55 protein-coding genes (2 of these 55 running past the window's edge) are annotated in these 57,671 nt (G+C 44.5%); 29 read left to right on the top strand and 26 right to left on the bottom strand.

Annotated features, from left to right (window positions below):
* The 4 genes from L0991_21380 to L0991_21365 all read left to right on the top strand — a co-directional run.
* A protein-coding gene (locus L0991_21380; GenBank protein XGB64569.1) for a hypothetical protein crosses the window boundary here: on the top strand, positions 1-499 show its 3' portion. Its footprint begins 59 nt before the window's first position; the window shows 499 of its 558 coding nt (coding positions 60-558); its start codon lies off the left edge, out of view; its stop codon occupies positions 497-499.
* Between the two features lie 110 nt (positions 500-609).
* Positions 610-2,553 (top strand): EAL domain-containing protein, encoded by a 1,944-nt coding sequence (locus L0991_21375; protein ID XGB64568.1) that lies wholly within the window; start codon positions 610-612, stop codon positions 2,551-2,553.
* Between the two features lie 282 nt (positions 2,554-2,835).
* Entirely contained in the window at positions 2,836-3,366 is a 531-nt protein-coding gene (locus L0991_21370; protein ID XGB64567.1) for a hypothetical protein, read from the top strand.
* Between the two features lie 840 nt (positions 3,367-4,206).
* The gene (locus L0991_21365) at positions 4,207-5,949 is read left to right on the top strand and encodes an EAL domain-containing protein (GenBank protein ID XGB64566.1); all 1,743 of its coding nucleotides are present in this window, start codon (positions 4,207-4,209) and stop codon (positions 5,947-5,949) included.
* Between the two features lie 44 nt (positions 5,950-5,993).
* Here L0991_21365 and L0991_21360 read toward each other — a convergent pair whose 3' ends face one another.
* Positions 5,994-8,528 (bottom strand): EAL domain-containing protein, encoded by a 2,535-nt coding sequence (locus L0991_21360; protein XGB64565.1) that lies wholly within the window; start codon positions 8,526-8,528, stop codon positions 5,994-5,996.
* A gap of 156 nt (positions 8,529-8,684) precedes the next feature.
* Here L0991_21360 and L0991_21355 point away from each other — a divergent pair, with 156 nt between their 5' ends.
* The 6 genes from L0991_21355 (at position 8,685) to L0991_21330 (ending at position 13,105) form a co-directional block, all read left to right on the top strand.
* A complete protein-coding gene (locus L0991_21355) occupies positions 8,685-9,056 on the top strand; it encodes a GntR family transcriptional regulator (protein ID XGB64564.1) in 372 nt (123 codons plus the stop codon).
* Positions 9,053-9,907 (top strand): ABC transporter ATP-binding protein, encoded by an 855-nt coding sequence (locus L0991_21350; GenBank protein ID XGB64563.1) that lies wholly within the window; start codon positions 9,053-9,055, stop codon positions 9,905-9,907. The genes L0991_21355 and L0991_21350 overlap by 4 nt, the downstream gene beginning before the upstream one ends.
* A complete protein-coding gene (locus tag L0991_21345) occupies positions 9,907-10,761 on the top strand; it encodes a hypothetical protein (GenBank protein XGB64562.1) in 855 nt (284 codons plus the stop codon). The genes L0991_21350 and L0991_21345 overlap by 1 nt, the downstream gene beginning before the upstream one ends.
* Before the next feature lie 915 nt (positions 10,762-11,676).
* Positions 11,677-11,967, top strand: coding sequence for an antibiotic biosynthesis monooxygenase (locus L0991_21340; protein XGB65432.1), 291 nt, complete (start codon positions 11,677-11,679; stop codon positions 11,965-11,967).
* Complete coding sequence (locus L0991_21335; GenBank protein ID XGB64561.1) at positions 11,964-12,512, top strand: nucleotidyltransferase family protein; 549 nt, start codon at positions 11,964-11,966, stop codon at positions 12,510-12,512. Before L0991_21340 ends, L0991_21335 begins: the two co-directional genes overlap by 4 nt.
* 167 nt (positions 12,513-12,679) lie before the next feature.
* Positions 12,680-13,105, top strand: a complete 426-nt coding sequence (locus L0991_21330; GenBank protein XGB64560.1) for a bifunctional diaminohydroxyphosphoribosylaminopyrimidine deaminase/5-amino-6-(5-phosphoribosylamino)uracil reductase RibD — start codon at positions 12,680-12,682, stop codon at positions 13,103-13,105.
* A gap of 75 nt (positions 13,106-13,180) precedes the next feature.
* On the opposite strand, the gene L0991_21325 is transcribed toward L0991_21330, so the two are convergent.
* Positions 13,181-13,633, bottom strand: coding sequence for an NUDIX domain-containing protein (locus tag L0991_21325; GenBank protein ID XGB64559.1), 453 nt, complete (start codon positions 13,631-13,633; stop codon positions 13,181-13,183).
* A 280-nt stretch (positions 13,634-13,913) separates the two neighbouring features.
* Here L0991_21325 and L0991_21320 point away from each other — a divergent pair, with 280 nt between their 5' ends.
* The 3 genes from L0991_21320 to L0991_21310 all read left to right on the top strand — a co-directional run bounded on the left by L0991_21320 (position 13,914) and on the right by L0991_21310 (position 17,344).
* Positions 13,914-15,626 carry a pseudouridine synthase gene (locus tag L0991_21320; GenBank protein ID XGB64558.1) on the top strand — a complete coding sequence of 571 codons (1,713 nt, stop codon included), beginning with the start codon at positions 13,914-13,916 and terminating at the stop codon, positions 15,624-15,626.
* 195 nt (positions 15,627-15,821) lie between these two features.
* The gene (locus L0991_21315; protein ID XGB64557.1) at positions 15,822-16,205 is read left to right on the top strand and encodes a hypothetical protein; all 384 of its coding nucleotides are present in this window, start codon (positions 15,822-15,824) and stop codon (positions 16,203-16,205) included.
* A gap of 125 nt (positions 16,206-16,330) precedes the next feature.
* Positions 16,331-17,344 carry a dienelactone hydrolase family protein gene (locus L0991_21310; protein ID XGB64556.1) on the top strand — a complete coding sequence of 338 codons (1,014 nt, stop codon included), beginning with the start codon at positions 16,331-16,333 and terminating at the stop codon, positions 17,342-17,344.
* Positions 17,345-17,364: 20 nt separating this feature from the next.
* On the opposite strand, the gene L0991_21305 is transcribed toward L0991_21310, so the two are convergent.
* Together L0991_21305 and L0991_21300 are read right to left on the bottom strand one after the other, a co-directional pair.
* The gene (locus tag L0991_21305) at positions 17,365-18,435 is read right to left on the bottom strand and encodes an AraC family transcriptional regulator (protein ID XGB64555.1); all 1,071 of its coding nucleotides are present in this window, start codon (positions 18,433-18,435) and stop codon (positions 17,365-17,367) included.
* Between the two features lie 107 nt (positions 18,436-18,542).
* Positions 18,543-19,499, bottom strand: a complete 957-nt coding sequence (locus L0991_21300) for a helix-turn-helix domain-containing protein (protein XGB64554.1) — start codon at positions 19,497-19,499, stop codon at positions 18,543-18,545.
* A gap of 89 nt (positions 19,500-19,588) precedes the next feature.
* Between L0991_21300 and L0991_21295 the strand changes: the two genes are divergently transcribed.
* Complete coding sequence (locus L0991_21295) at positions 19,589-20,149, top strand: cysteine hydrolase (protein ID XGB64553.1); 561 nt, start codon at positions 19,589-19,591, stop codon at positions 20,147-20,149.
* Positions 20,150-20,272: 123 nt separating this feature from the next.
* Here L0991_21295 and L0991_21290 read toward each other — a convergent pair whose 3' ends face one another.
* The 3 genes from L0991_21290 to L0991_21280 form a co-directional block, all read right to left on the bottom strand.
* The gene (locus tag L0991_21290) at positions 20,273-21,631 is read right to left on the bottom strand and encodes a Na+/H+ antiporter NhaC family protein (GenBank protein XGB64552.1); all 1,359 of its coding nucleotides are present in this window, start codon (positions 21,629-21,631) and stop codon (positions 20,273-20,275) included.
* Between the two features lie 235 nt (positions 21,632-21,866).
* Positions 21,867-22,649 carry a hydratase gene (locus L0991_21285; protein ID XGB64551.1) on the bottom strand — a complete coding sequence of 261 codons (783 nt, stop codon included), beginning with the start codon at positions 22,647-22,649 and terminating at the stop codon, positions 21,867-21,869.
* Between the two features lie 204 nt (positions 22,650-22,853).
* Positions 22,854-23,159, bottom strand: a complete 306-nt coding sequence (locus L0991_21280; GenBank protein ID XGB65431.1) for a DUF3861 domain-containing protein — start codon at positions 23,157-23,159, stop codon at positions 22,854-22,856.
* Between the two features lie 103 nt (positions 23,160-23,262).
* Here L0991_21280 and L0991_21275 point away from each other — a divergent pair, with 103 nt between their 5' ends.
* Positions 23,263-23,697, top strand: a complete 435-nt coding sequence (locus tag L0991_21275; protein ID XGB64550.1) for a MarR family winged helix-turn-helix transcriptional regulator — start codon at positions 23,263-23,265, stop codon at positions 23,695-23,697.
* Between the two features lie 134 nt (positions 23,698-23,831).
* On the opposite strand, the gene L0991_21270 is transcribed toward L0991_21275, so the two are convergent.
* Positions 23,832-24,893, bottom strand: coding sequence for an MBL fold metallo-hydrolase (locus tag L0991_21270; protein ID XGB64549.1), 1,062 nt, complete (start codon positions 24,891-24,893; stop codon positions 23,832-23,834).
* A gap of 278 nt (positions 24,894-25,171) precedes the next feature.
* Here L0991_21270 and L0991_21265 point away from each other — a divergent pair, with 278 nt between their 5' ends.
* Complete coding sequence (locus L0991_21265; protein ID XGB64548.1) at positions 25,172-27,070, top strand: methyl-accepting chemotaxis protein; 1,899 nt, start codon at positions 25,172-25,174, stop codon at positions 27,068-27,070.
* A 41-nt stretch (positions 27,071-27,111) separates the two neighbouring features.
* Here the strand turns inward: L0991_21265 and L0991_21260 are convergent, their stop codons facing one another.
* On the bottom strand, positions 27,112-28,896 hold the full coding sequence (locus L0991_21260; protein XGB64547.1) for an SgrR family transcriptional regulator: 1,785 nt from the start codon (positions 28,894-28,896) through the stop codon (positions 27,112-27,114).
* 603 nt (positions 28,897-29,499) lie between these two features.
* Between L0991_21260 and rimK the strand changes: the two genes are divergently transcribed.
* Entirely contained in the window at positions 29,500-30,405 is a 906-nt protein-coding gene (rimK, locus tag L0991_21255; GenBank protein XGB64546.1) for a 30S ribosomal protein S6--L-glutamate ligase, read from the top strand.
* Positions 30,406-30,437: 32 nt separating this feature from the next.
* Entirely contained in the window at positions 30,438-30,866 is a 429-nt protein-coding gene (locus L0991_21250; GenBank protein ID XGB64545.1) for a RimK/LysX family protein, read from the top strand.
* Positions 30,867-30,974: 108 nt separating this feature from the next.
* On the opposite strand, the gene L0991_21245 is transcribed toward L0991_21250, so the two are convergent.
* Positions 30,975-31,763 (bottom strand): MBL fold metallo-hydrolase, encoded by a 789-nt coding sequence (locus tag L0991_21245; protein ID XGB64544.1) that lies wholly within the window; start codon positions 31,761-31,763, stop codon positions 30,975-30,977.
* Positions 31,764-32,074: 311 nt separating this feature from the next.
* Here L0991_21245 and L0991_21240 point away from each other — a divergent pair, with 311 nt between their 5' ends.
* From L0991_21240 to L0991_21220, 5 genes are all read left to right on the top strand, one after another.
* Complete coding sequence (locus L0991_21240; protein XGB65430.1) at positions 32,075-32,971, top strand: permease; 897 nt, start codon at positions 32,075-32,077, stop codon at positions 32,969-32,971.
* A gap of 105 nt (positions 32,972-33,076) precedes the next feature.
* Positions 33,077-34,126 carry an ArsO family NAD(P)H-dependent flavin-containing monooxygenase gene (locus tag L0991_21235; GenBank protein XGB64543.1) on the top strand — a complete coding sequence of 350 codons (1,050 nt, stop codon included), beginning with the start codon at positions 33,077-33,079 and terminating at the stop codon, positions 34,124-34,126.
* 202 nt (positions 34,127-34,328) lie between these two features.
* Positions 34,329-34,931, top strand: coding sequence for a 2OG-Fe(II) oxygenase (locus tag L0991_21230; GenBank protein ID XGB64542.1), 603 nt, complete (start codon positions 34,329-34,331; stop codon positions 34,929-34,931).
* A 211-nt stretch (positions 34,932-35,142) separates the two neighbouring features.
* Positions 35,143-35,862, top strand: a complete 720-nt coding sequence (locus L0991_21225; GenBank protein ID XGB64541.1) for a glycerophosphoryl diester phosphodiesterase — start codon at positions 35,143-35,145, stop codon at positions 35,860-35,862.
* 159 nt (positions 35,863-36,021) lie between these two features.
* On the top strand, positions 36,022-36,759 hold the full coding sequence (locus L0991_21220; GenBank protein XGB64540.1) for a sulfite exporter TauE/SafE family protein: 738 nt from the start codon (positions 36,022-36,024) through the stop codon (positions 36,757-36,759).
* Between the two features lie 40 nt (positions 36,760-36,799).
* On the opposite strand, the gene L0991_21215 is transcribed toward L0991_21220, so the two are convergent.
* Both L0991_21215 and L0991_21210 read right to left on the bottom strand, forming a co-directional pair.
* Complete coding sequence (locus tag L0991_21215; protein ID XGB64539.1) at positions 36,800-37,579, bottom strand: L,D-transpeptidase family protein; 780 nt, start codon at positions 37,577-37,579, stop codon at positions 36,800-36,802.
* Positions 37,580-37,581: 2 nt separating this feature from the next.
* Entirely contained in the window at positions 37,582-38,064 is a 483-nt protein-coding gene (locus L0991_21210) for a GNAT family N-acetyltransferase (protein XGB64538.1), read from the bottom strand.
* Positions 38,065-38,266: 202 nt separating this feature from the next.
* Between L0991_21210 and L0991_21205 the strand changes: the two genes are divergently transcribed.
* The 4 genes from L0991_21205 (at position 38,267) to L0991_21190 (ending at position 41,900) form a co-directional block, all read left to right on the top strand.
* Positions 38,267-39,247 (top strand): Gfo/Idh/MocA family oxidoreductase, encoded by a 981-nt coding sequence (locus L0991_21205; GenBank protein XGB64537.1) that lies wholly within the window; start codon positions 38,267-38,269, stop codon positions 39,245-39,247.
* Between the two features lie 164 nt (positions 39,248-39,411).
* Entirely contained in the window at positions 39,412-39,570 is a 159-nt protein-coding gene (locus L0991_21200) for a hypothetical protein (protein ID XGB64536.1), read from the top strand.
* A gap of 313 nt (positions 39,571-39,883) precedes the next feature.
* Positions 39,884-40,516 (top strand): glutaredoxin 2, encoded by a 633-nt coding sequence (grxB, locus tag L0991_21195; protein ID XGB64535.1) that lies wholly within the window; start codon positions 39,884-39,886, stop codon positions 40,514-40,516.
* Positions 40,517-40,670: 154 nt separating this feature from the next.
* On the top strand, positions 40,671-41,900 hold the full coding sequence (locus L0991_21190; protein XGB64534.1) for a ferric reductase-like transmembrane domain-containing protein: 1,230 nt from the start codon (positions 40,671-40,673) through the stop codon (positions 41,898-41,900).
* Positions 41,901-41,975: 75 nt separating this feature from the next.
* On the opposite strand, the gene L0991_21185 is transcribed toward L0991_21190, so the two are convergent.
* Positions 41,976-42,809, bottom strand: a complete 834-nt coding sequence (locus tag L0991_21185; protein XGB64533.1) for a kinase/pyrophosphorylase — start codon at positions 42,807-42,809, stop codon at positions 41,976-41,978.
* 178 nt (positions 42,810-42,987) lie between these two features.
* Here L0991_21185 and ppsA point away from each other — a divergent pair, with 178 nt between their 5' ends.
* Positions 42,988-45,360, top strand: a complete 2,373-nt coding sequence (ppsA, locus tag L0991_21180) for a phosphoenolpyruvate synthase (GenBank protein ID XGB64532.1) — start codon at positions 42,988-42,990, stop codon at positions 45,358-45,360.
* Between the two features lie 54 nt (positions 45,361-45,414).
* On the opposite strand, the gene L0991_21175 is transcribed toward ppsA, so the two are convergent.
* The gene (locus L0991_21175; GenBank protein ID XGB64531.1) at positions 45,415-46,530 is read right to left on the bottom strand and encodes a hypothetical protein; all 1,116 of its coding nucleotides are present in this window, start codon (positions 46,528-46,530) and stop codon (positions 45,415-45,417) included.
* 319 nt (positions 46,531-46,849) lie between these two features.
* On the opposite strand from L0991_21175, the gene L0991_21170 reads away from it, so the two are divergent.
* Positions 46,850-48,184, top strand: coding sequence for an MATE family efflux transporter (locus L0991_21170; GenBank protein ID XGB64530.1), 1,335 nt, complete (start codon positions 46,850-46,852; stop codon positions 48,182-48,184).
* A gap of 88 nt (positions 48,185-48,272) precedes the next feature.
* Here L0991_21170 and L0991_21165 read toward each other — a convergent pair whose 3' ends face one another.
* From L0991_21165 to phnE, 12 genes are all read right to left on the bottom strand, one after another.
* Positions 48,273-48,914 carry an acetyltransferase gene (locus L0991_21165; protein ID XGB64529.1) on the bottom strand — a complete coding sequence of 214 codons (642 nt, stop codon included), beginning with the start codon at positions 48,912-48,914 and terminating at the stop codon, positions 48,273-48,275.
* On the bottom strand, positions 48,911-49,678 hold the full coding sequence (gene phnP / locus L0991_21160; protein XGB64528.1) for a phosphonate metabolism protein PhnP: 768 nt from the start codon (positions 49,676-49,678) through the stop codon (positions 48,911-48,913). Before phnP ends, L0991_21165 begins: the two co-directional genes overlap by 4 nt.
* On the bottom strand, positions 49,675-50,322 hold the full coding sequence (gene phnN, locus L0991_21155; GenBank protein XGB64527.1) for a ribose 1,5-bisphosphokinase: 648 nt from the start codon (positions 50,320-50,322) through the stop codon (positions 49,675-49,677). Before phnN ends, phnP begins: the two co-directional genes overlap by 4 nt.
* A 3-nt stretch (positions 50,323-50,325) precedes the next feature.
* Positions 50,326-51,459, bottom strand: a complete 1,134-nt coding sequence (gene phnM / locus L0991_21150; GenBank protein XGB64526.1) for an alpha-D-ribose 1-methylphosphonate 5-triphosphate diphosphatase — start codon at positions 51,457-51,459, stop codon at positions 50,326-50,328.
* Positions 51,460-51,474: 15 nt separating this feature from the next.
* Positions 51,475-52,200 carry a phosphonate C-P lyase system protein PhnL gene (gene phnL, locus L0991_21145; GenBank protein XGB64525.1) on the bottom strand — a complete coding sequence of 242 codons (726 nt, stop codon included), beginning with the start codon at positions 52,198-52,200 and terminating at the stop codon, positions 51,475-51,477.
* A 10-nt stretch (positions 52,201-52,210) separates the two neighbouring features.
* Positions 52,211-53,038, bottom strand: coding sequence for a phosphonate C-P lyase system protein PhnK (gene phnK, locus L0991_21140; GenBank protein XGB64524.1), 828 nt, complete (start codon positions 53,036-53,038; stop codon positions 52,211-52,213).
* A complete protein-coding gene (locus L0991_21135) occupies positions 53,035-53,823 on the bottom strand; it encodes an alpha-D-ribose 1-methylphosphonate 5-phosphate C-P-lyase PhnJ (protein ID XGB65429.1) in 789 nt (262 codons plus the stop codon). Before L0991_21135 ends, phnK begins: the two co-directional genes overlap by 4 nt.
* Positions 53,824-53,951: 128 nt before the next feature.
* Positions 53,952-55,073: a carbon-phosphorus lyase complex subunit PhnI gene (locus tag L0991_21130; protein ID XGB64523.1), complete on the bottom strand. Its 1,122-nt coding sequence runs from the start codon at positions 55,071-55,073 to the stop codon at positions 53,952-53,954.
* Positions 55,058-55,678: a phosphonate C-P lyase system protein PhnH gene (phnH, locus tag L0991_21125; protein ID XGB64522.1), complete on the bottom strand. Its 621-nt coding sequence runs from the start codon at positions 55,676-55,678 to the stop codon at positions 55,058-55,060. Before phnH ends, L0991_21130 begins: the two co-directional genes overlap by 16 nt.
* A 128-nt stretch (positions 55,679-55,806) precedes the next feature.
* Positions 55,807-56,253, bottom strand: a complete 447-nt coding sequence (gene phnG, locus L0991_21120) for a phosphonate C-P lyase system protein PhnG (protein XGB64521.1) — start codon at positions 56,251-56,253, stop codon at positions 55,807-55,809.
* Positions 56,254-56,949, bottom strand: a complete 696-nt coding sequence (gene phnF / locus L0991_21115; protein ID XGB64520.1) for a phosphonate metabolism transcriptional regulator PhnF — start codon at positions 56,947-56,949, stop codon at positions 56,254-56,256. It lies immediately after the preceding gene.
* Positions 56,950-57,017: 68 nt separating this feature from the next.
* On the bottom strand, positions 57,018-57,671 hold the 3' portion of the coding sequence (gene phnE / locus L0991_21110; GenBank protein ID XGB64519.1) for a phosphonate ABC transporter, permease protein PhnE. The gene runs 135 nt beyond the window's last position; 654 of the gene's 789 nt are visible here — the last part of the coding sequence; the start codon falls outside the window, past its right edge; the stop codon is at positions 57,018-57,020.

Raw genomic sequence — 57,671 nt, 5'->3', positions numbered from 1 at the left:
TGCTGATACGGATAAGCAAGAAACGATAAAAAAGATTCAATCTCAAGTGAGTTCTTGGATTGATATTCAGGTCGCTCCGCAAAGCAGCATTATTCAAAAAATGGTCTTTGACTGTGAATTTTACAGCGCGACGCCTTATATCAAGTCTCCAGATGGCAGTGAAAGCAGTTCAGGCTCATACCGTTTCTACTCACAAAAAGGTGTATTAGGTACCGTCACTGAACCGTTTACGACTCAGCCACTGCCTGAATTAACCATGTGCTTAAAAGAAGACTTCACCCTAGCGAATCAAGACCAAGCGCAGCTCCTATTCGAAGCTATCGAAACGGTCTACCCAAGTCATTCTATGTTTGATGAGAACTTTCCTAAGGAAATCATAAAGAAACCAAATGGATGGCACTTTATTGATGGTGAAATGTTTGATGATAAAAAAGGCTATATCATCGAGACAACTCCGGAAGGGAAAGTGACTAAGATCATTCGCTCATTAAACCTATAAACACACCTTTCTCACTAATATGGAGAGGGGTTGATTTGTATTAATAAGTCACCGAAGTAGGCTGCCTGCTCGGTGGCATCCAACTAAAACTTCCTCACGTAGAGTCCAGCATGATGACAAGTTATCAATCTTTCGAGTACCTAAAGTGTCCTATTTGGATATATGACATCGATAACAAAAGAATCACATGGGCAAACCAAAGTGCTCTTCCTTTGTGGGAGGCGGAATCTTTGTTTGAACTGACATCCCGCGACTTTAGTGTCGAGATGTCAAAGGCAATAGAGGCGACTCTCGAAGAGTATCAAAGACAATTTCTACGTGGTGAAAGCATCAAAACATGGTGGAACTTCACCCCCAAATACATAGCCAAACGCGCACTTTGCCAGTTTTCTGGTATTCCTTTACCTGATGCTCGAACGGGTATGTTAGTCCAAGTGGTTGCCGAAGAAGGCAGCCTTAAGCACGATCTCGCTTACTCAGACGGAGCGAACCTTTCTCTGCTATTTGACCGCTCAGGTAAGATAGTAAGCACTAACTCCGCGTTTAATCAAAACTATGGCTCACCCTTTACCACCCTCTCCGATTTTCTTTCCAGTGAAGAAACCGCAGCCCATTGGCTATTTTCAGCACGAACGGGGCAAGAGATCCTTGAAGAAGTGAGCTGTACCATAGGTGACAAAACCCATCACTTTGACGTTCAAGGCAAATGGTTGTTCGACAAGAGTGAGCTACTGTTAGACCTAACCTGTACCACCAAGCAAAAAGAAAAGCTGATAAAAGCCAGGTACAACGCGGAGCACGATTGCTTAACAGAGCTTCATAACCGTAGAGGGATCACCAACTTACTACAAACCAGTATTGCCTACCGCTCCCCTTTTGAGTTGATGTTTGTTGACCTTGATGGCTTTAAGCTCGTCAATGACACCTATGGGCATAGCGTGGGAGATCAGCTGCTAAAACAAGTCGGTGAGCGCCTAAAACAACTAGTTGATGAAACCTGCATGATTGGTCGCTTTGGTGGCGATGAGTTCATCGTGATTGCTCACGCCTGTCGAAACCAAAACATCCCACTGCTTTGCACACGCATTATTGATGCATTAAACCGAAGTTTTCACATCAGCGGAATTGGTACTCTGTCTGTAGGTTGCAGCATAGGTACTGCAAACTTTCCAGATAACGCCATAGACCAAGAATCATTACTCAAACAAGCGGGCATGGCAATGCACATGGCAAAAGCTAACGGACGTAACCGCTTCCAAACTTTCACCCCTAGCTTAGCTCGTGCGCTTCATCGAAAAGTAGAAATTCGCCATCGCTTAGCTCGTGCCCTAGAGAATGAAGATCTTACGCTGCACTACCAACCGATCATGAATACCAGCAGTGATAAAGTGAAAGGGTTTGAAGCACTACTACGCTGGTCAGATAAAGATTTAGGGGACATTAGACCTGACGAGTTTATTGCTCTAGCAGAAGAAACAGGTCAGATAGTTCCGCTTGGAAAGTGGGTGCTCAACTCCGCACTTAAGCAGCTATCCATTTGGCACCGAGAATTTGATAACCAACTAATGATGAGTATCAATATCTCCAGTATTCAAATGCATGCAACTTTTGCAGACCAACTGTCTGCAATGCTCAACTTCTACAATATCCAACCTCAGAGCATCGCCCTTGAGATCACTGAGTCATCCATGATTTTCAAACATGGCGAAGTTAGACAAGCGTTGTGTGACATTGCCAAGTTGGGTGTGGAATTGCACCTGGATGACTTTGGTACTGGTTACTCTTCTCTATCTATGTTGCATGACCTACCTATTAGTACTGTTAAGCTTGATAAGAGTTTTGTGCACGGCTCACACAAAGGCAGCAAAGCCATTGTTCAAGCAACCCAAGCTATCTGTGACAAGTTAGGGCTAAAAGTGGTCGCGGAAGGTGTTGAGACAGAAACGCAGAAGGACTTCTTGGTCGACTGTGGTTACCAATATCTGCAGGGGTTCTTGTTTAGTAAACCAATCCCTTCAAATGAAGTCGAAAGCAAGTTTTTATTCCTTCGATAAGTCAGTGTTATTCACTTGGAATGGCGAGTGAACAATAGTGGCGAGTATCGGCTCATGCATCGTGTATTTTGCCTAATAACCAGCTTGAACATGCCAGTTATTAACACTCATCAACAGTATGCTTCTCACTCATAAAATCTCGCCTTCGTCTCAATATTTCAGTTAGTTACCCGCTCTTTATGTCAATTCTTGTTCAGCTCAAATGTGATTTTTTGGCGACTCATATTTGAGCTTCGATATTTTGTAGACTGCTTTCGTCCATACAAAATGAGAAAGAGAATCATGAAAAAGAACCACTTAGTCTTACCTGCCGTCGCTGTCGTTACAGCTTGCTTACCATTGTCTGCACTCGCAGGTGACCGCGACAACTCTATTGAGGCCGGTGTGACATTTATTGGGAATCAAGAGCTGGCAACCTTTGGCTATAGTAAAGCCCTATCGAATAATATTGTCGTAGGGGGTGGCTTTTCATTGGGTACGGAAGCGGTAGATTTAGACGAGCCAAACTCACAAGATGCATGGGGCTTATATTCCAACATCGGCTACAGATTTGAAATTGCCGAGTTTGATATCATCCCTAAGGTTGGTATCAACTACTTAAATGCCGATGTGGAATCGGGCAACGCTTCTTTCAACGACATCAATATCGATAATGTTTACGGTTCAGTGGGTGCCACAGTGAACTGGCGCATGATCGGTTTAACGGTCGATTACGGAAAGATCAACGATTCGGCGATGGTGCCAGACGGATCAGGTGGTACAACACCATTTGAAGAAGACGTAGTGCGTGTGACCGCGAGCTTCAACTTCTAGTCTTTAGCTTTAGAGATATCCACTTGCTTTAAAAAGTAGTCACAAGAAGCAACCAGAAAGCTCCTGATGATACACCTATCTTGGAGCTTTCTTTATGGAAGGCCAATCAAAAAAACTCACCCAATAGAATCGTTATTATAACGACATAAAACCAAGCACAAAATATCCCACCTTATTTCGTTCATTTCAATTAACACTATTTACCAATAAAATAGAGTGCAAGCACTAACCGATACTAACGCAACCATGGAATCAACATCACGGTTTTGTTAATTAACAGACTAAAAACCATCCAATATAAAATAACATTTTTGTTGTGACATAATAAATAATCAAAAAGCAATAACGTTAAAGTTCCCAACTAACACTAATGATATTACTACTAATTAGCAATTATATAAAATAAAGAAGTATAAACTTGAATTTAAATGATATTAATATCATCTTAAATTTTCAAACTGAACTTTATCCTGAAAAATTCTGATAAATCTACCTGATAGGTCGACACCTAAAACGCCACGCCCACCAATATTAGCAATCACTAAAATCCCTGTAAAAAGCGCTAACATTGAAGCTCACAAATGGATAAATACCAAAACAAATGGATAAATCCCCCTTGTCCCTTGTAAAAAAGTGGCTTTCATTTATAAATTCAAGTTTTGGGTGAACATCTCTACAACCTTTCATTACAGCCCAAATTCTGCGATTAGTATCAACATCTTGAGAGAAATGGTGACATTTTAGTTATGTTATTTAGAACGAACTCTTAGGTTGAACGACAATCCCAGCCATCACATATCAATCACACAAATATAATAACTATCGCTTAGGAGTTGAGCTATGCACTGTTCTTTCAATATAAATAACAATAATGAGAGCTTGCAACTAATCTATAACGAAGAAAAAATATATATAAAGAAAGACAGTAATAAGATATCAGAGGAAACACTTAATAGTAAAGAGAGTTTTGTCTTCAAGTATTTAATTGAAAATGCTTCAATTTCAAACCCTCAATCAGCTCGAGATGTTGAAGAGTCATTTAAATTACATTTTGATGAAGAGTTCAGTTTGTATGCTCTAAAAAATATTATCGCTTCGATAAGAAAGAAGTACCGAAACCTTTGTAAAAAGGCAAAGGTTGATAATAATAGTGAACTCATATCAAACCTCTATAAAGTGGGTTACTTTATCGACCTCGATAAAAGTTCAGAGAACCGTATCGCACCCAAATATGACATCAACCAGTTCAAACCGAGCCAGGCTACAATGCTGAAGTTGATGTTCAACACATACCACAAGGAGCTGATCAGGGCTTTGGTCACTGTGCTCACGGTGACGTCACTCTTCTTGCTCGTTATCTACTTTTTCCAGATCCTTTATACGATGAAAATTGCAGATGAATACAGCGAAAACACTCTGCACATTGCAGAAGAAATCATGGATTTTGGCTGTGACACTACAGGTGCAATTCATTCATTGAGGCACTCTCTTAACCTCGACTCTGTTGTCATGACTACGCCCCAAGGCTCCTGCTTCATCTCAAAAGCTCGTTCTCAATCTGTTGAAATAGATAAGATTGATGACTTCTACGATAGCCGCGATTTTTCCTATTCTCGTTTCACAAACTCAGAAAAGAGTACCGAGTTAACAGTACGTATTTCAAAAGGCTCTATTGAAGCACGTTACAGAAACTCATTGCTGCCTCTGCTCGTTGATTCCGTCTCAATACAAAAAAATGGTTACTACATTCTCAACTTAGGCGAAACCAGCCAGGCGATTTACACCTCTCCACTACCAAGCGGAGCGACCATTACTTTCTATAGCGATGATATTGTCGCGCTGTGGATGGCGACATCTATTTTGCTTTCCACTTTACTCTATCGCTCTTACATACTCGGATTTTTCATTTACCTGTTTCGCTGGAAGCACATCTCATTTGAAGAAGAGCCGATCATCAATACGGAAGACAATACCGTTTTGTACTATGAGCTTTTATCTAGGGTTCGTAATGTCGGTGTTCTAAGCTTTATCAACACCATGCGACGTACTAACCTACTCACTTTTCATACCATTTTGCTTATTGAAACGGTAAGAAACGCCAAGTTACACAACAGTCATGAGATATACGGGGTTAACGTGTGTCCAAGTGCCTTAGTAGGTAATAACTTTTCGAAGCTTAAAGAGCACTTAGACGCAATGGAGGCTAATGAGTTTGTCGTCGAGATAACGGAATACTCAAACATTGGCTATGGTTGCGAAGTCATCGACAACATCAAAGCAATCAAGAAACTGGGCATCACCATCGCGTTGGATGACTTTGGTACGGGAAACAACAACATCGAAATCATCAGCGTTATCTCCCCAACTTATTTAAAGTTGGACCGCTGTTTTGTGAAAGACATTGAATCAGGGGAGCATCACCAGGGCGTGCTACTCAATATCTCGGAGATCGGACGCCTATCCAATATTACGATGATCTATGAAGGTGTTGAGACGCGCAGGCAACAATATATCTTGTGTCAGTTGGGCTACAACTTACATCAAGGCTACCTTTATAGCCGTCCTCAAAGCACATCCAGCTAATCCTTTTTATCAAGGTACCTGTGAACTAAAAGGCAACGATTAAATCAAGCGTTATTGCACTTAAGGCTTTCAGAGTTCACAGGAAAATAAGCGTCTAGTAACCCTTTGGCAGTCAGTGGCTTATCAAAGTAATAACCTTGAAGTAAATCACAATGGTATTGCTGTAGCTTCGCCATCTGCTCTGGGGTTTCGACCCCCTCGGCGACGACTTTCATCTGGCAAGAGGCGCCAATATCAATAATGGCTTTCACTAAAGTCTCACTGTGCTGACTGGAATTCAATTTGCCGATGAAAGATCGGTCGATCTTTATCTCTGTGATTGGCAGAGTATTCAGGTAATTGAGTGATGAAAAACCAGTTCCGAAATCATCGAGCGAGATACCAAATCCATAATCTCGAAGCCTTCTCAGTATCGGCTCTACGATATGCAGATCTTTGATAAGAATGTTTTCCGTTAACTCTAGAGTGACTCGTTCTGGAGCAATGCCGATTTCCTCCACTAAACGTATCACTTTCTCATCAAAACCTAGTTCGAATACTTGTTTAGGTGACACGTTAACCGATACACATATCGCCTCTGGTCCATTTGGCATCAAATTAAGGGTGTCTTCGCACGCTCTCCTTAACACGAACTCACCAATCTCATGAATTTTCCCTACTCGTTCAGCAGCCGGAATGAAATCTAAGGGTGAGACAAACCCAAGTGAACCATTATTCCAACGGCACAGCGCTTCCACGCCTTTTAGCTGTTTAGAGTGTGCATCGACCTGCGGTTGATAGAACACACTGAATTCACCGCGTTCTAGGGCTGTTTCCAATTGCTTTTCTACCGAATAGTCATACTTCACTTTTCGGTTGATTACGTCATCATAAAAAACAGCATCCCCCTTGTTTGACTCTTTTGCCTTGTACAGCACAATGTCCGCTTTCGTCAGCAACTCTTCCACTTCCGTCCCATCATAAGGATACATAGAAACGCCCGCCGAACACCGAGTCGATACCGTTACACCATTTAGGTTGAAGGATGGATTGAAGACAGCTTGGATCTGCTGAACTTTCTGTTCTGCATCAGAAAGGTCATGAATACCAGGCAAGCAGAAAACAAACTCATCTCCCCCAAAGCGAGAGACGACATCATTTTCTCCTAAGATATCTTCAAAACGCTGACCTATCTGCTTCAACAGTTCATCTCCACTCGCATGGCCAAACTGGTCATTAATGCGCTTGAAGTTATCGAGGTCGACAAAAACCAATGCCACCAACTTACCCTCAAGTTTTGAGTGAGCAATCGCCCGGCTGACTTGAAGTTCTAGTTCAGAACGATTAGGAAGTGCCGTCAGAGAATCGTGTTTTGCCATATGTTGCAGTCGACGGCGACTGTTTTGGATTCGGCTAAAATCGTCTGCGATTCTCTGCTCCATCTGAGAGAAGCGAGTTGATATTCTTCGACTGATAAGGGCGCTGATAAAAATACAGCTCATCGTCACCAACACACTCAATATAAGAACAAGACCAAATTCGTTACGCGATTCAGCTAACAACTCATTTTTTCGTTTCTCTATCGAGGCATTAACACTATTCAAATACACGCCTGTGCCGACGATCCAATTCCAATCACCGACCTTTTTGACATAGCTACTTTTAGGCCCGATAACGCCATTTTTATCTGCGGTAACATAATCAACGAACCCACCCTCTTCAGATTTCGCTAGAACATCTTGCTCAAAGCGACTTCCAAGATCATCGTAGACGTTAATCCCTTGCCCTATATTAATTCGATTTGCGTGGAGTAAGCTGTCACCATTTTGTTCAAAAACAAACAGGTAGCCATTGTCACCCACAATTACTCTCGACAGTATTTCTAGAATCCTTTGGTAACTGGCTCGCTTAACATCATCGAGGGACACGCCAGTACCAAAGTACCAGTCAAAGGGCTCGAATCGGCGAATATAGGTCAATTTCTCATAGTGCGTATTTTCGATGTACGGCTTCTCTAAATCTCGCCCCTCTAAATCTGGGCGCGGAACGAAATACCGAGAAAACGCACCATTACTCTGCTTAAGAAGTTCAATTTGCTCTTTGATGACAGCCACACCTTGAGTGTCTGTCGTTTTAAGCTGATTGGTGTTTTCAATTTCTGGGTTAAGAGGATGAACGAGTGACGTGCCCTGCATGTCGTAGGCATAGATGTACTCTTGCTTTTCAGCATAACTCAGCTTTCTGATCTCATTTAAAATCAGTTGTTTAAGCTTATAATCTGGCAAGTGTTGGTTCGAAGAATAGATATTTTGAGCCGCAGTGTACGCTCTATCTAACCGTCGAGTAATGCGCTTTTTTACTTCATCTTCAACAAGGCGTTGAGTGTGTGTGATTTGCTGAGAAACCTGAAGCACCTGCGCCTCAATGGAGCCTTTTTGGGCAGCAATATAGTCGGTTCGAATTAACTCAACCAACGCCTTAACCTTTTGATTCACACTCTTGAACATCGCCATATTCAAGATGATCGCAGAAAAGATGATGATGGTTATTGGCAAATACTTGGTAAACCAGACCAGTTTTTTGTCATTAATGTGCAACATACGAACTCAACACCACAGTACGGAGTGCTATATAATAACGTTGTTTTTACTGAACATCCAACCATAAAAATATTCTATTAATTTTTATAAAAGTCTTGCCAATACGAATAAAAAGGTTAGTGTTATACACATGTATATCACCATGCAGTTTTAATTATGACCGAATGGAAAGACGACCAACCGATCTTTAGGCAGCTTGCCACTAAGATCAGCGACCAGATTCTGCAAGGTATTTGGCTAGAGCAACAAGCCCTGCCCTCTGTGCGCGCTGTTGCTGCTGACCTTAAAATCAACCACCTTACCGTCATGAAAAGCTACCAGTTACTGGTTGATGAAGGCTTGGTTGAAAAGAAGCGAGGCCAAGGTATGTATGTAGCCGAAGGTGCACTTCAAAAACTGAAAGAGTCCGCACACCAAACTTTCATCAACACACAGATCCCAGCCATCGCTGAGACGCTAGGCATCATTGATATGAGTGTCGAAGAACTCGTGAAACAGCTAGAACAACATATAAAGGACAAGTCATGAGTACTTTACTTTCCGCGAAAAACGTCACTAAAACTTATTCGAATCAAGTGGGTGTAGAGAACATCAGCTTCGAACTAAAACCTGGCCAAGTGCTTGGCTTACTTGGCCATAATGGCGCTGGTAAATCGACTCTCATCAAGTCACTACTTGGTGGGCATAACTACCAAGGTGAAATCGAAGTCAACGGCTACCACCCAATCCACCAGCATGCAGAGCTCATGCAGCACCTATCTTACATCTCTGATGTGAATGTGCTTCCTGAATGGATGACCATCAAACAACTACTTCGTTACACCGAAGGCGTACACCCGAGTTTCAACCGACAAAAAGCCGAGCAAACTCTGAGTAGCACGAACATTAAACTCTCTTCCACGATCAAACAGCTCTCTAAGGGAATGAAAGTACAGGTCCACCTTGCGATCATCATCGCAACTGACACTAAGGTACTCATCTTGGATGAGCCAACACTTGGCCTAGATTTGATTTACCGAGACACCTTCTACCGCCACCTGTTGGAATGGTTCCACGATGGCGAGCGTGCGATGATCATTGCTAGCCATGAGGTTTCTGAGATCGAACATCTACTGACAGATGTACTTATTCTCAAACAAGGCCGCTGCGTGCTGCAGAAAAGTATGGAAGATATCGAGAGTGATTACTTCATTATCGAAGTTGCTAACAACCACTCAAGCGACATTCAAAAATTGAAGCCACTCACTTCACAACCGGGATTAGGAACGACTAAATGGTTATTGGAAGGTCAATACAAACCACAAGTTGAATCACTAGGTAACATCTACAACGTTGGTCTTGCCGACCTATTCCTTGCAACACAGACGGAGAAGGCATAATGCACCCAAGTTTTTATATGCTAGAAAAAGAACTTATCGAGCACAAAATCAATACTCGATTACCTCTATTCGTTGCGTTGTGTGGTTTGTTACTGTTCGTGAGTCTGTTCTTTAATGGCGCGGCACAGCATGAGTTTTTCTTCCAGATGGAAGTTAACGGTGATGTGAGCGACATCCACAGAGAATTCGCACAAGACCTTAACTCAGTGATCTTCTTTGGCGCGGGCCTAATTTCACTGCTGCTTTCAACGCTGTATATCCCAAAAACACTGCGTAAAGAGCGCCAAGAAGGCAGCTCAATGTTTTGGAGAAGCATGCCGGTATCGAATGCTCTGACTCACGGTGTGAAGCTAGGCTTTGGTTTAGTGGTGATACCCGCTATCTGCGCCCTATTAGTTCTATTTGCCGATGTTCTATTCTGGATTCTAAACGTATCTAGCGAACAACAACTGGCGCTATTAGTAGAACAGCAATCACTGTTTTATGTGCTCACCAATTGGGTAGTCTTCTTTGGTCGAATGCTGTTAGTTGCCTTGGTGCTATTACCGTTAGCGACAATGACACTGGCGATCTCGCAGCTGGTTAACTCGCCATTGCTTGTCATCTTTGTTTCAAGCTTTGCAATCAAATGGCTGGCTATCGCACTGTTCGGTTTCTATGGCATCAATGACTTCTTTTCTGTTATCGCTTCACTACCGATGAAAGTACTTACGGCAAGTCACCCGTTCAGTGCGCTCTCTAACGTCTCTGTCTTATCTTTGAGTATTTACGTCTTGCTTGGTATCGGTGGCTATCTACTGAGCCTTAAATTAAACAGAACGGACGATGTAAGCCTAAAGACACTGTTCCAATAACAGGTTACAAAACCTATCGCGTGATAGGTAAATAATGAAATCAAAGCTTCTGAGAAATCAGGAGCTTTTTTATTGCTCGTAATTTCTGTTTGGAGCTTGGGTGTGGAATCGTTGTGCTAAGTAGAAAATATACTAGGTAACAGATTAACTGTGTAAGAGATTTGATTTGAGAGGTATTAATGAGCTGACATTAAATTGCATTGTTATTAATGCCTGCCAGCTCTTTGAGGGATGATTTCTTTAGCTACCGACCAGATGAAGGTCATGGAGAATGCTATCGAAATCGGTTTGTTTCATTTTGTAGCCATTGATGGCTGTGATTGAAAGCCCTTTAGCTTTGCAAGTTTTTAGCTTTATTACTTGATATGTAAAGCTTATTTCTTTGAAGCTTCTTTCGAAGTGTCTTTCCAGTATTGGATACGAACGCGATGAAGCTGTGCTCTTCTCATTTTTTTCATAAGGTATTTTTCCTTTTCATTTAGCTGCTCTTCATGAGCTTTTTTATTGCCAACTATTCGAATCTAACGGTGTTTGATGGCCAGATCAATGATACAAATCACAAAATATAAAGAGTTCTTAGTACCATTTACATCAAAATATGACCTAGATATCAACTGCGGCTCAATTTAATCCAATAAACCGTTCTACCTATTAAAGGTTAGATCCCTCAGATGACAAACTCATTTCAGTATCAATACACTTCTATGATACACATTTAATAGACCGGAACATCGAGGATTTAGTTCCCCAAATTATTATACCCTCCCCAAACAAAGTTACACCGTAACTTTAATTTATAGGGTTACGTCTATTTTTTATTCACATTGGTCTATACGACACATACTCAAAATGGGATTATGTTGATGAAAGGCAACACGATAAGTAAAGGATAGACAGACTTAAATGGACACAACAATCAGTAAAGTGATTTTACAAGGGCATATTGTCGTACCAGACGATGATCTAGAAACAGTTATACAAGCACTGACCATTCATAAGGAGCTCACGTTGGCTGAGCCGGGCTGTATTGTATTTCGTGTTAGCCAAAGCTCACTGCAGCCAAACCGCTTTGAAGTATATGAAGAGTTCACTAACCGTGAAGCGTTTGAGGCCCACCAAAATAGAGTGAAAACCTCTGACTGGGGCAAGATAACTAAGAACGTGACACGCCATTATCAAGTGACCGATGTAACCACACCATCATGACCCAAGCATTGACCAACCAAATCGCAGCCTTGATCGAACAAGATCCGCTGCGAACCAAAATCGTAGAGTGCGTAGCTCAATTAGCTCTACCACAATGCTATGTCGCTGCAGGCTTCGTGAGGAATCTAGTTTGGGATCACTTGCATGGATTTGATAACCCCACACCGCTCAACGATATTGATGTGATCTACTTTGATCGCGGTGATTATGGTTACCAATCGGACATAGATTACGAAGCTCAGCTAAAACAACAGCTACCTGAACTCAACTGGCAAGTTCGTAATCAAGCCAACATGCATACTCGAAACCAAGATAAACCTTATCAAAGTACGCTAGATGCAATGAGTTACTGGCCTGAGAAAGAAACCGCTATCGCAGTAAAGAAAAACTGCCATGGACGTATCGAGTGTATATCGGCTTTTGGTTTAGAGAGCCTGTTCAATTTGAAAATAACGCCAAACCCGAACCGCGGTCGAGACGTATTTGATCAACGAGTCCAATCTAAAAACTGGCTAACTCATTGGCCAAAATTAACCATTGGCTAGAGTTAACCATTGACCAGAGTTAACTATTACTGACAGCTAACTATCAAACCGCTTCAAAGCTAAAACCATTGACTAATAGCCCAATCAGATCGAACATGCCTCACTTCTAAGCGAAACCGCACGCGGTAACAAACGATTTCTTCTTCTCGTCATACTGAGTAACAACCATGAACCAACAATACATGCTGCAAGCACTTGAAGCTTCGCACCAAGCCCTACCCGACTGTCAACCAAACCCACCAGTGGGGTGTGTATTGGTGAAGAACGATAAAGTAGTGTCTGTTGGTTACACACAAAAGGTTGGTGGGAACCACGCTGAAGTCGAAGCACTGAATCACTATGACGGCGATATGGAAGGCGTAACAGCTTACGTGACATTAGAGCCGTGCTCTTTTATCGGTAGGACACCAGCTTGTGCTAATACTCTGGTTGAAGCCGGTGTAAAACACGTTGTGGTTGCTATGCTCGATCCAGATCCTCGCAACAATGGTCGCGGTGTAGCAATACTGGAGTCGCATGGTGTGAAAGTTGACGTGGGGCTATGCCAAGCACAAGCGAGTGCCTTTTTAACCCCATATCTTGGTAAGTCTTAGGCTCAGCATCTGTGGCGTTTAGCTATTGCGCTAGGCTTATTGAGGACTCGTTACTCAACATCTAATAAACCAAGACTAGCCCACATCTACTCGATAAAGTGGGTTGGCTGGCGTATCAACAAAGTATGCCCAGATATGATCATAAACCGCATGTTGGTTAGGGAATGGCGCTAGCGCTTTCGCTTCCTCTAAACTACACCATCGATACTCAGTGTGTTCATGGTTTAATTCTACCGCTTGGTTTGGCGGGCAAAGCACAGCAAAGATCGGGATAAGTTGAATAACATTAACGTTCGCCTCGTAGAACTGCTCCAAAAACTGAGCGTTATACAATTCTTTCGCTTCGATTTTAGTTTCTTCTTCAAATTCGCGTACGATTGCCTGCCAACCAGTTTCATCCCCTTCAATCGAGCCTGCAACATGGCACCAATAGCCGCCCTTGACGCGTTTCATTAATAGCATTTTCGTTTGTCCGTCGATCTCAGAAAGAGCGACACCAGCCACAATCGAAGTATTAAGTGGAATCATAACGTTACCTTATTTTTAACACGAAGCGAGCAAGCCTAGCACCCTTCCATTAGTAAGTAGTCCTTGATGATGAAAAACGAGAGACTAATCATTAATCTGTATGCCTCCGCGAGCCCCCGGCCTTATATGGACAGTTAAGTTTACTGTATCAAACCACTGTGCGATTTCTTATTTGAGGCGCTTTTAGATAAAGAGTAGAATCGCCTGCCTTATACTGTATTTAAGCTCCCAAAACACAGTAGACTCGTAGCCATTTATCACCATCAAGTAAGACGACTATATGCACTCATCAAAACCAACGCACGACTCAGAGAACAGCCATACACCTGAGCACTGCTTCACTCGCTTTCAACAGCCGATCGAGTCATATTCATTGCCTGAGCGTTTCACCTTTCCGTTCTACTACGAACCACATCCATTGTGTGAAATTGCGTCGCACCAGCTTCAACAATACCTAGAAACCCAAACCGATTGGCAGCACGACTTCGAGCTGGATTCTGACGAAGGTCGCGGCAAGATGTTTGGTGTGTTACTAGTAAGAAGCCCTGAAGGTGAACTTGGTTACTTCTCTGCATTCTCAGGGAAAATCGCCGATCAAAACCTACTGCCGCACTTTGTTCCACCCGTATTCGACATGCTGAGCAGTGACAGTTTTTTCCGTCAAGAAACCGCAGATATGATGGCGGTGAACGCAGAATTTAAAGCGCTGCAGGTCAACGCCCAATACCTTGAGTTGTGTGAACAGTTGGCACAGCAAAAAGCGCAGGCAGAGCAAGAAATCGAAGCTCAACGCTTGTTGATCATTGAAGGTCGTAAAATGCGCAAAGAGCAACGAGAGCAAGGGAAAGAGAATCTTGATGAGCAATCTTTTGAGCAACTAAACCAAGAGCTTAGCAAAGCCAGTGTTGCAGATAAGAACCAACAGAAATACCTGAAGCTTAATTGGGAACAAACCCTAAACGAGCTACAAAGCAAGGTGGATGTATTTACGGCTCAATTGGCTGAATTAAAAGAGCGAAGAGCGCACCTTTCTCATCAGCTTCAACACAAGTTGTTTTCACAATACGCTTTCCAAAATGCGGAAGGCAATGTCGAAGACCTTAACCAGATCTTTAAAAACACGCCAAATAAAATACCACCGGCAGGCTCTGGTGAATGTGCGGCACCTAAGCTTCTGCAATATGCCTACTTGAATGGCTATACGCCATTGGCATTAGCTGAGTTTTGGTGGGGGCGCTCTCCGAAATCGGAGATCCGCAAACACAAGAAATACTACGCGTCTTGCCAAAGCAAATGTGTACCAATACTTGGTCATATGATGAAAGGGCTTGAAGTGGATCCAAACCCGTTGTTAGAGAATCCAGCAGAGGGCAAAGAGCTCGATATCTTGTTTCAAGATGAGCATATCGTTGTGGTACATAAGCCAGCAGGGTTCCTTTCAGTACCGGGCAAGACCATCAAAGATTCTGCCTACACTCGCGTTCAGGAAATGCATCCCGATGTGGAAGGGCCGTTTGTTATACACCGTTTGGACATGGCGACTTCTGGTATTCTGATATTCGCCCTGACTCGACGCGCAAACAAAAGCCTACAGAAGCAGTTCATTACTCGTGAAGTCGAGAAGCGATACGTCGCGATGATTGAAGGCGTTCTGGCCGAAGATGAGGGTTATGTTCGATTACCGCTGCGTGGTGACCTGTACGATCGTCCTCGTCAAATTGTCTGCTACGAACACGGTAAACCTGCAGAAACTAAATGGGAAGTGATTGAACGCAATCAAGAGACCACCAAGGTTTATCTGCACCCTAAAACAGGACGCACACACCAGTTACGCGTTCACTGTTCACATGAAGAAGGGCTGCATATGCCTATCGTCGGTGATGGATTGTATGGCAATAAAGCTGACCGTCTTCACCTACATGCAGAAAGACTTGCCTTGCACCACCCAATTACCAAAGAGTGGATGGAATTCCAATTCGATGCAGAGTTCTAAAAACTCTTATCAATAACAAGTATTAATGAAAGGAGTCACACTATTTGTGGCTCCTCTTCGGCCACTTCCCCACATTTACGCCCTCGTGTCGCCTACCTCTTTCGGATATATCTCCACGCTTATTGCACTACATCAAGGTTCACTTCATTTTGAGGTGTAGCATGCCCCTCTTCGCCTTTCCTTGAGGCCTTTGATATGTCATCAGCTGCTTTGAATCTACATGCCAATACACAAACATCTTCTTTGGTTACTGCACCAACACCAGCAAACGTAAAGCCAATCACAACGAAAAAACCGGACCTGAATTCGGCAATGCTGAATCTCATCGAAGAAGTAAAAAATGAACTCCCGCTCTATGAGTCAGAGACATTCATTTGTGGGCCAAAAGGAAACTGCTCAGGTTGCTCTAAGAAATTACTAGAGATGGTCGACACAGAATTGATGTACTGGGAACACAGCATCTCAATGGGACAGGGGCCAAACTTCGAAGAACTGCGTCGCTTCGGTAAACTATGCAGCAGCGTAAGACGTGGCTTAGAAAGAAACGGCTTGGTAGAGAAGCGTCCTAGAAAAAGGTAACTAGAACCACGTCACTGGCTTCGGTATTAAACCACGATTTAGGGCGTCCTCGATCGTGTTTGAGGTCTCGTGATACCTAGCCTTAGCGCATATTAGCTCCACTTACCTCAGTTGGAGTCAACACTATGAAACGGACACATTTACTGTTCACATACCTACTTTTCCTTTGCAGTTCAGCCATCGCTTCCGGTGTCGGATTCACTCAAGTCACCTTAACTGACAATCCTAATCGCCCGCTAAACACTGCCATTTGGTATCCCGCGAGAGGTACATCAGACACAACCTTAATTGGCGATAACCCCGCCTTCATCGGAACACAAGTCATCAAAGATGCAGACATTCAATCAGGCACTTTTCCAGTAATACTGCTATCACACGGCTACCGAGGAAACTGGCGCAATCAAAACTGGTTAGCGACCAAACTTGCGAGTAAAGGCTACATCGTAGCGGCCGCAAATCATCCTGGAACCACCTCTTTCAACCATTCTCCAAAGCAAGCAGCGAAATGGTGGGAAAGACCACGAGATGTATCACGTATTCTGGATTACCTGTCATCTGCCCCACAGTGGAAGCAGTCTGCTAACGCCGACAATGTGACTGCAATCGGGCATTCATTGGGTGGCTGGACAGTAATGCAATTGGCGGGAGCAAGAATCGATAGGCAAACCTTTGAAGCGGATTGTCTCATATACCCTAACCCACGAACTTGTGGACTTGCTGAAGAGCTAGGGCTCGACAAAGTCCAAGCTGCAGAGCCAAACAATAAAGATCTTTCAGATCCAAGAATTCAACGTGTAGTCAGCCTTGATTTAGGGCTTGCTCGCAGCTTTTCAATCGTTAGCTTAAATGCCATTAAAGTGCCAACCTTGATACTGGCAGCTGGGATCGATATTGGAGATCTTCCTCAAGCATTAGAGTCTGGCTATATTGCCGAACATGTACCGCTAAAATCAAGACGCTACAAAGTCTATGAAAAAGCCATCCATTTCAGCTTCATTCAAGGCTGTAAACCCGGTGCTATAGCCATGCTGAATGAAGAGGTCCCAGGCGATGGCATTATTTGTAAAGATGGCATTAGTACATCACGCGACCAGTTACATCAATTGTTCTTCAATGACATCGCTAGCTTTCTGAATTGATAAACCAAAAGCAAGCACACTCAATCTAACACTTGTGGCGAACTTCGAAACTCACTCGGAGTTTGCCCAGTTATCCTTGAAAACTCCCTATTAAAATTCGATTTGGTCTGAAAGCCTGAACTTAGGTAGATCTCTGTTATCGCTTCATCAGTTTGCTTCAGAAGAGTCTTAGCGTGTTCAATCCGATAGGCGTTAATCACCTTCGAAATGTTCTGTTGGTGAGTTTGATTAACCGCAGACGATATTTTTCTAGCAGGAATGCCTAGCTTTCGTGCCAAGCGATTTAGAGACAGGTCAGGGTCCTTGAATACTTGGCGTTCTCTCATTAATGCATCGAACTTAACCATGATCTGAGTAGTTTCTTCAGTTTGGTCGTCATCTAAGCTACTCACTAGTGTAGTCGATGTGTCGACCTCTTCTGGAGAACCTTGTGACATGGCAGATACAGCCTGTACCTGCATGTTTTTTTCTTCGACAGGCGTGCTCATACTGACCACCATCACAGCGGACACAATGGCTGGAATAAGGACAAGGTAGCTAATCGATAAGATCAGATTGGTGTGCTGCGCATCCAACAGCAAGATGTCGAAAGAAAGCGCACTATCAACCAAAGCCGAAAATAGCAGCATTACACCTGCAACTCGTTCAGCTGCCAACACTTTCGATACATCGGTCAGCCGCACTTGTTCCGGCACTCGCAGCGACGACTTCAGCAGCAAGCTACCATATCCGAGATAGAGAAATATCAGCAATACATCAAGAGTTCCCGCCCAGAGATGCACATAGAAAAGTGATCCAACTAAAACAGCAATCGGGCCTAGCCAATGCAAATGTGTACTAGATTGACTTCGATGAGCTCCTGCAAAGCATAACCAAGCCGCCACAGGAACACAGGCACCGAGAATGGGTTGTAAGAAGCGAAAAAACGTAATATCAAACGTCCACCGAAGGCCCACTACCGTCACCATCAACGCACAGAGAATGATAAACCAAAATGGCTTTTGACTGGTTTGTGGGTAACGGCATCGAAGCAGCACACCTGTCATCAATAACAACAGCGCCGCGACAAATGGTAAAGGAATGGCAAGCATCAATAGTCCGTTTAAGTTCGAGAAAAGATCACTTCCCCTTCAAGCACTTCATTAGCGAAGTAAGTGAGCGAACCAGTGATACATGTTGAATATCAATCTATGGTAAATCATTCCTCTGACAAAAATCTAGAGCGAAACCTTGACGGCGTTAAACCAATGATTTTCATAAAGACTTTTCGAAAGCTATTGACGTCTTCATACCCAACTAAGTAGCTGATTTGTTCTACTGGTTTATGGGAACTTTCCAGTAGCTCACACGCACTTTGAACACGCACATGTTGAATATAGTTAATCGGAGTAAAGGTCGTCGCTTTAGTAAATTGCCGGATAAAGGTTCTTCGCGTCATGAAGGCTTCTTCCGCCAATTGATCAAGTGTCAAAGGAAGGTGGTGATTCTTTTGAATAAAGCGCTGCACAGAGACAATCTTGTCATTCCCATGAGCGTAGTTAGGCACAAAACTTTGGTAGTAGCGCTGCTCTCTCAGTCCCGTATCCAACACCAGATACTTACCCAAATTACGCGTATTGGTCGGCGTCGTGTATTTAGTCAGGATAAACAGAGCCAAATCCATCCACGACATCAAACCACCAGCAGTAATGATGTCATCGTCATCGATCAGGATTTTGTCTATATCCACATCGATTCCAGTATGTAACTCCGAAAACAATTGTTGAGCTTGCCAGTGCGTAGTGACGGTTCGTCCTTCCAGTAATCCGGTTTGAGCAAGAATGAACACGCCTGCGCACGCTGAGCACAATATTGAACCCTTTTGATGAGAGTCAATCAGATAATCCGTTAGCCTATCATCACGCTCTAGGTAGTAACTGCCATCTAAGTTTGGCGGCAATAAAATGATATCGGCTTTTGATTCTTCATTTGAGTTAGCCGATGAAAACGGTAGGTCACCATAAGGCTTAATCTCAACCTTGAACTGAACCGTTTTACTTTCAGAATCAAGGCTGTTCGCCATCTGAAGAAACTCTTTTACTCCAAACACAGCGCTCTGCAGAGAGCCTGGGTAATCGATAATTTCGACCTTTACTGATTTTGTCACTATTGCCATATAGTCTGTCATTTTTGACGTACGTTAAAAAACACAGGGTAGTCATAATAGCCCCACACCACAAGACATTAACCACAAAGGTATGGATTATGAGCAATACTGCACTACTACTTATTGATTTCCAAAACGACTACTTCCCTTCATACGAAGGTGCGAAATGGGCACTCTCTGAAACAGAGAAAGCTGCAGAAAAAGGTGCGCAATTACTCGAGACATTCCGCGAGAAAAAACTGCCAATCGTTCATGTGCGCCATGAATTTCCAACCAATGAAGCGCCATTCTTCTTGCCTAACTCAGATGGAGCTCAAATCCACAGCAGCGTAGCACCTCTGCAAGGTGAGACAGTGATTGTAAAACAGCAGATCAACAGCTTTAGAGATACAGAACTGGATAAATTATTGAAGGAACAAGGCGTTGAAAGATTGATCATTGTTGGCGCGATGAGCCACATGTGTATTGATGCAGTGACCCGCGCAGCAACTGACTTGGGTTATGAATGTCACGTCGCGCATGATGCTTGCACCACCTTAGATATGGAGTTTGACGGTGTTAAAGTACCAGCAGCACATGTCCACGCCGCATTCATGGCAGCACTTAGCTTTGGTTATAGCAACGTTGCAACAACAAACGAGCTAGAGAAGCTGCTTTAATTGAGAGCCACTAGAGTGGGAAGCACTCAGATTCGTGATTACCCGACTAAACTGTCGATCTACATATTAAGAGTACAAAAAAGGCGCCGATTAAGGCGCCTTTTTACTATAAGCGAGCTTTCATTATGCCGCTGCAGTTTGGCGTGTAGGGTGTTTGATGAATACCGCAATCACTGCCACGATAGCCAACGCGAAACAGTAGTATGAGTTAGATACGATCTCTAGCGGCGATAGGTTAAATACCGAACCTAAAAGCAGCACCTGTGCACCGTAAGGCAACACACCTTGAATCACGCAAGAGAAAATATCCAATAAGCTCGCCGAGCGACGTGGAGATACATCGTTCTCTTCTGCTAATTGACGAGCAACACTACCAGAAACAATGATCGCTACTGTGTTGTTTGCCGTGCACATGTTCACCATAGACACCAAACCAGCAATACCTAACTCACTTGCACGGCCGTTCGCTTGCTTAGAGTGTGAAGAGCCGAACGCACGAATCATGCTACTTACTAGGTTAGTCAAGAAAGCTAGACCACCTTGGCGACGCATCAGCTCACTCAAACCACCGATCAGCATCGACAGTAAGAAAATTTCCTGCATGTTGCCAAAGCCAGCATAGATATCTTGCGCGTAATCGGTTAAACCGTAGTTCTCCAGAGAACCTAAGCTAACGCCACCCGCCAGTAAGATACCGATGGTTAGCACAACAAACACGTTCATACCTGATACTGCAAGAATCAAGATAGTGATGTAAGGCAGTACTTTCAGCCACTCAATAGGACCCGTTTCAGGCACTTGAGTCGCAGTGCTGTTAAAAGCGAAGATAACAATCGCGATAATTGCAGCAGGAAGTGCGATACGGATGTTCTCTTTAAACTTGTCTCTCATCTCACAGCCTTGCGAGCGCGTTGCAGCAATCGTGGTATCAGAGATGATAGAAAGGTTGTCACCAAACATCGCGCCACTTAAAACAACGCCTGCTGTCAGTGGAATGCTCATGCCTGCTGAATCAGCAATGCCCAGTGCAACAGGGGCTACCGCCGCGATGGTGCCCATCGACGTACCCATTGCTGTTGCGATGAAAGCAGAAATTAGGAAGATACCCGGTAGGATCATGCTCGTCGGGATTGCAGACAAACCAAGGTTTACCGTCGCATCCACACCACCAGAAGCCTTAGCAACCGCCGCAAAAGCACCTGCCAATAGGTAGATCATACACATTGCGATAATGTCTTTGTGACCTACTCCACTCAAGAACTGTTCGATAGCACGGTTCAATTTATCTTTGCTCAACAGCAGCGCCAACATCACAGCTGGCAGAGCCGCAATCGGAGCTGGAAGCTGATAGAAAGCAAAATCGACGCCTTGCAACGACAAGTAGGTACCTACGCCAATAAACAGCGCTAGGAACACGATCAGAGGGATAAGCGCTACTGCCGAAGGGGCAATAACCGCATTAGAATTTTTTGAATTGGACATGGAACGACAACACTATAGAACAGGAAGGAGAGCAGACTAATGTCACACTTAGGACTTGTCAACGTCTAGACGTCTAAACGCCCAATATAATGCAAAGTAATACGAACTCTATTGAACATCACATAATAGAAAAGGCTATTTACGCACCAGTAAATAGCCTTCGAGAACAAATTGCTCATACGTGAAGTAGAGTTTTAGAGACCTGCTTTCTTAATCAATAAAGCTTATAAATAACCTAGCGCTTTTGTGAGAAAGTCACTTGGTACTCTCCGATACCATCATAAGCAACGGTTGTTAGCTCGTCGAAGTCAAGCTCAACCACACCACAGTAAGACCCTGTAATGATTGCCTCACCCGCTTCAAAACTGACTCCACGCTTGGTCATGGTATCGATCAACCAGTAAACGGGATTTTGAGCTAATGCGTTAGGGTGGATGCCAGAAAATGCCTGCACTTTTCCAGCTTGAGTGATAGCCACTTCAACCTTGGCAGCAGCAAACGCTTTATCTTTCTCTATTTTAGGGCCAAGAAACAGGCCTTGGTTTGCCAAGCAATCGGCTAAAACCTCGTAAAACTCCGCGCCACTGTCATCAGCAAAGCGAGATTGAATTAACTCAAGTGCCATATGGCAAGAGCCAATGGCATCATTGATTTGTGCTTCGCTGTAACCATTTGAGTTTGCAGGCAAAGGCTTAGCCAGTACAAAAGCGATTTCTGGCTCTACTCGGGCTACCTCTTTACCTGACACTGAACCTGTGTCTGCGAACAATTCACAAACTTCACCTTGCTGCACGTTGTCAGCGAAAATAGGCGCTACGATAAATTTGTTTTCTGCAAGAGGTAACAGACACTTCCAGCCCCCCACTCTATCTGTGCGAATTTCAATCATGGATTCTTGAATGGCTAACGCATCATCTAAACTGGTTGGGCGATATGGTTCGATTAATCTTGGCGCTTTAGTTCCCGCTGTGCGACGGCTTAATAACTCTTTAGCCGCCTGCTCAAATACACTTGTCATAATATACCGTTTAATTTAGAACGATTAGAACTAGGCTTGGGCAATGGCATCACTCATGTAATGGTTGCACCATAAAGTGTTCAAAGGCCTATTGTCACATGTCCCGCAAGTGAACACATACCGCTAAGTCAATATATTAAAAGAAAAGCCAGCACCTGATGATCAGATTGCTGGCTTTTTGAATATGTCATTGCCGGACAAGCGCTACGCGCCTTTCAGCGTCTTCTTAAGATTTTGCATGAAGTTTCTAAAGTGAGGCATGAAATCCACAAACAGAGGGTGTTTTCTGTCTTGCATCATCAACGGTCCCAGTAAGCGAATACTTACACCTAGTCTCGTTGCGGATTGCTCGTCTAAGCCACTGTCCTGCTTAATCTTATCTACAATCGCGAACATGTTTTCTCTATCTTCAATTTCAAACTGCATGGTTTGCAGTTCACGATCTTCCTTGATGTTCACTTCTTCGATAGTGATACGGTAGTGATTGTGTTTGCCTGTGATTGTTTGCATCGTCATTACTGTCTCCTAACTTGAATTTACGAACAATTAAGTTGATAATGTCAACTATAAATACAGTGGTTGATAATGTCAACTATACTTCTAAGGATCGTTTATGTCTGATAACACATCGTTAGAGTCTATCTTTCGCTTAGTACACTCTTTGAAACGTCAAATGAGTGAACAGATTGAGAGCTTGGATTCTGAGATCGCACCTATGAATATTCGTGTCATGAAGATCATTACTAAGAAATCTCCATGTACGGCTATCGATATCGCACACTTCCTAAACCGCGATAAAGCACAGGTCACGAGATTAGTTAATGCGTTGATCAATCAAGAACTTGTGAAGAAGTCTCCAAACCCTGAAGACAAACGTAGCCAGTTGTTGGTGCTGACTAATAAGGGTGAAGAGATCATGACTAAGGTTTCGAATATTGATCGAGAGATGCTACAGAGAATGACTAAAGGAATGAACGAAGACGAGCTAGAACAGTTCAGCCAAATAGCGAGCAAAATGGCTCAAAACTTAGAAAGCAACCCCAAGTAATAAGCTGTCCTTTCGAATAAGCCACTGCTTACAAAAAGCAAAAACGCCACCGAATCGTAAGATCGGTGGCGTTTGTGTATCAGCCAACTTTTACATCGATGCCCGTTATAAAGACTTCGATTTAAATCGTCGTTCTAGTTTGATGCCAATTTCCACCATGCTTGCACGGGCACTGGTTCTGAAATTACTAAACGTTCACCCATGACAGGGCTTACCATCTGTACGTCTCGCTCCTTGCTTATCGCTAAGGCTTGTTCCATTGGGTCTTGCCAGTCGTGCATAGAGAGGTCAAATGTGCTGTTGTGGATTGGCATCATCACCTTACCCTGAAGGTCGATGTGCGCTTGAACACTCTGCTCTGGGAACATATGAATATCAGCCCAAAGTGAGTTATACGCGCCCGTTTCAACCATGGTCAAATCAAACGGTCCGAAGCGCTCGCCAATCTCTTTAAAACCATTGAAGTAACCAGAGTCACCACTAAAGAAGACTTTTTTGTCTGAAGCTTTGATAACCCAGCTCCCCCATAAGGTTTGGTCACGGTCAAGCAAGCCACGACCAGAGAAGTGTTGTGTTGGCGTCAAAGTAAACTCGATATCTGACGCTGTTGCCGATTCCCACCAGTTCAATTCGATGATTTTCTCTTTATCCACGCCCCACTTTTCAAGTAGTGCACCAACTCTGAGTGGCACCAAGAATGTTCCCACTTTATCGGCTAATACTTTAACTGCACCTTTGTCTAAATGGTCGTAGTGATCATGGCTAATAACCACCACATCGATATTAGGGAGTTCTTGCAGTGAGATAGGGGTCGGGTGGAAGCGCTTTGGTCCCATCCATTGGACTGGTGATGCGCGATCACTGAACACAGGGTCAGTCATCACTAACTTACCATCCAGCTTCATCATCACGCTTGAGTGACCTAAACGGTACGCAACGTCTTCTTGCTCTTCAATCAGCTGTTCTGCTGTCATGGGAACGAGAGGCAATGCGGTTCGTGGCACTGGCTCATTTCTTTCTACAGTTACATACGCCTTCAAGATTGAAAAAATATCAGACATGCCCGACTTGTACTCTAACTCACTGTTAGCAAACTTCTTCGGAAGCTTATCTAGATTGTCATTTGATTGTGAACCTGTGCTTACGATAGCGACCACGGCAAGTACTCCTAAAATCGGTAATAGATATTTTTTCATTGGTATCTCTTCAACCGTTGGGAAATCCCAACTCAAAAACTACACTAGTTAGTTTACATACCAAAAAACAAAAGTAAACCAGTGAGTGTAACTTTTTACTCATCAAATTTAGAAGAGAAGCACTCCGTATACCGAACACAGACCAATGTGGACATCTTAAATCTGTACAAATATCGCACAGCACTCATTTCTAGACTTCATTTATTGACCAGGAAGTCAGGTTTTAATTAACATTGCATTTACAAATAGAATTGAATGTTTTTAGAAGGGAATCTAAATTGCAATTGACTATACGAACCAAAGCGATACTGGCGACGATCGTCGCTGCTCTTGCCATTATTAGCGTGATGGGAGTGTATTCATTTCAATCAAGCCGGGCTATTTTGATTGATAGAACCTTCGAGCGAGAATTACCAGCTTCACTCGGTGAGGTGAGTAATGAAATAAACCTCAAGTTAGAAACGCCTATTCTTGCATCAAAGATGATGACGCTTTCACCTTTAATGCAACAAACCAAACTTTCGGAACAAGAACTTCGAACCTATCTTCAATCTGTTAAAAATGAGTTCAACGCGATCAGCGCCTATTACGTTTCCAACGAAGCGAGCAGTTACTATACCCATAATGGCGTACTGAAAACGATCTCTAGTAATGAACAAAGTGACCAATGGTTCTACCGATTCATCGAGTCAAATCAGGCATTTGAGCTCTCTTTGGATATTGACGCAGCCACCGGAATCCCGGCACTGTTTGTTAACTATGTGGTCACTCGAAATGGTCAACGTATTGGCGTAACAGGTATCGGCTTAACGTTGGAAAGTATTACTCAACTGATCAGCAACTATAGCGTCGGAGAAAGCGGCATTGTTTTTCTTGTCGATCAAGAGGGGATTATCAAGGTCCACCCAGATAAAAATCTGATTGGACGTTCACTAGACTCTGTAGGAATTAAAGCTAATCAGTTGGTCGGCAGCAAACAAACCGTCGTTCATGAAGCCATCGTCGATGGTCAGCCGCTAATTCTGGGCTCCAAAGCGATGCCAGGTATAGGTTGGACTCTGATTACACAAATTCCCAAGCAGGACGTATTAGGTGAATTAAATGGCTTCAGCCAAACCATCATCTTTATGGCCCTACTCATTGCTGCCATATACACGCCAATCGCAGCATGGGCGACCAACAAGCTTTTGCTGCCGTTTGTGGAAGTAGCCGAGCGATTACAACAGATAGGGAAAGGCGGTGGTGACCTCACCTTTCGCTTAGATGATTCTCGACATGACGAAATTGGACAAATCGCGAAAGGCTACAATCAATTCGTGCAATATCTAAGTGACTTACTCAAAGATGTCTCAAACACAGGAATCCAAATCTCAGAATCTATCCAAGGTGTCGATCATATGGCGCAGTCGATGGAGCAAGACATCAAACAACAAACCAGCCAGATCGAACAAGTTGCAACAGCCATTCATGAGATGGGTGCCAGCTCAGACGAAATCGCACAAAACGCTAATGGTGCCGCCGACAGTGCACAACATGCAGCGAGTGCAATCAGCATTGGACAAAAGTCTGTTTCTGTCACTTCAGAAAGCATCGAACATATGAACAAGCAGCTCGATGACACAACGGACATTATCAATCAACTCGCTCAAGATGCGAACTCTATCGATACCGTGTTAGATGTCATCAACAGTGTCTCTGAACAAACCAACCTACTAGCCCTCAATGCAGCGATAGAAGCCGCTCGAGCTGGTGAACAAGGTAGAGGTTTTGCGGTGGTAGCTGACGAAGTAAGAACCCTCGCCTCACGAAGCCAAGCATCAACCGAAGAGATTCGAGGTATTATTGAAAAGCTTCAGCAGCGTACTCAACAAGCCGTGACAGCCATCGAAACCAGCACCACCCTTGGCAGTAAGTGTCAGGTCGAAGCCTCCAACTCAGAGCAACAACTCTCAAGTATTTCTCATAGTGTCGATCAGATGAATGCGATGAACATGCAGATCGCCTCAGCAACGGGCCAGCAATCTAACGTCATCAACGAGATCTCACCGCACATCTCTGGCATTTCTGAAATAGCCAGAGAGAGCGATAGCATGATTGAGAAAACGGCTCAGGAGTGCCAACACTTACGGGCTAAGGCTATGCATTTAACGAGTTTGGTTTCTCAATTTAAATGTTAGCTTCAATGGAACGCGAAATACGCTGACCACTCCCACTCAAGTTAGTCAGCCGACCATACATTCTTGAAATCTGGCCATCCCCAGTTGGTGATGGCTACGTTTTTCAGAATCCCTTGGAAACGCACGGTTTGTAAGTGATGGAACATCGGGACTAACCAGTAATCAGAAATCAGTGTCGATGCAATAGGTTCCAACTCAGCCAAGTAATCCGGCAATTCAACCGTTGCTTTGTGCTGATCTAAGCGCTGCTTGAGCCAATCACTGTTCATCTCTCCTAGCGCGGAATGCAATACAGGGTCATTCATCAACCACGAGAACAATGAAGATGGCGCATTGTCGTCGAGATTCAGGTTACACAGTACCAAGTCCTCTTTTAAATCACCCCGCTGAGAAAGCTGAGCTAATTCTCGAAAACTGTAGGTATTCACCTCAACTTCCACACCATGTCTTTTAAGAATATCTGACACCGAAATAGCGCATCGATAGAGGGCATAGTAGTTATAAACCGCAATGCTCAATTTCTTAGGCAACTCAGTCTCTCTAGAGGGCGTTCGATACAGCTTGTGCCAACTCGGCAATATGTTCTGAGCCAAAGAGACACTGAATAAGCCTTGGTTTTGCTCCAGCTGCGTCAAAATAGCCTGTGGGTTTGCAAGTGATGATAGGTACTTACGTTGTTCATCACTTAACGAGTTAGCCGCTGAGTTTTGGTTAAATAGAATAAACAAACAACCGTCTTCGATTCGACTGCGAAGCCCATCTGTTTCAGCAGACACTAACTCAGTGTCGCTCTTTCCTAATTGATGAAAACAGGCCGAATCTTCATACGGTGACACCTGCATTTGGCTGTCATCGAATCGAGCGCTACCAGTCATCGATTCCTCAAACTGCCAAATAGTCACCTCATCGGTTAAAGAGCGACAACCGTAAAAGTGTTCGAATGCCGAGAGCTTGATGCGCTCAGTGTTAGTTTCAACCACTCTAAAAGGACCTGTACCCATCACAGCGTGAGAGGTTGAATTTAACGGTGAAGGCTCACGGGTTACCTGTGCTGCCGGCTGAATCGAATATTTAACGCCAGCAAGTAAACCCGCAAAGCCAGTATCCGCTTGGGTTAATTTAAAACTGATCCTTAATGGCTGCTCACTGTAAATGGAAGAGACATGAGCCAACTCAGCTTGATAAAAAGGCAGAGTTTGTAAAGCAGTAAACAAAGCAACTAGCTGTTTGGCATCAACAGGCTGCCCATCATGAAACGTCAAACCGGGGCGCAGATAGAAAGTCCAAACCAATTGCTCGGTGTCATATTCCCAATGGTGAGCTAATTCAGGCTTCAGTTCGCCTTTGCCGTTACATGTCACTAAGCAGCTAAACACTTGTCTGATCAAAAATCGTTCACTACTGCGATGTATATGATGTGGAAACAGATCCTCAAACTTGCGTTTATAGGTTAATTGAACATGCAAAAGCCCTTCACGCATGGTTGCGCCGGAGGTTTCTTGTAGTAAAGAGCCAAACACAGCGCGGTCATTATCTAATATCGAGAGTGCTTTTTCGTACTTGCCCTGCTCTATCAACTTACTCGCGACATGCTGAGCCAATTCTGGATTGCTAAAACGCAGTGTTAAGTTAGAGCGTTGATTCCTGCCAACTTTTGGTTCCCACACGACCCATTCAGCTTGATGCATTTTGCCTAACAGGGTTCGAGCATGGCGCAAGCTTGTAAACAACTTATCTGCCACTTCCGTTAAGGTTACGGAGTGAGAAATGTTTGGCTCGAACGATTCTAGCCGCGTGTAGTAACGCATCATGTTTAGATCAGACAAATAATGAACCTTTTAAACGTAGCTCTTCCTAATTAAGCCCATTATAAAACACAATCATAAAAAAGTAGTGCGATATGACCAAAACAGGAACAACCAATAAAAATACCATCTGTTTTTTAGTTCCTCTTAATTAACCATAATGAACGGGTCAGCAACAAGCCATAGGTTGTCAATAAAGCCTAACTAGAGAGAGTAATGACCATGAGAAAATACTATCTTAACAAGCTAAAAAGCACCTGCAGTAAGCTCGAAAGAGAAGCACTACGAACACTTTTAGATCTATGTAACTGGCGTTATTAGTACACTTTTTAGCACCGAGTAAACGCGAGTTGAGCACAGCCTAATATGCTCCTACCCCCAATATGAGTTAGGTCTCAACTCGCTTTTCCTTCCAAAATCCCCTCTCAAGCCTGCTGTACCAATAGCTCACACAATCGATAAATTTCCGTTGTCGACTCGACAAATTTAATTCGTTTTCTTAGTTAAACAAAAAGCCTTAAGGTTCGCCCCGAAGCAAGCAAGGAGCCTCAGAAAAAACTGAAAGCTCAGCTAACAACTAAATAATTTTGCAGTTACCAATCAGGTATTAACTAAGGAAACGCCATGCGTATCGCAATTCTTTCTCGTAACGAAAATCTATACTCTACCGCTCGTCTAAAGCAGGCTGGAGAAGCACGTGGTCATCAGGTCGATGTTATCGACACGTTGCACTGTGATATAGATATCGCGAGTAACAATCCGAAGATTCGCTACATGGGTGAAGAGCTACCTCAATACGACGCGGTTATCCCACGTATTGGCGCTTCCATTACCTTTTACGGAACTGCGGTTGTTCGCCAATTCGAAATGATGGGCACTTTTTGTATCAATGAGTCAGTCGCTATCAGTCGTTCTCGTGACAAACTGCGCTCACTACAACTGTTGTCTCGTAAAGGTATTGGCTTACCAAAAACAGGTTTCGCTAGCCGCCCAGACAAGATTCAAGACTTGATCAAAAACGTAGGTGGCGCGCCACTAGTTATCAAGCTTCTTGAAGGCACTCAAGGTATCGGTGTGGTACTAGCAGAAACAAACAAAGCAGCAGAAAGCGTTATCGAAGCATTCATGGGCCTAAAAGCGAACATCTTGGTTCAAGAGTTCATTGAAGAAGCAAATGGCGCAGACATCCGTTGTTTTGTTGTTGGCAACAAAGTAATTGCTGCAATGAAGCGTCAAGCTGGTGAGGGTGAATTCCGCTCTAACCTGCACCGTGGCGGCACTGCTCAACTGGTTAAACTAACCAAAGAAGAGCGCGCGACAGCAATCAATGCAGCGAAAATCATGGGATTAAACCTATGTGGTGTAGATATTCTACAATCTAAGAATGGCCCAGTAGTAATGGAAGTAAACTCTTCTCCAGGCCTAGAAGGCATTGAGAAAGCAACGGGTAAAGATGTAGCAGACATGATTTTCGAATTCATCGAGAAGAATGCAAAACCAAACGCTAACCGTACTCGTGGCAAGGGCTGATTGAATACCGATAACTCATGATTGGAAAGAAAATGAACAATAAAATGATCATAGGGAATACCGAAGCACTTTGCTTACCAGAGTTAGGGATAACTGGACTACATACACGTGTGGATACAGGGGCAAAAACCTCTTCTCTACACGTAGACAATCTACTATGTGTTAAATCAAACGGTGAGAAATTCGTAGAGTTCGACCTTCACCCAGACGTTTATCACCTAGAAGAGACAGTGCGCTGCAAGGCGAAGCTGAAAACAAGTAAGAAAATTAAATCATCTAACGGCGAAGTTGAACACCGTTGCGTGATTGAAACCATGCTAAGAATCGGCGGTCAACAATGGCCTATCGATATCACGCTAAGCAACCGTCAAGACATGACTTACATGATGTTGCTTGGTCGCCAAGGCATGAGTGACAAAGTGATTGTTGATCCAGCGGGCGAATTCCTGCTGACTCACTAATCTAAGTCATCGTAACCGCTCCACAGGTTATAACTAAAACTCGTCACAACGATATAAGGCCAGTCCCATGACTGGCCTTATTGCTTTTATTTCCTAGGTAAACCTCGCCTACTTCTTAGATTTACCATGAGATTGAAAACCAAAACGCCAAATTGAGAGCAGCAGTTTCTTGGTTTTAATTTTTGTTACCCGCCAATGCGTCACAGGCCTTCTTGGTGCGGTCATCAACAAATGGTCAAACGCCTCCTGATTAAGATCCACTTGCCCTCCATGCGCCACCAACAGCGTGTCTATCTGCATGTCATAAATGCGTGACACAGAATCACGATACTTATTTGGGTGGAAGATGGGGAAAGGCGGAATGAGCTTCTTTTTGACCTCTACCATCAAGTCAGCCACATAGGCAACGCTGTGTGATGGAGAATAAACAGAGAGATCTCTGTCGGTGTGTCCCGGTGTTTCCAACACTAACCAATCATCAAAGCCTGGAATGCTATCACCATCCGATAGCTTGTAATCCGGCTTTAACTTCCTCGAATACCACAGGTTTGCCTTGGGTTTGCCTAAACGATTCGCCATCCATCGTGCCAATGCCAGATCGGTCAGATGCATCAAGATGCCGTCGATACCGTGATACCAATCTTTGTCTCGGTTTGCAGCGACCAAATGACAGTTCGTTAGCTTTCTGAGCTTGTGCGCAGCCCCTGCGTGATCGGGGTGCATGTGCGTAACGACCACAGTATGCAGATCAGAAAAATCTCGCATTAGCTCAGTTTCAATAAAAGCCTTCAAATGCGGAATATCGGCTCGACATGCGCCATCGAGCAACAGTAATTTGTCCGGATACTCCACCAAGTACATGTCTTGGATGTAACCTTTAATGGTATGCAGTTGCAAACCCACTCCTTGTGATAAACCAACTGGTCAGACCTATACCATAGCAAACTCACAGCCAATTGTGACTATTTTGTTAACACAAACATCTATAACCACTTTGAAAGCATGGTTTATGAAAGAGCCTTTTCTTAGATAACCCAAAAAACCTCAGAAAATTCAGACACTAAACAACAAATCATCAGCATGAATAAATTCACCCTAAAATATATTTCGATTTATATCGAAATAATTATTGACGGTCAAATTCTGCAGGCGTATATTTCGAATATTCCAGAAATATAGAGAAACAAATTATGACTATTACACAAGATATGGTTATGGATACCCTAGGCATGTTCGGCTTTTTAGCGGTTGAACTCACCCTACTATTCTTATTGATCAGCTACATCGTGGGTATACTGCAGGAGTATATTCCACCAGCAAAAATACAGAGTATTTTGAGTGGTAAAAATGGTAAGGGTTACGTCGTTGCAGGCTTGTTGGGTGCCATTACCCCATTCTGCTCATGCTCAACCATCCCATTTTTAAAAGGTCTACTGCGTGCAAAAGCGGGTTTCGGAACCATGATGGTATTCCTATTTGCTAGCCCACTGTTAAACCCAATTATCATCGGCCTGTTCGCTGTAACATTTGGTCTTAAAGTGACCGTGTTCTACTTTGTTATCGCAATGGGTGTGTCGGTAGTCGCAGGTTATACCCTAGAGAAACTGGGCTTTGAAAAATATGTAAAACCAGAAGCTTACATTGCTCCTGAAGCGAAAAGTTGTGCATCTTCATGCGGTGCAAAAGCAAAACCTATCAACAAATGGGTAAGAATTTGGAACAGCACATGGGCTGACTTCAAAAAAGTGGTTCCTTACCTAATCGGTGGTATTGCTCTTGGTTCAATGATTTACGGCTTCATGCCAACAGAATTTGTGGCAAGTGTAGCAAGTGAGAACAACCCATTTGCGATTCCAGTAGCAGCTGTGATTGGTATTCCACTGTACATTCGAGCTGAAGCAGTAATCCCTTTGAGCGCAGCGTTAGCAGCCAAAGGTATGGGGTTAGGTGCAGTAATGGCGTTAATCATTGGTAGTGCTGGTGCAAGTTTAACAGAAGTGATTTTGCTTAAATCTATCTTCAAAAACAAAATGATTGCAGCGTTCTTGTTTGTAATCTTGAGCATGGCAATTGGTGCTGGTTTCTTGTACCAATTCATCTTCTAAACCTAAAAAGCACACTCGATTGAGTGTGCTTTCGCTAATATCAAAGACCAAAGAAACAAATAGATAAACGAATCACGCTACAAATTAAAGAATCAAAGGTGCAACATGGTTGAGCAAATCATTATTATCGGTGCAGGCCAAGCAGGTCTATCTACAGCCTACTACCTTAAAAGAAATGGGCTCAATCCACTCATTCTTGATGCGAATCCAACACCCGGTGGCGCTTGGACAAAGGGGTGGGATAGCTTGATGTTATTCTCACCAAAAGAGTACAGCTCACTATCTGGTTTAATGATGCCGAAGACGGAGCTCGAATACCCAAGCCGCAACGAGATCATCAGTTATCTAAGCCGTTATGAAGAGCATTATGACTTTAGAATCGAACGTCCTGTTCAGGTGAAAAATGTAGAAAAGAAAGAGGGACTGTTTTACATCACTACCGATACTGGCGTTTATCAATCACATGCTTTGGTTTCAGCAACGGGTAACTTTTCTGGCGCTTCTATTCCCTACTTTGAAGGCATTGAACAGTTCAAAGGTAAGCAAATTCACTCCAGTGAATATCAAGATAACAAGCCATTTGAGAAAAAGAATGTCGCAGTAGTAGGAAGCGGTAACTCAGGCTCTCAGATCCTTGCGGAAGTATCAGAAGTCGCCAACACGCACTGGTTTACCAATCGCCCACTGCAATATCTTGATGACGATTTAGATGGCCGATACCTCTTCGACCTCTCCACCAAACGCTACTATGCGTCTTTGAAAGGCGAGACTCTTGAGAATACCGACGACTTTTCCAAGATTGTAATGACACAAAGCGTGAAAGAGGCCCGAGAACGAGGCGTGTTAGTCAAAGAAGAAGACATTGTTCGCTTTACCGAAGACAGCATCATCACTAAAAACAAAACCATCCAGATCGACGCGATCATTTGGTGCACCGGCTTTAAAACCAAACTTGATCACTTACAAGGGTTAGATTTAGACGCCGATCTTAGCAAGATAACTGACGGTACTCGCTCTAACCAACATCAAGGGCTGTGGTTTATGGGCTATGGTGAATGGTCGGGCTACGCTTCCGCGACCATTGTCGGTGTGCAAAAACACGCTCGAGAAGCCGCTAAACAAATCAGTGAAGCGCTCGCATCGACAGTAAATTAACTCGCCTTCAATCTCGTAATTTTCCACAATCAAGGCCTCAGCGCTGGCGCTACATGGTTTGCTCTGAGGCTTCCAACTAGATTTATCACCCTCTGGTTTAAGCATCTGCTGCACTTTTATCGTCACGACAAAATACGTGATTTGTTGACCTAAGTTATTAGGACTATATATGCGCCTCTAATTTATTGTCTGAGTGCTATACATGAACCAACTAATCGATGCTCTTTCTACCCAAGGTTACTTTGTTTGGGATGACTTCTTAACTCATGAAGAAGTGGTGGCATTGAGGGATTGCATTCCAGAGAACTGGAAAAAGGCTAGGATTGGCCGTAACGATGAAGTAACACGAGAATCAAGTATTCGTAGTGATAAGATTCAATGGGTACACCGTGACATGGGTGAGCCTGCATCTCAGTTCCTAGACAAAATGGAGCAGATTCGTTTAGCGGCAAACCAAGCGTTCTTTTTGGGCTTGTTCGAGTATGAAGCGCACTTTGCTAAATACGAAAAAGGCGACTTTTATCAAAAGCACTTAGACTGCTTTAAAGGCAACGAAAACCGCCGTCTGACTACTGTGTTCTACATGAATGACGAGTGGAGTGAAGATGACGCTGGTGAGCTTGTGGTTTACGACTTACAAGACAATCACATCGCCACCATTCCGCCAAAGTCAGGTCGTCTGTTTGTGTTCTTATCTGAGCAGTTCCCACACGAAGTTCTGCCAACCAACACAGAGCGATTCAGTATCGCAGGTTGGTTCCGTATCAACGGCGTGAAAGACAACAAACTCGATATCGCTCACTAAGGCAAAGGTCGAGTCAAAGCCTAATCTCATCCAAAGCCTCTCCACTCGAGAGGCTTTTCCTTTTAGTACTGCTAAGAAAGTACCAAGAGGAAAATATTACTTTTATGAGCCGAATCCTGTGTAGAGACTCTTGCCCAACAATTACTCTGGCGTATTCGGGAAAACTGATATTTAATAAATATTTACGATGCGCATTCAAGAAGGATTAATTATGTCGTCTATCATCGTAGGTCACCGTGGTGTAGCGGGTACTCACCCAGAAAACACTAAAGCAAGTATTGAACAAGCCGCTAAGCTTGGCTTGAAATGGATTGAAGTTGACATTCAACAGACTCAGGATGATGAGCTTGTGGTTTGTCACGACCACACTCTCGAACGCTGTAGCGATGGTAAGGGCCGTGTTGATGAACACACCTTGGCAGAACTACGTCAGCTCGATTTTGGTAGTTGGAAGTCAGAACAGTTCGAAGGAGAAAGAATACTCACACTTAGCGAGTTACTTGAACTTGTTGAAGAACATAACCTCAGCGTTAACCTAGAGATAAAAGTCGATAGCCGACACCAAGCGCCTCATGTCGTTGATCTTCTACACAGCGAGCTGATCCGCTCAAACATAGACACCGACAGAGTGCTGCTTTCAAGTTTCAGCCATGAGGTTGTCGCAGAAATAGCTCATCACTTACCAAGATACCGAGTTGGTGTAATCACAGAACAGCTCTCTCAAGACGATCTTCTGCTTATTGATCAGGTGAAAGCGTTCAGTTGTCATATGAATTACGAAAACGTTAATCAGGATGATCTTGATACGCTTGCTGAAGCAAAGGTTCAAACATGGTGCTACACCGTCAATGATCCGTCTAAGTTCAAATTTCTATCCACCGTCGATGCAATATTCACTGATTTCCCAGATAAATTTAGCGCAAAGAATTGACCGGGTAAATACCAAAATAGTAAACGTTTAAAGCGTTAAAATTTACCTCGATAAACCTCAAAATTAAGTAGCAAACACAAGTGAGTAGGAGTACATTCCGCTGCTCACTTGGTTTCATTAGCTCGCACTATTTAGGCAGCTTTATTGGTTACTTAATTTATGGATCTCATCTTTAGTCCAACTTTCCCAATTTTGGGTGCAATCTTCATTTTTGCCGCGATCGTTCGTGGCTTCTCAGGCTTCGGGTTCACCTTAGTCGCATTGCCTTTAAGTGCGTTGTTCGTACCGGTTATAGAGCTTGTCCCTGTGTTCATGCTTATCGACCTACTTGGTAACGTTCAATTACTGCCTAAGGTCAAAAAACATGTCAATTGGCGCTGGGTAGCCAAGGTATTTATCCCTTGCCTTGTGTTCACACCTGTTGGCCTGCTTTTACTCAAATCAGTTAGCCAAGACACCATTATCTTGATCATCAGCGCCTTTATCTTCGCGTCTGCACTTATGATCTACCGAGGCTTTCAATATAAAAGTGAACCGAGATTTGCTCCCTATATCCTAGGAAGTCTTGCTGGAATAATGAATGGTGCGGCCTCTATGTCTGGCCCACCTATTGGCACCCACGCATTGGCGAGCCCTGTGGCTCCGCATATCGCCAGAGCTGGATTGATTGCGTTCTTTGTATTGGCTGATTCGAGTGCCTTTGTTTCTGCATCCATTGCTGGGCTCGTCGACCGTGATGTGGTATGGCTTACACTGGCACTGTTACCGAGCAGTATGTTTGGTGGCTATGTGGGTTCAAAACTGTTCGAAAGGTTTGGTGGCGAGAAATTTAAGCCTGTCACTATCGGACTGCTTATCGTAATTGCGTTTTTCAGTGCAGGTCGAGTTCTGTTGTAACGAGCTGTCGAATTTCTGAAAGGAAAATGGGTACCAAAGCCTACCATTCGATGTGAATCGGGGTGCCCATTTTAACCAGTTGAATAAACTCATCCATATCTTGGTTAGTCAATGCGATACAGCCATCTGTCCAATCGAAACTTTGGATAAAACCTGGCGAACGACGCTCACCGTTTTTAATACCATGAATTTTGATGTTACCACCTGGGTCAACATCATTCTCTTCAGCCCACTGTCTATCAGAAGAGCGCGGATAGTTGATGTGCACCGAACGGTAAAACTCAGAGCGCTCCATGATATAGTCGAGCGTATACTCCCCTTCTGGCGTTCGGTTATCCCCTTCAAAGCGTTTATGCCCTTTCGGTTCCTTGCCCAAAGCGATACGAAACTCTTGTACCACCTCATCCCCTTTAAGTAAGTACATTCTGCGTTTCGATTTATCGACTTTCACTAAGGTCACGACTTGCAACAGAGGATCGATTTCAGAAAAAGAGTCTGGCGCCATGTAGGGTTCTAATAATGAAGCTTGGGCAGAAGCTTTAGGTGAGCGTTGCGATGAGCCTTGTGCCAGCTGAGCAATTTGAGTGGGTTGGCCATCACCCAGTGCCTCATCCACATCAATCACATGCTTTGATTTTGAAGTGCTAGCAGAGTCAGGAGAGGAAGTAGAGATGCGTTGTGAATGAGCTGGTGCTGACTCAAAGACAATGGTTTCAATAGCGGTAGCGTCAGACACTATTTTCTCAACAACGACCTTCTCGGCGTGTGCGAGCGGGCTCATCAACAATAAGCACAGTGATAACGGTAAAAACGGACGCACCCTTATATCTCCTCAAAACGCATCGACATGATTCGAGACTGAGTCTCCATTCCTAGCGACTCATAAAAGCTCTGAGCTTGTTGATTAAACTCCATCACCTCTAATCTTAACTCTATCGCTCCCTGAGCTTGCGCCCACTGATTGAATGACTTCATCAGTGCTCGACCCACGCCTTTACTCTGAATTTGGTCATTCACCACAATAGTGTTCACTCTTGCTACCTTGTGTGACTGGATAAAGCTCACCCCTTTATTCTGCGTCACCTTCCCCGCAAGAAAGCCAATCACTTCATCCTGTTCAACAGCAACAAAGAAGGCCCCAGCCGGGTCAATCATTAAGCCCAGCCAGTACTCCTCACTGTCTGCATTGCTCTGTGATGGCGACGCAAAAACCATAGGCGCACCAAGATGATGTTGACGATTGATCTGATCAGAGAGCGCTAAAATCGCGTTAATGTCAGTTACCTTCGCAGTCCGAATTTGCATATCATCACCTAGTTTGAATTCAATAACACCTTAGCAAAAATGCCTTAGATGTGCACCGTCCCACTGGGCTACTCAGCCCTTCGACAGAAGATTACCTTTAATATTAGGCACTAAGTTTAAGGAAATTGTTCCGCAAATCTCGAACACAACACCTACCTTTGAGTGCTACTATCTTCGCAGACCCTAAGTATCGGATACCACTATGATTAAGTTCGCTGTAATTGGAACCAATTGGATTACACAAAAATTCGTTCAAGCTGCACATGAATCGCAATCAATGCAGTTGACTGCAGTTTATTCACGTAACCTAGACAGCGCGGCACAGTTCGCACAAGAATTCGCTGTTGAAACCACATATGACTCACTCGACGCGTTAGCCAACGACAGTACGGTTGAAGCGGTGTACATCGCCTCCCCTAATTCGCTGCACTGTGAGCAGTCGATTCTGATGATGGAACATGGTAAGCACGTCATCTGTGAGAAGCCTGTTGCATCGAATATCGTTGAAGCAACACGCATGTTTGAAGTTGCAGAGAAAAACGGTGTGGTACTGTTTGAAGCGTACAAATCTCAATTCCTGCCTAACTTTAAACAAGTCCAACTTGGGCTAGAGAAAATCGGCAAGGTACATAAAGCGCACATCAACTACTGCCAATATTCATCGCGTTATCAGAAGTACTTAAATGGTGAAAACCCAAACACTTTCAACCCGGCTTTCTCAAATGGCTCATTGGTCGACATCGGCTTTTATTGCGTTGCAGCAACGGTAGCGCTATTTGGTGAACCTGAAAACGCGCAGGCCTCTGCAAAGTTACTGGAGTCTGGCGTTGATGCGCATGGCTGTGCCATCTTCCAATACCCCGAGTTTGACGTGACCCTTGCACACTCTAAGGTCAGTGACTCTTACGCATCGAGTGAGATCCAAGGGGAGCAAGGTGCGATCATCATTGATCACATCGCAGAATGCACCGACGTTAAGATCCGCTACCGTGATGGCAGCATTGAAAATCTCACTCAAGTGCAAAGCGAAAACTCAATGAGTTACGAAGCGCAAGCCTTTGCTGATTGCATTGGTGGCGATCACACCACACAAACCGATGCAAAACAGCGCGCATTAACCGTTGCCAAGCTAATTACTAAGATGCGTCAACAGGTTGGTGTCGTTTATCCTGCAGATAAATAATACAGCTCATTAAGCTAACACACTGATTTTAATCACATATCAGTTTATACATAACTAAATTTAATCCTTACGACAAATAACCGGATTAGTTGATCAGAGGGCTATCTGATTAAATCCGCGTTCGATATCTATCGTATTTATTTAATTTATTGAAGGTGTGTAAAGTGTTTTCAGTTGATGATCGCGTTGTAGCAACAAAAGGTGTTGAACTTGGTGAAATGGTAGTAACTGGTCTAAGTGCTGGTGGTTACTACGTTCACGTTACAACAGTAGAAGGCGCAATGCCGCTTACTTACCCAATGCAAGATCTTAAAAAAGCATAGTCTAACCGCTCTGCTCTTTTAGTAGTCACTCTGCTAAAGGTAACAAAATTGAGGCCTTGGCTGCTTTACTCTTCTGCATTAGAGTGAACAGCCAGGGCCTTTTTTGTATCTGCTACTCCCCGCCAAGCTCTCCACAGGTTTAGTCATTGCAGCAAAGTCAAATCCGGCAGACAATAGAATGAATCAAAGCGTAACGACACCAAGCACTTATTGCCTGTGAATACGCACTCTTTATTGATGTTTAGTGTTTACAGAAGTTTCTGGTACATTAGCATCATCTTATGCTTACAATGACCATGAACTGAGGGAAGCTATGAAGCTTTATATTTACGACCACTGCCCTTTCTGTGCACGAGTCGCCTACATTGCTCAATCTCTAGGCTTAAACATCGAACTTGTTTCTGTGGATTATGATGATGCCCAAACCCTTATCGATTTAATCGGTAAAAAGATGGTACCTGTATTACAAAAAGACGATGGTTCTATCATGGCGGAAAGCCTAGATATCATTGCGTACTTCATGGACCTAAAATCAAGCGACGAGCAGCGTGAGCCATCAGAGCAAGTAACCCTGTTCCAAACTCGCGCATTCCCGCTAAGCCAGCGCATTGGTCTACCACGTTGGTGGAAATTGGACCTTGCCGAGTATCAATCACCAGCAAGCAAAGAAGCATGGCGCGCAGCCAAAGAAACCGAAGAACTCAACTTCGACAAGCTGATTGAGCAAACACCACAGTTTGTTGAACAGATTAACCCGCTTCTGAAAGATGCAGAGCTACTACTGAACTTAGAAAACGGTGAGTCTTCGCTGCCTCTTATCGACCAAGCCGTTTACTTCTCTATGCTACGTGGCTTCTGCGTTGAGCCAAGCATTACATGGCCACCAGCGCTAGAGCGTTGGTTAGAGAAGCAAAGCGAAACGCTAAAGCTGTCTCTGCTTCGCTAGCGCGCTTTTCCTTAAAGAAGCTAAAGGCTGTGTTCAGCTTTTAGCTTCTATACCGTTCTATTTCCTATCTTAATCAATTCCAACAATACCATTCACACTTCATTCATACTGACACTCGTACGATATAGATATTCCTGTATTGCTAGAGTCCTGTATGAATACTTTTAAAACCACACTGCTAACCTTATTTGTATCACTGTCTGTCTGGTTTATATTGCCTGTCAATCTCGGGTTGGCTCGAAAAGTCCCAGCATTTTTTGCCGCCATCTCCATGCTCAGTATGGCTGCGGCAATGCTCATTAGCTGCCGTACTAAATGGCTAGATCGTCTAATTGGTGGGATAGATAAGGCTTATGTTTGGCACAAATGGTTAGGTATTTCAGGTGTGCTTGGTGCTAGCTTCCACTGGTTATTGGTTCCTGGCCCTGCTGGTAATGGTATTGATCCAACCTTTGCTGATTTTGGAGAGGAAGTTGGGCAATGGGCTATGTATGGCCTGATCTTATTAGGCGGTATTAGCATGATCCGCCAGATCCCTTACCGAATTTGGTATTACACACATATGCTAATGGGGCCAATTTTCATCATCTCGGTTTATCATACATTCTTTTCAGATGTGCCATTTAGCCTGACCAGCGTAACGGGTATCACTCTGCTGTTCGTTTCCACTATCGGGATTGTAAGTTGGGTTTACAAAGCCATCTTTAAGAAACGAAGTTTCTGCTCCTACGCAGTCAGCGATATTAAAGCGATAGACAACGCTGTAGAGGTTACCCTTGAAGCTGAGTCCAAAAGCATTGATTACCAAGTAGGACAGTTTGCTTATCTGGATTTCAACTTAGATAAAGTATCTCACTTCCACCCTTTTACGATTACGTCTCACCCGTGTGAGCAGCAGCTGAGCTTTATTATTCGAAATTTAGGCAAGCATACTCAAGCCCTACAAACACAACTGGTCATAGGCCAGAAGGTCACGGTTGATGGTGGTTATGGGCAACTCATACGCAAAAAGAAGCCAAGTCAGCCACAAGTATGGTTGGCTGGAGGAATAGGCATCACACCTTTTATTTCTTGGATAAAGGCAACGGCCAGCCCTGAGCAAGAGGTTCACTTATTTTTTGTTGGCCGCGGAAAGTTTTATCGCCTTATGGTTCAAAAGGTAACTGAACTAATTGGTAGTAAGAACATTCAATTGCACGTACAAGACAATGAACAGGATCGCCTATCTGCTGATGGTATTAGCGAGAAGCTATCTTTGCCACTATCTATGTACCAAGTGTTCGGGTGTGGGCCGACTCCAATGCTCAACTCATTGAAAGAACAATTGGTCAGTAAAGGATTAAAGCCTAGTCATTGGCACAATGAAAACTTTGTTATGAGGTAATACTCGCCAAGCAACAAGGCTCGTTGTTGGTAATAAGCTATAAAACCAACAACGAGCACTTCTCAGCGTTTAGAATCAAAGTAACCTGCGTCTCAAGCCTGTTCGTTCTAGGATGCGTGTAGAAATTTCTTCTACTGATAACGATGAGGTATTGATGTACGGCACTGCCTCTCTACGGAACATCGCCTCTACGGTTTGCAGCTCATACAAACACTGTGAGTCACTCGCGTACTCACTGCCCGCTAAACGGTTCTCGCGGATTTCAGTCAGCCTTTCTGCATCAATGGTTAAACCAAACAACTTATGTCGGTATATCTCAAACTCAGGCAACAGCTTTAATCGCGCTAAATCATCATGGATAAATGGATAGTTTGCTACGCGTAGACCAAACTGCATCGCCATGTACAAACTGGTTGGGGTTTTACCACTTCGAGACACCCCCAGTAAGATGATGTCGGCTTCCTCTAAACCTTTAAGCGTAATGCCATCATCGTGCGCAAGCGTGTACTCTATTGCGGCAATACGGTCGAAATACTTCACCGAGTCCTTGTTTACACTGCGTGAGCGTTGCAGCTTAGGTGTCGGTGCCATATGGATGTCATCTTGTACCTTCTGAACAATACTTTCCAACACGTCATAGCAATGAGCTGGCGCTTCAAGCAACTTCGCTTTGATTTCAGGAATCACAATCGAAAAGAACACTAAAGGTTGCTGACCACTCTCACGATACGAAGTGTCGATCTCTTTCAATAAATCAGAAAGTTTGTCCTCACTTTCAACAAACGGAAAAGTTTTCTCATTAGCTTTGAAGGGAAATTGACCTAGAACAACATGCCCTAAAGTCTCACATGTTATGGCCGTTCCATCAGAAACATAGAATACATCACGACTTTGAATATCAATTTGCATTTTTTATTTAATGTTTAAAATTATTTTGAGTAGGATGGTAACCATAATATATATAACAAAACCCTGCTGACTATTACGTCCCCCACAGCTTTTAAAAATAATTTACATTTTTTTAAACTGACACGTAATCGTTTGCCTTTAAATCCCTACAATGCTTGCTATGTTTCTGGAGAAATAAATGCAAAATAATACCCTATGGTTCAATGGCCTATCCATGGAAGATGTCGACAAAGTCGGCGGTAAGAACGCCTCACTGGGCGAGATGGTTTCTAACCTATCCAATGCTGGTGTTTCTGTACCAAATGGTTTTGCTACCACCTCTCATGCGTTTAACGACTTTCTTGACTACAAAGGTCTTGATGAGCGCATTCACCAATTACTTGACGAACTTGATGTTGAAGACGTTGAAGCTCTGCGTAAGACAGGTGCAACGATTCGACAATGGGTTCTAGATGCCCCTTTCCCAGAATCACTAGAGCAAGACATCCGTGATAACTACCGTGAGCTAATCGAAGACAACGAAGAATTGTCTGTAGCTGTACGTTCATCTGCAACTGCAGAAGACCTTCCAGATGCTTCTTTCGCAGGCCAGCAAGAAACCTTCCTTAACGTGAAAGGTATCGATGCGGTACTTGAGGCGACTAAGCACGTTTATGCGTCACTGTTTAACGACCGCGCAATCTCTTACCGTGTACACCAAGGCTTTGACCACCGCGGCATTTCATTGTCTGCGGGTATCCAACGCATGGTTCGTTCAGATAAAGCGTCTTCAGGTGTAATGTTCACTCTTGATACAGAGTCAGGCTTTGACCAAGTCGTATTCATCACCTCTTCTTGGGGCCTAGGTGAAATGGTGGTTCAAGGTGCTGTGAACCCAGATGAGTTCTACGTGCACAAGCCAATGTTAGAAGCAGGCCACCAGCCTATCGTGAAAAAGACATTTGGTTCTAAATTGATCAAGATGATCTACTCAACCAACCAAGAGATCGGTAAGCAAGTCGACATCATTGATACAGATGAGCAAGAGCGTAACCAGTTCTCACTGAACGACGAAGAGATCAAAGAGCTAGCAAAACAAGCGATGATCATTGAGAAGCACTACCAACGTCCGATGGACATTGAGTGGGCGAAAGATGGCATCGATGGCAAGCTTTACATCGTTCAAGCTCGCCCAGAGACGGTATGTTCTCAAAGCGACCAAAACGTTATCGAGCGTTACGAGCTAAATAACAAGGCAGATGTACTCGTTGAAGGCCGTGCTATCGGTCAACGCATCGGCTCTGGTCCAGTTCGTTTAGTTGACTCTCTAGACCAAATGTCACTGGTTCAAGAAGGCGATGTGCTGGTAACAGACATGACAGACCCAGATTGGGAACCTGTTATGAAAAAAGCCTCTGCGATTGTTACCAACCGTGGCGGCCGTACTTGTCACGCTGCAATCATCGCTCGTGAGCTAGGTATTCCAGCAATCGTTGGTTGTGGCAGTGCAACAAGCAACCTTGAAGACGGCGCGACCGTGACAGTGTCGTGTTCTGAAGGTGAAACCGGTTATGTCTACCAAGGTGAACTAGAGTTCGAAATCAAACGTTCTGAGGTTGATGAGCTACCATTGCTACCAACTAAAGTGATGATGAACGTGGGTAACCCGGATCGTGCTTTCGATTTCGCGCAGATTCCAAACGAAGGTGTTGGTCTAGCTCGTCTCGAGTTCATCATCAATAAGATGATTGGTATTCACCCTAAAGCACTGCTTAACTTTGACGCTCAGTCTGATGAGCTTAAAGCTGAAATTACACAGCGTATTCGTGGTTACAAAGATCCTATCGATTTCTACGTAGGCAAACTAACAGAGGGCATCGCGACCATCGCTTCTGCATTCTGGCCTAAGCGTGTGATCGTACGTATGTCTGACTTCAAGTCGAACGAATACAGCAACCTAGTTGGCGGTAAAGAGTTCGAACCACATGAAGAGAACCCAATGCTGGGCTTCCGTGGTGCATCTCGTTACATCTCGCCAGTATTCGAAGACTGTTTCGAGCTAGAGACTCAAGCGATCAAACGTGTTCGCAACGAAATGGGTCTTAAGAACGTTGAAATCATGATCCCGTTCGTTCGTACGCCAAGTGAAGCAGCTTCGGTTATCGACATTCTGGCTAAATTCGACCTTCGCCGTGGCGACCAAGGTCTGAAAGTCATCATGATGTGTGAGCTACCGTCGAATGCGATTTTGGCTGAAGAGTTCTTGAAGTACTTCGATGGATTCTCTATCGGCTCAAACGATATGACTCAGCTAACGCTTGGTCTAGACCGTGACTCTGGTGATGTTGCTCACCTATTCGATGAGCGTAACCCAGCTGTGAAAGCGATGCTGAAAATGGCAATCGATGCAGCAACTAAAGCCGGTAAGTACGTAGGTATTTGTGGTCAAGGCCCATCTGACCATGATGATCTAGCAGAATGGTTAATGGAACAAGGCATCAGCTCTGTATCCCTAAACCCAGATACGGTTATCGATACGTGGTTGAAGCTAGGCAACGTTGCTAGCAAGTAATCGTCACTAATCGAAATACGAATAAAGCCAGTCATTACGACTGGCTTTTTTTAACTATTCTAATAAGGCTCTGGCATTGTCACCCTGCTCGTAGATATACAGGCTGACACGAGACAATATAGTTATCTCTTCCATGCTCACTTGGAGTGAGTTTTGCCCTCTTCCAAGATTCGCTCTCAAGCGATCGACAAGTTCCTGCACGGCGATCAAATCATCTCTCGCTTTCGGTACTCGCGTCTTCATGAAATTAAACCATTTTTCACTCATATTACGGTTTATTTTGGCGAGCACTTCGCTATTAGTAATAGTAAATGCCTTATCTAGATTACCGCCATCACGAAGAATATCGTAAATGATATGACCATTTTTCTTCGCTACCATCATGTTCCGAGTATTAAGCTGTAGTTCACCAATATGTCCATTCGCCATCTTTAAAAAGAACTTAATGTCCTTGTAGCCGGCATCGGTTGCACCGCAGTTAAACTTAGCGTTGTCACCTTGGCTTGTGCCGTAGCGATCTTTCATTGCAGATTGGTGGTGCTTCAGTTCCACAAATTCTTTGGTAAGAATGATCATTGCCTTGGCAACGATCATATCGTCCATATTTTCAAAAACGATCGTCATTCGTGCCGCATCTTTAAGATCACCGATGTCGTAATGACGTTTACGGTTAGTGATCTTGTCTAACGCACCGTGGAAGTCTTTTACACCTAAGTAAGCTCCGGGAGGTTGCTTGAGGGTGCCATTACATACTGAAGCTACTTTCACTGAGAACTCTCTAAGGGCCTCTTGCGCTTCAACGGTTTCCATAAACATCATGAAGAGTTGTTTCTTCTTGAGCGTTGCGTTGGCAACTTGATTTCGAGAACCAAAATCAAGGTTACCATTTGCTAGCTTCTGGCTTGATGTTTCATCCAGATAGTCATGGATCTTCTCTTTCTGCGTCATGATGTCGAGAATCACCTGATCTTGCTTTTTATTCGCTTCATTCAGGTAATCGAAGTTTTCCACTTTCTGCTTCAGTGCTTGTAGCTTCTGTTGGTAGTCTTTAACGTTAACCAATCGAAAGCCCTGAGACATAATGCCTTGCTGGTTTATCTTGGCGAGCACCTTAGCCTTATTCTTCCTAACTTGCTCTTGGCTAATCTGAATTTCTTCTGTGGTCGGCATATCTTAGTTCCCTCTCCAATATGCAGTTCATTCTGTACTGTCGGATACACTATCCGTTTTCCTATAACGATATTAGTTTATGGATTTGATAATTACATTAGCCATCAAGGATAACCCTATAAAATAAATAAGGTTTGAGAGGTAGTTCCATAAAGTCACAGAACAAAATGCGCCAATTCTATCAACTGCAGGGTTAAGGAATATAACGAGATCCGGTAACAATGATTGGTATCGTGCTGGCCTTACGTTATCCTTTACACAATTCTTCACAGCTCGACGTTACCGCTGTGAGTCTATCTTCAAGACCAAAAAGAGTAATATGAATTCTACTACCGCAACTCCTTCACCTTCGCTTGGCCGACAACTCTATACCATGACCTGGCCAATGCTGTTTGGGGTGCTTTCTCTCATGAGCTTCCAACTTGTAGACAGTGCCTTCATTGGCCAGCTAGGCGTACTACCGCTCGCTGTTCAAGGTTTCACACTACCTATTCAGATGATCATCATAGGAATTCAAGTTGGATTAGGCATCGCGACCACAGCAGTCATTGCGCGTGCAATTGGTGCTAACGAAATGCGCTACGCTAAGCAGCTAGGTGGGCTTGTGATCGCAATGGGAAGTGTGAGTGTCGCACTTTTTTCAGTCATCATTTATCTACTTCGCGGCCCTATTTTAGAACTGCTCGACGCACCAGCAAGCGTATTGCCGATCATTGATTCTTACTGGATCTATTGGTTAGTCAGCTCTTGGACAGGTGCACTACTCTACTTTTACTACAGTGTGTGTCGTGCCAACGGTAATACTATGCTGCCCGGCTCAATGATGATCGCAACCAGCATCATCAACCTTATACTGGACCCAATCTTCATCTTTACGCTCGACATGGGCATCAACGGTGCAGCGATTGCGACGATTTTGGCGTTCGGAGCAGGCATCTTTATCGTGGCGCCCAAAGTAACCAAGAAACATTGGATGACGTTCGACTGGCACGATCTTGACATCGGCAGGAGTGTTCGCTCGATTGGCAACATCATGGGGCCTGCGATGGTAAGTCAATTGCTACCACCAGTGTCTTCTATGTTGGCAACTAAGCTACTGGCAGGCTACGGTACGGCTGCCGTTGCGGCTTGGGCGCTGGGTTCTCGTTTTGAGTTTTTCTCGATTGTTGCGGTGCTTGCATTGACCATGTCGATGCCGCCAATGGTTGGTCGGATGTTGGGAGAAAAAAACCTGACAGATATTCGCAGCTTAATTAAGATTGCAGCAACCTTTGTACTTGGTTTTCAAGTCGTTATTGCGCTTGTTACGTGGGTATTCTCAAGTGGATTAGCAGGATTAATGACGAGCGACAGTGAAGTGACCACAATCCTAAACTATCACCTCATGATTGTGCCACTGAGCCTCGGCCCTCTGGGAATCTGCATGCTGATGGTGTCAGTTTCGAACGCCTTAGGTAAGTCTTACACCGCATTAACCATTTCAGCATTGCGTCTGTTCGCTTTCTTCTTGCCTTGTTTATGGATTGGCTCTCACCTGGCTGGAATTGAAGGCCTGTTCTGGGGTGCCATGGTCGGTAATGTGTTTGCTGGAACCTGCGCATGGTTCATGTACCAACGTGCTTTAGGGCAAGTTGAAGCTAAACTTGCCAGCTAACCCGCGAGCAAGCTTTTAGCTTATATTTAATGCAAAAAAGCAGCCACTTAGGCTGCTTTTTCGTCTTCAGATTTAAGGAATATCGAGTTTAAGCTTGCTCAAAGTGACTCAAGAACTCACCACAATCTTTCTGAAATAGTGGCAAGGCTTCAGCGAGCTTTTCATCATCCCAATGCCACCACTCAAGGCTTTCTAATCTCTCGGCATAACTAGGATCATCAAAGCGAGGGCGAAGCACCTTGGCTGGGTTACCAACCACAATCGAATATGGCGGCACGTCTTTCGTCACCACACTACCAGCACCAACGATCGAGCCATTGCCAACCGTGATACCCGGCAGCACAATCACTCCGTGGCCGATCCACACATCGTGTCCAACATGCACTTTGTCTTCTTCACGCCATGAAAACACCTCATCGTCCAGCGATGAAGGATCTTCACCTAGCTGATACTTGCCCGGACGATAAGTGAAATGATGCAGCGTTGGACGCCACCATGGATGATTGCTCGGATTCAGGCGAACCGACGCTGCAATTGATGTGAACTTACCAATCTCGGTAAACATCAGATTACAGTCGTTTTGGATATAACTGTAATCTCCAACCAACACGTTATTTAACACGCAACGGTCAGCGATTTCAGTCCAACGCCCAAGTTCAACGCTGTGTAACTTACTGCTCTCAGCAACACTAGGTTCACTGTTTAAGGTAGGGGAAAGCGGTTGGCTCATAGGGTTATCTCCTCGCCATCGTTGAGAATACGTAAACATTGTGAAAAGGCGTGAGGATGTTGTGCAGCCCAGCCGAGCATATGGTGACTGACATGGATCAAACCAAGATTATTCGGACGACAGGCTTCATCAATACCTAATATGTGGTGAAAGTCATTATGATTTAAGTTCGATCGAACTTGAGGGTCTTCAATTGGCGGGGAGTTACAATCGGTGATCAACCAATCGACAGGAAACTCTTTCAACCAACGCTCGGTTTGCTTTGGTAGCCCCACCGTGTCGGTTAGATAAGCTAGGCGCTTCCCGTCAAATTCAAAGCAATAACCAAGGCAAAGTTTAGAGTGATTGAGTGGCAATGGCGTTACGGTTATTCCCTGCCAATCAAACGACTTAAACGCTTGAGCGCGCATTGAAAAATCTAGGATACCTGGGTGTTTATAGAGATCATCACAACCAAGCAGATCATCAGGAGAAATTACCGAGATCTTATCGCCAGATCCCCATCGGAGATCAAACAAACCCTGCACATGATCCATGTGATAATGAGTCAGTAGGATCTTGTCAATTGAACCAGCTGGGAAACGGCGCATCAAATCAGGTGCATTGGCATCCAACAGCAGAAGCTTGCCATTATGCTCAAGAAACGCTGATGACTTTTCTCGCCTTAAGCTCGAGTCCTCAAGAGCAGAAATACACACTGAACAATTACAACCGTAAACTGGCACCATCGCGCTGTTGGCGGTGCCTAACATGGTCAACTTCATGCGACACCACCTGCTGGTTCTGCGAGCCTTTCAGCTTGCTCTTTTAATCGTGCAAACTGCGTAATGCTCTGTTCAAGCGTGCCACTGTTATCAATACACAATGTGTTATTAAGAGTGGATAGTGAGTCTAAACAATAGTCCGCAGCACGCTGCAGTCGGAGGGCTATCTCAGCATCGCTTTCACGGCCACGAGCTCGTAACCGTGTTTCTAACACCTCAGGCTTAACGCTCACGACAACGGGTACTAACCGCTCGCCAAACAAGTCTCTGGCTGCATCTAAATACGCACGCGACCCATTGACCACAACACTCAACCCTGCGTCCATCCATTGGTGAACTTCTTGCCCAATGCCATAGCTCATACCGTGAGCCTGCCAACTCATCGCAAACATATTGCGCGAGTAGCGAATAAAGAATTCGTCATCACTGAGCTCTACATGATTTTCGCCACCAGCATCAGCTGCACGAGTGATGTAGCGATGGGCAACCACTAAATCTTTAACGAACTGCTCACGCAGCGCTGAGATAATCGAATCTTTGCCAGCACCAGAAGGACCAATTACGTAATAAAGCTGACCCGGTTTGTCGGCTTTAGGGGCAGCGTTCACCACCCCATTCACATCAAATGAGTAACCTTTAGACATGGATTAGAATACCTTCTTGCCTTCGCGCCACACACGAGAAACCAGTTGATGACCATCAACACGATGCGCGAGCACCAAATCCGCACGTTTACCTTCTGCAATCACACCACGGTCATATAAACCAAGTGCTTGTGCTGGGTTCAGCGTCGCCAGTCGCACCGCTTGCGCCACATCAAGGTTGTTACGTTCATCGTTAACCAGCGTAAACACCGCATCTAACAAGCTCACTGGATAGTAATCAGAAGACAAAATGTCCAACACGCCCAAAGACGCCAATTCATGCGCAGCGACATTGCCTGAGTGCGAACCGCCACGAATCACGTTTGGCGCCCCCATCATCACCTTCAAACCTAATTCATGAGAACGTTTAGCCGCTTCAACCGTGGTAGGGAATTCAGCAATCACCATGCCCAATTCTTTAGATTCCGTTACATGAGCACTGGTTGCGTCATCATGACTTGCGGTTGGTATGTTCAACTCACGGCACTGACGGGTGATCTCATCACGGTTCTGTTTAGACCAACGCTGTGACTGAGCCACTTGGTCTTTTTCATACACTGCCATCTCAGCATCCGTCATGTTGTATTTACCTTGATAGTAAGTACGGTACTTATCTAGGTTTACAAATTGACGCTGCCCTGGCGCATGATCCATCAAGGACACCAACTGTACTTCAGGCATATTCACGTAACGCTCGAACAAACCAACGGTAGTTGAATGCGGTACTTCACAGCGCAAGTGAATACGGTGCTCAGCACGAGTTAGACCGCGTTTCTGGCTTTCTGCAACGGTATTAATGAACTGGTCGAGGTTCTCTTGGCGATGTCCATCTCGATAATCACCCAAAGCAACCGCATCAAGTACAGTGGTGATGCCTGAGCCAATCAGCTGAGTGTCGTGTGCACTCATTGCCGAAAGCGGCGGCCAATTCACCTTTGGTCTAGGCGTGAAGTACTTCTCGAGATTATCGGTATGCAGCTCAATCAAGCCCGGCATCAAGAAGCCATTCTCACCATCAAAAGCACCTGGAAGTTGGCTTGTAGAGTCAGACATATTGGCGATCACGCCATCTCGCAGTTCAACCGAGCCACGTATCACTTCATTTTCAAGCACCAGATTTACGTTGGTAATAATCATTTGCGTCAGCTCCCTTTACGCACACGCTGTAGTGAGTTGTTTTGGTGAAATGTCTTGTTGTAGCTTCACGTCATACAGACGGTCAGCGACTAAATCTCGTGTTGCTTCATCATGGAAGATACCGATGATTGCAGCGCCGCCCGCTTTGGCTTCTTCAATCAAGCTCACGACTACCGCACTGTTGGTTGCATCAAGCGAAGCGGTGGGTTCATCAAGCAGTAGGATTGGGTAATCAACAATAAAACCGCGTGCGATGTTCACTCGCTGTTGTTCACCACCAGAAAAAGTTGCTGGCGCTAGGTGCCACAAATGTTCTGGTACGTTTAGGCGAGTCAGCAGTAGCTTTGCTCGCTCTTCGGCTTCTTGCGCGCAGCCACCCATTTCCAACATAGGTTGCATCACTACTTCTAACGCACTGATACGTGGAATCACACGCAAGAACTGACTAACCCAACCTATAGTGTGTTTACGCACGTTAATAATTTCTCTTGGTGTTGCTTTAGCAAGGTCTATTGTGTTGCCTTGGTGCACAACATTGATCGACCCTGAGTCCACTAAGTAGTTTGCATACAGCGCGCGCAGCAGTGTGGATTTACCTGAGCCTGAATGTCCGTGCAGAACCACACACTCGCCGCTGTTTACAGAAAGGTTCGCACCAGTTAGTACAGGCAGTTCAACGCCATTTTGATTGTGCAGCACAAAGGTTTTGCTGACGTTATTTACGGTTAGTTTGGTATTCATGTCATCGTCCTTAATTCTGCAATACAGAAGAAACCAGCAGTTGTGTGTATGGGTGTTGAGGATCGTCCAGCACTTGATCAGTAAGGCCACTTTCTACGACCTCACTGCGACGCATCACCATGAGTCGATGTGCAAGCAAGCGAGCCACAGCAAGATCGTGGGTTACGATCACCACAGCTAATTCAAGCTCTGTCACTAGGCGACGAAGAAGATCAAGCAACTTGGCTTGAACAGACACATCCAATCCGCCAGTAGGTTCATCCATGAAGATCAATTTAGGGTGAGTCACCAGATTGCGGGCAATCTGTAATCTTTGCTGCATACCACCAGAAAAAGTCGTCGGCATGTCGTCCATTCGATCCGTTGGGATCTCGACATCACCGAGCCATTTCGCTGATTTCTCACGAATTTCGCCATAGTTACGTTCACCCACTGCCATCAGGCGCTCACCAATGTTGCCGCCCGCTGACACTCGACCACGCAAGCCATCCATTGGGTGTTGATGCACCACGCCCCACTCCGTACGAAGCAAGTGACGACGTTGGCTTTCCGCCATTTGGTACAAGTCTTCCAGTTGTGAGATTTGCTTATCCGCATCACCACGTAAGTAAATTACTTCACCACTGTCTGGTGTCTGGCGACCAGAAAGTGACTTCAACAAGGTACTTTTACCAGAGCCAGACTCACCGACAATACCCAACACTTCACCCGGGTAGAGGTCGAACGACACGTTTTGAAAGCCCTTACCCGGTGCGTAGAGTTTGGTCAGATTAGAGACAGACAACAATGGCTGCTCCGACGGGTTCGGTTGTTGTTGCATCTTAATCAAAGCATTCATGCGTTGTTCTCCTGTTGTTCGCGGCAGTAATCCGTATCGGAACAAACGAACATATGTGAGCCTTGGTCATCCATAACGACCTCATCAAGGAAGGTATCTTTTGAACCACAAATTGCACACGGCTCGTCCCACTTCTGAATCTCAAACGGATGGTCTTCAAAATCTAAACTCTGAACTTTGGTGTAAGGAGGAACCGCGTAGATGCGCTTTTCGCGCCCCGCACCAAACAGTTGCAATGCTGCCATGTTGTCCATTTTCGGATTGTCGAATTTAGGAATTGGTGATGGATCCATGATGTAACGATCATTCACTCTTACTGGGTAAGCGTAAGCCGTTGAGATATGGCCAAAGCGTGCGATATCTTCATACAGTTTTACATGCATGATTCCGTACTCTTGCAGCGCATGCATTTTGCGAGTTTCGGTTTCACGTGGCTCAATGAAGCGCAACGGCTCAGGGATCGGCACCTGATACACTAAGATCTGGTCTTCTTGAAGATCGACTTCTGGGATACGGTGTCGTGTCTGAATGATGCTCGCTTCGGTGGTTTTCTCAGTCGTTTTCGCACTGGCGATAGACTTGAAGAACTCACGAATCGATACAGCATTAGTTGTATCGTCGGCACCTTGGTCGATCACTTTTAGCGTGTCTGGTTGGCCAATAATCGCCGCGGTGATCTGCACACCACCGGTTCCCCACCCGTAAGGCATGGGCATTTCACGACCACCAAATGGAACTTGGTAACCTGGAATAGACACAGCTTTAAGCAGCGCACGACGAATCATTCGCTTAGTTTGCTCATCAAGGTATCCATAGTTGTAACCCGTCGCTCCTACTGAGCTGTCAGATGCAGTCTCCTCAGAGTTCAATACCTGTGAGGTGTTACCTACCGGTGCATTTAGCGTTGCCGTGCTCATGAGTGACCTCCTTGTACATCATTACCTTGTTCGTCATTACCTGGCTGAGCCATCAATTCATCGTGCTCTTTGTGCATTTTTCTAAGCAGCTCCAGTTCCGCTTGGAAATCGACGTAGTGAGGAAGTTTTAGGTGGGACACAAAACCAGCAGCTTCAACATTGTCTGAGTGAGAAAGCACAAACTCTTCGTCTTGAGCAGGGCTATCAACAGGCTCATCAAACTCAGCAGCTTGCAAAGAACGATCAACCAACGCCATCGACATCGCTTTACGTTCAGTTGCACCGAACGTTAAGCCATAGCCACGAGTCAATTTAGCTTTCTGTTGTTTGTTACCAACAAAGCCATTAATCATCTGACACTCTGTTAGCTCAATTTCACCGATGTCGATGCTGAAACCAAGCTCTTCTGGTTCAATTGATAGCGTTGAAAATCCAGTACGAATCTCGCCCGCGAATGGGTGATTACGACCATAGCCACGCTGAGTCGAGTAACTCAGTGCAAGTAAAAACCCTTCATCGCCACGCACCAAGTTTTGTAATCGTGCACTACGGTTAGACGGGTAGTTCACCGGATTCATGGTGATGTCTTCTGGTACTTGCTGGTCATCTTCTTCGGTCAACATCATGTCGAGGTTTTCAAGAATACCCAATACCTGTGGGCAAGGTTCAGAGTCAGCCACATCTTGAGTTGGGATTTGGGGAGCCTCACCTTCTGCAAGTAGGCTGAAATCCAACAGGCGATGTGTGTAATCGTAAGTTGGACCTAAGATTTGGCCGCCAGGTAAATCTTTGTAGGTTGCCGAAATACGACGCTCGATTCGCATAGCACTCGTGTCGACAGGTTGCGCTGTGATCAAGCGAGGTAACGTGGTGCGATAAGCGCGTAACAAGAAAATCGCTTCGACAAGGTCGCCAGCCGCTTGTTTGATTGCCAATGCCGCAAGTTGTTTGTCATAAATGCCGCCTTCCGTCATCACTCGATCTACTGAACCCGACAGCTGCTCTTGAATCTGATCTACAGTCAGCTCTGGAAGCTCTGGATTACCACGACGCTTCTTGGCTTGCAGTTGGTGCGCCAAGCTAATCGCCTTTTCTCCACCTTTTACAGCAACGTACATGATGCCGCCTCCACTTTAGTTGTACGAGGCAGACACAGCACTTGCTGGTCTGCGACAAAGATAAAGTCGACACCTAGTGGGAACTTCACCAATGATTGACGCTCTTTAAGGTAAGCAACGAAACCCTCTGATAACCCACTGAATGAAGCAATTTGTTCACTTTGAATGCCCGGGCCACTCAGTGACAGCTCAGAGCCTGATGTTAAGCTGTCTACCTCAATGACAACCGTTGTTGAAGTGTCTGGATACTCTTCATTGCCGAGATTGAATGTCAGTTCCGACCAATCGATCGCCAATAAATCTTGCGGTGATATCACCGCAAAACCAGCTTGTTGAGGCTGTTCTACAATCGGTGCACCAACGTGAAATTTAATATTTTCCGTGACCGCATGGTCAGCATTTAATGTCTCAGAGAGCCAAATTGGCGTCGCGTTGTCGGCCATTGAAAGCAGTGTTTGAGCAGCAGCACTCATCATTGAACCAAAGCCTTCACAACGGTTCAGTGTTACTACGGTACCGGGTTCTGACATCGCCTTCAGCAGCAATCGAAAGCACTGCTGGCTGTCATGAACTGCATCTTGAAATGCAGGAGAAATCATACTCATTGAATTCGTTCTAACCTGTTTAATTCGTTAATTTTGTTCTTGAATGACATGTAGTTCTTTTTCTTGCGAGCGAAGCTGTTCCTCTCTACGAAACAAGCTTCTCCGCGAATCTAATGTTCTCCACGAACCTAGTCTTCACCACGAACCATGGTAAAAAAGTCCACTTTGCTTGAAGCGACTTCTTGTCGACGTCGACTGTCTCGTTCGTGCTTCATCGCTGCCAACGGTTCTATAAGTTGCGCTTTGATCACTTCGGCTTGTTGCCCGTTTTGCATCAAGGCATCGACTACAGCTGCTAACTCTGCATGCGGCTTACTTCGTCCCTGTAAGTAGCTGTAGCCAAGCTCCCCAGTTGTTAGCTTGATGACGGCGCGAGTCACGGTGACATCGCCCATATTGAACTGACGACCTGTTGAGCCCATACGAGCTCGCACTTGTGCTAACCCAACCTCGGGTTGGCGAACCATTGCGTATTCTGCTTCTAGCCCTAATGCTTCCCATCGCGTTTTTAATTCTGAAAACTGGCTCTGCGCGAGTACCGACATCCAATTTTGTCGCTCTTTCAAAGCTGTCATTTAGTGCTCCATTACTATTTCAGTTGCATCGGCACGGGTATTGGAACTTGAGAATTCCGCTACTACTTGAGTGCCTTTAATTACGTTGGTGGTTTTAATTTTGAGTAGCGGTGTGTTGGTGCTGATTTGCAGCAAGCGACACTCTTCATTGCTTGGGATTTTTGCCCCAACACGAGTCTCTTTTCGCTCTAAATCAGTCTCCAAACCACGCTGAATAAACTGGTGCAAAGAACCGTTAGTGAAATTCTTGAGAATCGGCCACCACACCAGATTCGGCAGGTAGTGATCGATAATGGTTCTTGGCGTATCTCCCGTTTTTCGCAGGGTACGGATATGAATAACCTTGCTCCCTTCCTCCACCTTCAAGTAACCCGCAATTTTGGGGGATACATTGATAAGGCGAGACTGAAGCACCTCACATCTTGGCATTGCGCCTTGCTCAATCAGGTTCTTGGTGAAATGTGCTCCAGAGTGAAGTCGATACTCACTTGGCTCACGAATCACCATGTTGCCTTTGCCTTGATGACGTTGAATCAATCCCGTTGATACCAACTCATCGACAGCGCGGCGAAGCGTGTGACGATTCACGGCAAAGCGCTCTGCCAATTTTGACTCTGGAGGAAGGTAATCACCGGGAACAAAACGATCTTTCACCTCTTGTTCAAGCTGTGAAGCAATATCTAAGTAAACGGGCATAAGGTGTTCCTTCTCTATGATTCAAATACTTATCTAGACAAGTCTGCTTAAATTGACATCTAAGATGCCTAGATAAACTTCTTACGAATGATTTGAGAAACGAAGTCGATAACACTGACCGTTACGATAACAATCGCCATAATCGCGGCAGTTTGTTGCAACTGGAAACCTGAGATCGATTGCCAAAGCAGTACACCGATACCACCTGCGCCAACCATGCCTACAACCGTTGCAGAGCGGATATTCGACTCTAAGCGGTACAGTGAATATGAAATCCAAAGTGGCATCACCTGTGGAATCACACCGTATAGAATTACCTCAAATGGGTTAGCACCAGTCGCTTTAATACCTTCCATCGGTCCGGGTTCAATCGCTTCAATGGCTTCAGCAAATAGCTTGGCAAGTACGCCTGTCGTGTGAATAAACAGCGCCATCACACCGGCAAACGGCCCCAACCCAACAACCACCACAAACAGCATCGCAAACACCATTTCGTTGATAGCGCGTAGACAGTCCATTAGTCGACGAATTGGAAATGTCACCCAGCTCGGCATCAGATTTTCAGCACTCAAAATACCAAATGGAATCGCTAACAGAATCGATAACACGGTTCCCCAAATACCCACTTGAATCGTTACTAGCATTTCACTGAAATAAACGTTGCTTTCACTGAAATCTGCCGGGAAGAAATCCTTGCCCAGCTGAACCATATTCTCTGGGTG

It is taken from the genome of Vibrio chagasii, from assembly GCA_041879415.1.
Lineage (GTDB): Bacteria > Pseudomonadota > Gammaproteobacteria > Enterobacterales > Vibrionaceae > Vibrio.
This window is presented reverse-complemented; position numbering and strand designations above follow the sequence as displayed.

Bases quoted from the DNA above. Each gene is read 5' to 3' on its own strand.
- L0991_21375 (XGB64568.1), top strand. From the start codon at position 610: ATGATGACAAGTTATCAATCTTTCGAGTACCTAAAGTGTCCTATTTGG.
- L0991_21370 (XGB64567.1), top strand. From the start codon at position 2,836: ATGAAAAAGAACCACTTAGTCTTACCTGCCGTCGCTGTCGTTACAGCT.
- L0991_21365 (XGB64566.1), top strand. From the start codon at position 4,207: ATGCACTGTTCTTTCAATATAAATAACAATAATGAGAGCTTGCAACTA.
- L0991_21360 (XGB64565.1), bottom strand. From the start codon at position 8,528: ATGTTGCACATTAATGACAAAAAACTGGTCTGGTTTACCAAGTATTTG.
- L0991_21355 (XGB64564.1), top strand. From the start codon at position 8,685: ATGACCGAATGGAAAGACGACCAACCGATCTTTAGGCAGCTTGCCACT.
- L0991_21350 (XGB64563.1), top strand. From the start codon at position 9,053: ATGAGTACTTTACTTTCCGCGAAAAACGTCACTAAAACTTATTCGAAT.
- L0991_21345 (XGB64562.1), top strand. From the start codon at position 9,907: ATGCACCCAAGTTTTTATATGCTAGAAAAAGAACTTATCGAGCACAAA.
- L0991_21335 (XGB64561.1), top strand. From the start codon at position 11,964: ATGACCCAAGCATTGACCAACCAAATCGCAGCCTTGATCGAACAAGAT.
- L0991_21330 (XGB64560.1), top strand. From the start codon at position 12,680: ATGAACCAACAATACATGCTGCAAGCACTTGAAGCTTCGCACCAAGCC.
- L0991_21325 (XGB64559.1), bottom strand. From the start codon at position 13,633: ATGATTCCACTTAATACTTCGATTGTGGCTGGTGTCGCTCTTTCTGAG.
- L0991_21320 (XGB64558.1), top strand. From the start codon at position 13,914: ATGCACTCATCAAAACCAACGCACGACTCAGAGAACAGCCATACACCT.
- L0991_21315 (XGB64557.1), top strand. From the start codon at position 15,822: ATGTCATCAGCTGCTTTGAATCTACATGCCAATACACAAACATCTTCT.
- L0991_21310 (XGB64556.1), top strand. From the start codon at position 16,331: ATGAAACGGACACATTTACTGTTCACATACCTACTTTTCCTTTGCAGT.
- L0991_21305 (XGB64555.1), bottom strand. From the start codon at position 18,435: ATGCTTGCCATTCCTTTACCATTTGTCGCGGCGCTGTTGTTATTGATG.
- L0991_21300 (XGB64554.1), bottom strand. From the start codon at position 19,499: ATGGCAATAGTGACAAAATCAGTAAAGGTCGAAATTATCGATTACCCA.
- L0991_21295 (XGB64553.1), top strand. From the start codon at position 19,589: ATGAGCAATACTGCACTACTACTTATTGATTTCCAAAACGACTACTTC.
- L0991_21290 (XGB64552.1), bottom strand. From the start codon at position 21,631: ATGTCCAATTCAAAAAATTCTAATGCGGTTATTGCCCCTTCGGCAGTA.
- L0991_21285 (XGB64551.1), bottom strand. From the start codon at position 22,649: ATGACAAGTGTATTTGAGCAGGCGGCTAAAGAGTTATTAAGCCGTCGC.
- L0991_21280 (XGB65431.1), bottom strand. From the start codon at position 23,159: ATGCAAACAATCACAGGCAAACACAATCACTACCGTATCACTATCGAA.
- L0991_21275 (XGB64550.1), top strand. From the start codon at position 23,263: ATGTCTGATAACACATCGTTAGAGTCTATCTTTCGCTTAGTACACTCT.
- L0991_21270 (XGB64549.1), bottom strand. From the start codon at position 24,893: ATGAAAAAATATCTATTACCGATTTTAGGAGTACTTGCCGTGGTCGCT.
- rimK (XGB64546.1), top strand. From the start codon at position 29,500: ATGCGTATCGCAATTCTTTCTCGTAACGAAAATCTATACTCTACCGCT.
- L0991_21250 (XGB64545.1), top strand. From the start codon at position 30,438: ATGAACAATAAAATGATCATAGGGAATACCGAAGCACTTTGCTTACCA.
- L0991_21240 (XGB65430.1), top strand. From the start codon at position 32,075: ATGGTTATGGATACCCTAGGCATGTTCGGCTTTTTAGCGGTTGAACTC.
- L0991_21235 (XGB64543.1), top strand. From the start codon at position 33,077: ATGGTTGAGCAAATCATTATTATCGGTGCAGGCCAAGCAGGTCTATCT.
- L0991_21230 (XGB64542.1), top strand. From the start codon at position 34,329: ATGAACCAACTAATCGATGCTCTTTCTACCCAAGGTTACTTTGTTTGG.
- L0991_21225 (XGB64541.1), top strand. From the start codon at position 35,143: ATGTCGTCTATCATCGTAGGTCACCGTGGTGTAGCGGGTACTCACCCA.
- L0991_21220 (XGB64540.1), top strand. From the start codon at position 36,022: ATGGATCTCATCTTTAGTCCAACTTTCCCAATTTTGGGTGCAATCTTC.
- L0991_21210 (XGB64538.1), bottom strand. From the start codon at position 38,064: ATGCAAATTCGGACTGCGAAGGTAACTGACATTAACGCGATTTTAGCG.
- L0991_21205 (XGB64537.1), top strand. From the start codon at position 38,267: ATGATTAAGTTCGCTGTAATTGGAACCAATTGGATTACACAAAAATTC.
- grxB (XGB64535.1), top strand. From the start codon at position 39,884: ATGAAGCTTTATATTTACGACCACTGCCCTTTCTGTGCACGAGTCGCC.
- L0991_21190 (XGB64534.1), top strand. From the start codon at position 40,671: ATGAATACTTTTAAAACCACACTGCTAACCTTATTTGTATCACTGTCT.
- L0991_21185 (XGB64533.1), bottom strand. From the start codon at position 42,809: ATGCAAATTGATATTCAAAGTCGTGATGTATTCTATGTTTCTGATGGA.
- ppsA (XGB64532.1), top strand. From the start codon at position 42,988: ATGCAAAATAATACCCTATGGTTCAATGGCCTATCCATGGAAGATGTC.
- L0991_21175 (XGB64531.1), bottom strand. From the start codon at position 46,530: ATGCCGACCACAGAAGAAATTCAGATTAGCCAAGAGCAAGTTAGGAAG.
- L0991_21170 (XGB64530.1), top strand. From the start codon at position 46,850: ATGAATTCTACTACCGCAACTCCTTCACCTTCGCTTGGCCGACAACTC.
- L0991_21165 (XGB64529.1), bottom strand. From the start codon at position 48,914: ATGAGCCAACCGCTTTCCCCTACCTTAAACAGTGAACCTAGTGTTGCT.
- phnP (XGB64528.1), bottom strand. From the start codon at position 49,678: ATGAAGTTGACCATGTTAGGCACCGCCAACAGCGCGATGGTGCCAGTT.
- phnN (XGB64527.1), bottom strand. From the start codon at position 50,322: ATGTCTAAAGGTTACTCATTTGATGTGAATGGGGTGGTGAACGCTGCC.
- phnM (XGB64526.1), bottom strand. From the start codon at position 51,459: ATGATTATTACCAACGTAAATCTGGTGCTTGAAAATGAAGTGATACGT.
- phnL (XGB64525.1), bottom strand. From the start codon at position 52,200: ATGAATACCAAACTAACCGTAAATAACGTCAGCAAAACCTTTGTGCTG.
- phnK (XGB64524.1), bottom strand. From the start codon at position 53,038: ATGAATGCTTTGATTAAGATGCAACAACAACCGAACCCGTCGGAGCAG.
- L0991_21135 (XGB65429.1), bottom strand. From the start codon at position 53,823: ATGATTCGTCGTGCGCTGCTTAAAGCTGTGTCTATTCCAGGTTACCAA.
- L0991_21130 (XGB64523.1), bottom strand. From the start codon at position 55,073: ATGTACGTTGCTGTAAAAGGTGGAGAAAAGGCGATTAGCTTGGCGCAC.
- phnH (XGB64522.1), bottom strand. From the start codon at position 55,678: ATGAGTATGATTTCTCCTGCATTTCAAGATGCAGTTCATGACAGCCAG.
- phnG (XGB64521.1), bottom strand. From the start codon at position 56,253: ATGACAGCTTTGAAAGAGCGACAAAATTGGATGTCGGTACTCGCGCAG.
- phnF (XGB64520.1), bottom strand. From the start codon at position 56,949: ATGCCCGTTTACTTAGATATTGCTTCACAGCTTGAACAAGAGGTGAAA.